The 57,671-nt window shown below is 59.0% G+C and carries 51 protein-coding genes (1 of these 51 running past the window's edge); 31 read left to right on the forward strand and 20 right to left on the reverse strand.

Features of this window, described 5'->3' with window-relative positions; translation table 11 throughout:
- Positions 1–119 precede the first annotated feature (119 nt).
- Positions 120–281 carry a hypothetical protein gene (locus FJU08_RS22805; protein WP_181409892.1) on the reverse strand — a complete coding sequence of 54 codons (162 nt, stop codon included), beginning with the start codon at positions 279–281 and terminating at the stop codon, positions 120–122.
- 125 nt (positions 282–406) lie between these two features.
- Here FJU08_RS22805 and hrpB point away from each other — a divergent pair, with 125 nt between their 5' ends.
- On the forward strand, positions 407–2,863 hold the full coding sequence (gene hrpB / locus FJU08_RS16525) for an ATP-dependent helicase HrpB (RefSeq protein ID WP_141150340.1): 2,457 nt from the start codon (positions 407–409) through the stop codon (positions 2,861–2,863).
- 63 nt (positions 2,864–2,926) lie between these two features.
- Positions 2,927–4,231: an ActS/PrrB/RegB family redox-sensitive histidine kinase gene (locus FJU08_RS16530; RefSeq protein ID WP_141150142.1), complete on the forward strand. Its 1,305-nt coding sequence runs from the start codon at positions 2,927–2,929 to the stop codon at positions 4,229–4,231.
- On the opposite strand, the gene FJU08_RS16535 is transcribed toward FJU08_RS16530, so the two are convergent.
- Positions 4,228–5,487, reverse strand: a complete 1,260-nt coding sequence (locus tag FJU08_RS16535; protein WP_141150143.1) for an MFS transporter — start codon at positions 5,485–5,487, stop codon at positions 4,228–4,230. The genes FJU08_RS16530 and FJU08_RS16535 overlap by 4 nt on opposite strands.
- Before the next feature lie 208 nt (positions 5,488–5,695).
- On the opposite strand from FJU08_RS16535, the gene FJU08_RS16540 reads away from it, so the two are divergent.
- Positions 5,696–6,298: an ActR/PrrA/RegA family redox response regulator transcription factor gene (locus FJU08_RS16540; protein ID WP_141150144.1), complete on the forward strand. Its 603-nt coding sequence runs from the start codon at positions 5,696–5,698 to the stop codon at positions 6,296–6,298.
- A 255-nt stretch (positions 6,299–6,553) separates the two neighbouring features.
- Here the strand turns inward: FJU08_RS16540 and FJU08_RS16545 are convergent, their stop codons facing one another.
- Entirely contained in the window at positions 6,554–7,048 is a 495-nt protein-coding gene (locus tag FJU08_RS16545) for an MmcB family DNA repair protein (protein ID WP_141150145.1), read from the reverse strand.
- 180 nt (positions 7,049–7,228) lie between these two features.
- On the opposite strand from FJU08_RS16545, the gene FJU08_RS16550 reads away from it, so the two are divergent.
- From FJU08_RS16550 to FJU08_RS16575, 6 genes are all read left to right on the forward strand, one after another.
- A complete protein-coding gene (locus FJU08_RS16550) occupies positions 7,229–7,864 on the forward strand; it encodes a L,D-transpeptidase (RefSeq protein ID WP_407943720.1) in 636 nt (211 codons plus the stop codon).
- Between the two features lie 210 nt (positions 7,865–8,074).
- Entirely contained in the window at positions 8,075–11,275 is a 3,201-nt protein-coding gene (gene addB, locus FJU08_RS16555; RefSeq protein WP_141150147.1) for a double-strand break repair protein AddB, read from the forward strand.
- Positions 11,265–14,813 (forward strand): double-strand break repair helicase AddA, encoded by a 3,549-nt coding sequence (gene addA / locus FJU08_RS16560; protein WP_141150148.1) that lies wholly within the window; start codon positions 11,265–11,267, stop codon positions 14,811–14,813. Before addB ends, addA begins: the two co-directional genes overlap by 11 nt.
- A 120-nt stretch (positions 14,814–14,933) precedes the next feature.
- Positions 14,934–15,257, forward strand: coding sequence for a thioredoxin (gene trxA, locus FJU08_RS16565; RefSeq protein ID WP_141150149.1), 324 nt, complete (start codon positions 14,934–14,936; stop codon positions 15,255–15,257).
- A 158-nt stretch (positions 15,258–15,415) separates the two neighbouring features.
- Entirely contained in the window at positions 15,416–17,212 is a 1,797-nt protein-coding gene (locus tag FJU08_RS16570; protein ID WP_141150150.1) for an ABC transporter ATP-binding protein, read from the forward strand.
- Positions 17,209–19,062, forward strand: coding sequence for an ABC transporter ATP-binding protein (locus tag FJU08_RS16575; protein WP_141150151.1), 1,854 nt, complete (start codon positions 17,209–17,211; stop codon positions 19,060–19,062). The genes FJU08_RS16570 and FJU08_RS16575 overlap by 4 nt, the downstream gene beginning before the upstream one ends.
- Here the strand turns inward: FJU08_RS16575 and FJU08_RS16580 are convergent, their stop codons facing one another.
- Positions 19,063–19,659, reverse strand: coding sequence for a nitroreductase family protein (locus FJU08_RS16580; protein ID WP_141150152.1), 597 nt, complete (start codon positions 19,657–19,659; stop codon positions 19,063–19,065).
- A 277-nt stretch (positions 19,660–19,936) separates the two neighbouring features.
- Between FJU08_RS16580 and FJU08_RS16585 the strand changes: the two genes are divergently transcribed.
- From FJU08_RS16585 to FJU08_RS16620, 8 genes are all read left to right on the forward strand, one after another.
- The gene (locus FJU08_RS16585; RefSeq protein WP_141150153.1) at positions 19,937–20,362 is read left to right on the forward strand and encodes a DUF2852 domain-containing protein; all 426 of its coding nucleotides are present in this window, start codon (positions 19,937–19,939) and stop codon (positions 20,360–20,362) included.
- A gap of 199 nt (positions 20,363–20,561) precedes the next feature.
- Positions 20,562–21,296 (forward strand): M48 family metallopeptidase, encoded by a 735-nt coding sequence (locus tag FJU08_RS16590; protein ID WP_235890760.1) that lies wholly within the window; start codon positions 20,562–20,564, stop codon positions 21,294–21,296.
- A 44-nt stretch (positions 21,297–21,340) separates the two neighbouring features.
- Complete coding sequence (locus tag FJU08_RS16595) at positions 21,341–22,006, forward strand: phosphoribosylanthranilate isomerase (RefSeq protein ID WP_141150154.1); 666 nt, start codon at positions 21,341–21,343, stop codon at positions 22,004–22,006.
- Between the two features lie 16 nt (positions 22,007–22,022).
- Entirely contained in the window at positions 22,023–23,243 is a 1,221-nt protein-coding gene (gene trpB / locus FJU08_RS16600; protein ID WP_141150155.1) for a tryptophan synthase subunit beta, read from the forward strand.
- 3 nt (positions 23,244–23,246) lie between these two features.
- Positions 23,247–23,549, forward strand: coding sequence for a hypothetical protein (locus FJU08_RS16605; RefSeq protein WP_141150156.1), 303 nt, complete (start codon positions 23,247–23,249; stop codon positions 23,547–23,549).
- Positions 23,550–23,647: 98 nt separating this feature from the next.
- A complete protein-coding gene (gene trpA / locus FJU08_RS16610; protein ID WP_141150157.1) occupies positions 23,648–24,487 on the forward strand; it encodes a tryptophan synthase subunit alpha in 840 nt (279 codons plus the stop codon).
- A 136-nt stretch (positions 24,488–24,623) separates the two neighbouring features.
- A complete protein-coding gene (gene accD, locus FJU08_RS16615) occupies positions 24,624–25,544 on the forward strand; it encodes an acetyl-CoA carboxylase, carboxyltransferase subunit beta (RefSeq protein ID WP_141150158.1) in 921 nt (306 codons plus the stop codon).
- A 116-nt stretch (positions 25,545–25,660) separates the two neighbouring features.
- Complete coding sequence (locus tag FJU08_RS16620; RefSeq protein WP_141150159.1) at positions 25,661–27,004, forward strand: bifunctional folylpolyglutamate synthase/dihydrofolate synthase; 1,344 nt, start codon at positions 25,661–25,663, stop codon at positions 27,002–27,004.
- An 81-nt stretch (positions 27,005–27,085) separates the two neighbouring features.
- Here FJU08_RS16620 and gyrB read toward each other — a convergent pair whose 3' ends face one another.
- The 5 genes from gyrB to FJU08_RS16645 form a co-directional block, all read right to left on the reverse strand.
- Positions 27,086–29,551, reverse strand: a complete 2,466-nt coding sequence (gene gyrB / locus FJU08_RS16625) for a DNA topoisomerase (ATP-hydrolyzing) subunit B (protein WP_141150160.1) — start codon at positions 29,549–29,551, stop codon at positions 27,086–27,088.
- Positions 29,552–29,754: 203 nt separating this feature from the next.
- On the reverse strand, positions 29,755–29,976 hold the full coding sequence (locus tag FJU08_RS16630; RefSeq protein ID WP_141150161.1) for a hypothetical protein: 222 nt from the start codon (positions 29,974–29,976) through the stop codon (positions 29,755–29,757).
- A gap of 201 nt (positions 29,977–30,177) precedes the next feature.
- Positions 30,178–30,546 carry a helix-turn-helix domain-containing protein gene (locus FJU08_RS16635; RefSeq protein ID WP_141150162.1) on the reverse strand — a complete coding sequence of 123 codons (369 nt, stop codon included), beginning with the start codon at positions 30,544–30,546 and terminating at the stop codon, positions 30,178–30,180.
- Positions 30,543–31,109: a Smr/MutS family protein gene (locus FJU08_RS16640; protein ID WP_141150163.1), complete on the reverse strand. Its 567-nt coding sequence runs from the start codon at positions 31,107–31,109 to the stop codon at positions 30,543–30,545. Before FJU08_RS16640 ends, FJU08_RS16635 begins: the two co-directional genes overlap by 4 nt.
- A gap of 54 nt (positions 31,110–31,163) precedes the next feature.
- Positions 31,164–31,865 carry a Tim44/TimA family putative adaptor protein gene (locus tag FJU08_RS16645; RefSeq protein WP_141150164.1) on the reverse strand — a complete coding sequence of 234 codons (702 nt, stop codon included), beginning with the start codon at positions 31,863–31,865 and terminating at the stop codon, positions 31,164–31,166.
- A 146-nt stretch (positions 31,866–32,011) separates the two neighbouring features.
- Between FJU08_RS16645 and FJU08_RS16650 the strand changes: the two genes are divergently transcribed.
- Both FJU08_RS16650 and secB read left to right on the forward strand, forming a co-directional pair.
- On the forward strand, positions 32,012–32,518 hold the full coding sequence (locus FJU08_RS16650) for an FxsA family protein (protein WP_141150165.1): 507 nt from the start codon (positions 32,012–32,014) through the stop codon (positions 32,516–32,518).
- 208 nt (positions 32,519–32,726) lie between these two features.
- Positions 32,727–33,209: a protein-export chaperone SecB gene (gene secB, locus FJU08_RS16655; protein ID WP_141150166.1), complete on the forward strand. Its 483-nt coding sequence runs from the start codon at positions 32,727–32,729 to the stop codon at positions 33,207–33,209.
- Between the two features lie 70 nt (positions 33,210–33,279).
- Here the strand turns inward: secB and dnaQ are convergent, their stop codons facing one another.
- Genes dnaQ through FJU08_RS16680 form a run of 5 tightly spaced genes read right to left on the reverse strand, consistent with a single transcriptional unit; the run spans position 33,280 to position 36,898 of the window.
- The gene (dnaQ, locus tag FJU08_RS16660; RefSeq protein ID WP_141150167.1) at positions 33,280–33,990 is read right to left on the reverse strand and encodes a DNA polymerase III subunit epsilon; all 711 of its coding nucleotides are present in this window, start codon (positions 33,988–33,990) and stop codon (positions 33,280–33,282) included.
- On the reverse strand, positions 33,987–34,586 hold the full coding sequence (gene coaE / locus FJU08_RS16665) for a dephospho-CoA kinase (protein ID WP_141150168.1): 600 nt from the start codon (positions 34,584–34,586) through the stop codon (positions 33,987–33,989). The genes dnaQ and coaE overlap by 4 nt, the downstream gene beginning before the upstream one ends.
- The gene (locus tag FJU08_RS16670) at positions 34,583–35,428 is read right to left on the reverse strand and encodes a shikimate dehydrogenase (RefSeq protein WP_141150169.1); all 846 of its coding nucleotides are present in this window, start codon (positions 35,426–35,428) and stop codon (positions 34,583–34,585) included. Before FJU08_RS16670 ends, coaE begins: the two co-directional genes overlap by 4 nt.
- Positions 35,421–36,020 carry a Maf family nucleotide pyrophosphatase gene (locus tag FJU08_RS16675; protein WP_181409902.1) on the reverse strand — a complete coding sequence of 200 codons (600 nt, stop codon included), beginning with the start codon at positions 36,018–36,020 and terminating at the stop codon, positions 35,421–35,423. The genes FJU08_RS16670 and FJU08_RS16675 overlap by 8 nt, the downstream gene beginning before the upstream one ends.
- 56 nt (positions 36,021–36,076) lie before the next feature.
- Complete coding sequence (locus FJU08_RS16680; protein WP_141150342.1) at positions 36,077–36,898, reverse strand: pyruvate, water dikinase regulatory protein; 822 nt, start codon at positions 36,896–36,898, stop codon at positions 36,077–36,079.
- A 411-nt stretch (positions 36,899–37,309) separates the two neighbouring features.
- Here FJU08_RS16680 and hemE point away from each other — a divergent pair, with 411 nt between their 5' ends.
- The 8 genes from hemE (at position 37,310) to FJU08_RS16720 (ending at position 46,164) form a co-directional block, all read left to right on the forward strand.
- Positions 37,310–38,335, forward strand: coding sequence for a uroporphyrinogen decarboxylase (gene hemE, locus FJU08_RS16685; RefSeq protein ID WP_141150171.1), 1,026 nt, complete (start codon positions 37,310–37,312; stop codon positions 38,333–38,335).
- A gap of 14 nt (positions 38,336–38,349) precedes the next feature.
- Positions 38,350–38,892: a protoporphyrinogen oxidase HemJ gene (gene hemJ / locus FJU08_RS16690; RefSeq protein WP_141150172.1), complete on the forward strand. Its 543-nt coding sequence runs from the start codon at positions 38,350–38,352 to the stop codon at positions 38,890–38,892.
- A 197-nt stretch (positions 38,893–39,089) separates the two neighbouring features.
- The gene (gene rho / locus FJU08_RS16695) at positions 39,090–40,355 is read left to right on the forward strand and encodes a transcription termination factor Rho (RefSeq protein WP_141150173.1); all 1,266 of its coding nucleotides are present in this window, start codon (positions 39,090–39,092) and stop codon (positions 40,353–40,355) included.
- Between the two features lie 110 nt (positions 40,356–40,465).
- On the forward strand, positions 40,466–41,785 hold the full coding sequence (mnmE, locus tag FJU08_RS16700) for a tRNA uridine-5-carboxymethylaminomethyl(34) synthesis GTPase MnmE (protein WP_141150174.1): 1,320 nt from the start codon (positions 40,466–40,468) through the stop codon (positions 41,783–41,785).
- Positions 41,786–41,921: 136 nt separating this feature from the next.
- Positions 41,922–43,778, forward strand: a complete 1,857-nt coding sequence (gene mnmG / locus FJU08_RS16705; RefSeq protein WP_141150175.1) for a tRNA uridine-5-carboxymethylaminomethyl(34) synthesis enzyme MnmG — start codon at positions 41,922–41,924, stop codon at positions 43,776–43,778.
- A gap of 8 nt (positions 43,779–43,786) precedes the next feature.
- On the forward strand, positions 43,787–44,401 hold the full coding sequence (gene rsmG / locus FJU08_RS16710; protein ID WP_141150343.1) for a 16S rRNA (guanine(527)-N(7))-methyltransferase RsmG: 615 nt from the start codon (positions 43,787–43,789) through the stop codon (positions 44,399–44,401).
- A gap of 27 nt (positions 44,402–44,428) precedes the next feature.
- Complete coding sequence (locus FJU08_RS16715; RefSeq protein WP_141150176.1) at positions 44,429–45,220, forward strand: ParA family protein; 792 nt, start codon at positions 44,429–44,431, stop codon at positions 45,218–45,220.
- A 56-nt stretch (positions 45,221–45,276) separates the two neighbouring features.
- The gene (locus FJU08_RS16720; RefSeq protein WP_141150177.1) at positions 45,277–46,164 is read left to right on the forward strand and encodes a ParB/RepB/Spo0J family partition protein; all 888 of its coding nucleotides are present in this window, start codon (positions 45,277–45,279) and stop codon (positions 46,162–46,164) included.
- A 122-nt stretch (positions 46,165–46,286) separates the two neighbouring features.
- Here FJU08_RS16720 and holA read toward each other — a convergent pair whose 3' ends face one another.
- The 3 genes from holA to leuS form a co-directional block, all read right to left on the reverse strand.
- Positions 46,287–47,333 (reverse strand): DNA polymerase III subunit delta, encoded by a 1,047-nt coding sequence (gene holA, locus FJU08_RS16725; protein WP_141150178.1) that lies wholly within the window; start codon positions 47,331–47,333, stop codon positions 46,287–46,289.
- A gap of 240 nt (positions 47,334–47,573) precedes the next feature.
- The gene (locus FJU08_RS16730) at positions 47,574–48,167 is read right to left on the reverse strand and encodes a hypothetical protein (protein ID WP_181409893.1); all 594 of its coding nucleotides are present in this window, start codon (positions 48,165–48,167) and stop codon (positions 47,574–47,576) included.
- Positions 48,160–50,796 (reverse strand): leucine--tRNA ligase, encoded by a 2,637-nt coding sequence (gene leuS / locus FJU08_RS16735; RefSeq protein WP_141150180.1) that lies wholly within the window; start codon positions 50,794–50,796, stop codon positions 48,160–48,162. Before leuS ends, FJU08_RS16730 begins: the two co-directional genes overlap by 8 nt.
- Before the next feature lie 222 nt (positions 50,797–51,018).
- Between leuS and FJU08_RS16740 the strand changes: the two genes are divergently transcribed.
- Entirely contained in the window at positions 51,019–51,690 is a 672-nt protein-coding gene (locus FJU08_RS16740; RefSeq protein WP_141150181.1) for a YggS family pyridoxal phosphate-dependent enzyme, read from the forward strand.
- A gap of 46 nt (positions 51,691–51,736) precedes the next feature.
- Here FJU08_RS16740 and FJU08_RS16745 read toward each other — a convergent pair whose 3' ends face one another.
- A complete protein-coding gene (locus tag FJU08_RS16745) occupies positions 51,737–52,627 on the reverse strand; it encodes an SDR family oxidoreductase (protein WP_141150182.1) in 891 nt (296 codons plus the stop codon).
- Between the two features lie 127 nt (positions 52,628–52,754).
- Here FJU08_RS16745 and FJU08_RS16750 point away from each other — a divergent pair, with 127 nt between their 5' ends.
- Positions 52,755–53,663, forward strand: a complete 909-nt coding sequence (locus FJU08_RS16750) for an AraC family transcriptional regulator (RefSeq protein ID WP_141150183.1) — start codon at positions 52,755–52,757, stop codon at positions 53,661–53,663.
- A 282-nt stretch (positions 53,664–53,945) separates the two neighbouring features.
- On the opposite strand, the gene FJU08_RS16755 is transcribed toward FJU08_RS16750, so the two are convergent.
- Entirely contained in the window at positions 53,946–55,073 is a 1,128-nt protein-coding gene (locus tag FJU08_RS16755; RefSeq protein ID WP_141150184.1) for an NADH:flavin oxidoreductase, read from the reverse strand.
- A 102-nt stretch (positions 55,074–55,175) separates the two neighbouring features.
- On the opposite strand from FJU08_RS16755, the gene FJU08_RS16760 reads away from it, so the two are divergent.
- Positions 55,176–55,556, forward strand: a complete 381-nt coding sequence (locus tag FJU08_RS16760) for a winged helix-turn-helix transcriptional regulator (protein ID WP_141150185.1) — start codon at positions 55,176–55,178, stop codon at positions 55,554–55,556.
- 275 nt (positions 55,557–55,831) lie between these two features.
- On the opposite strand, the gene FJU08_RS16765 is transcribed toward FJU08_RS16760, so the two are convergent.
- Positions 55,832–56,533, reverse strand: coding sequence for a DUF1013 domain-containing protein (locus FJU08_RS16765; protein ID WP_141150186.1), 702 nt, complete (start codon positions 56,531–56,533; stop codon positions 55,832–55,834).
- Between the two features lie 234 nt (positions 56,534–56,767).
- Between FJU08_RS16765 and acs the strand changes: the two genes are divergently transcribed.
- Positions 56,768–57,671: the beginning of an acetate--CoA ligase gene (gene acs, locus FJU08_RS16770; RefSeq protein ID WP_141150187.1), read on the forward strand. It continues 1,064 nt past the right edge of the window; the window shows 904 of its 1,968 coding nt (coding positions 1–904); it begins with the start codon at positions 56,768–56,770; its stop codon lies beyond the right edge, outside the window.

A 57,671-nucleotide genomic window follows, 5' to 3' on the forward strand; every position in this document is an offset into this window, starting at 1 on the left:
GTGATTTTCTCTGAACCGTAAGCACCAGCTCAGTGGCGCCCCGTCGTTCGGTGAGGCGGCTTATAGACCTACCTAACCAATACCGTCAACGGCTTTTTGAAGAAAAAATGACATTTTTTTCAAGCCATTGAAAATAAACGGCTTTTGTCATTTTTCCTGTCAACCAAGACCTTAAGAAAACATGAATGACGATACTTGCCTAGCAGGTGGGCAGACCATTCACATGCTGCTTTTTTAGGCTCCGATACACCTCCCGGATCAGCCGCTTCGGCATCACCCATTTCGTCTCCCGTAAAGACGCATTATAGCGCCTTTGCCTGACTGCGGCTTTTGCATTAATCAAGGCGCGTGCGGGATTTTCATTCAACTGTCGCATAATATCATGTCCTTCAAGGGAGCGCTCATCATGGGCTCACTACCCGACCTGCCCGTCACCGAGATCCTTGGCCCGCTGACTGACGCGCTTCTTGCTGGTGGGCTGGCGGTATTGGCGGCCCCTCCCGGCGCTGGCAAGACCACATTGGTGCCGCTGCACCTGTTGGCTGAAGGTGCGGCAGGTTCGGGCAAGATCATCCTGATCGAACCCCGCCGGCTGGCAGCACGGGCTGCGGCCAATCGAATGGCGGCGCTTCTGGATGAAGACACGGGCGAGACTGTCGGCTATCGCATGCGGCTTGATAGCAAGATTTCGTCGAAGACCCGGATTGAAGTGGTGACGGAAGGCGTGTTCACCCGCATGGCGCTTGATGATGCGGAACTTTCGGGGATCACCGCCGTGATCTTTGACGAGTTTCACGAGCGCTCCCTTGATGGCGATTTCGGGCTGGCGCTGGCGCTGGATATCCGCGCCGGCCTGCGCGAGGATCTGAAGGTCCTCGTCATGTCGGCGACACTCGACACGCGCGGCATAGCAAAACAGCTGGGCAACGCGCCGGTGATCGAAAGCGCCGGGCGCGCTTTTCCGGTTTCGCTCTCCTACCGCCCGCGCCCGGCCGGCGAGCGTATTGAGGACAGTATGGCCACGGCCATTACCCGGGCGCTCGCCGAGGAGACCGGATCAATCCTCGCCTTTCTGCCCGGGCAGGCCGAAATCACCCGGACGAAAGAACGGCTTTTGAACCGGGTTGGTGAGAATGTGACACTGACCCCGCTTTACGGCAATCTCTCCCGCAGTGAGCAGGATGCAGCCATCCGCCCTGCGCCCGAAGGCACCCGCAAGGTGGTACTGGCGACGGCGATCGCCGAAACCTCGATCACAATTGACGGTGTCACCATCGTTATCGACAGCGGGCTGAAGCGCCTGCCCGTCTTCGAACCCGCAACCGGCATTACCCGTCTGGAAACGGTGCGTGCCTCGCGCGCCTCGGCCGATCAGCGCGCGGGCCGCGCCGGCCGCACAGCGCCGGGCACCGCGATAAGGCTGTGGCATGAGGGGCAGAATGCTGCCCTTGCCGCCTTCGACCCACCGGAAATTCTTTCCAGCGACCTGACGGCCTTCGCGCTCGATCTTGCCCATTGGGGCGTCACAGACCCGGCTTCGCTGTCCTTTCTGGACCAGCCACCGGCTCCGGCCCTGACCGAATCACGCCGCTTGCTGATGGATCTCGGCGCGCTTGACGGTGACAACCGCATCACAGATGCCGGTCGCGACATGCGTGCGCTTTCGCTGCCGCCACGCCTTGCTGCCATGGTACGCCATGCAGCAGAGGACGGCATGGCCGAAGACGCGGCCCGCCTTGCCGTGATGATGGGCGAACAGGGTCTTGGCGGCAACACAACGGATCTGGCAGCGCGTCTTTCGCGCTTTGCCGGCGAGCGCGGACCACGCGCTGAAAAGGCGAGAAATCTTGCAAGACGGATTGCCGCCAGCCTCGGCAGGAAACGGAGCCCTGATGATGTCTTCGATGCCGCCATTGCCCTTACCCACGCCTTTCCCGACCGGATTGCCATGCGGCGCGGTGGCGCGGGCCGCTTTCTGCTTGCCAATGGACGCGGGGCCGAACTGCCAGATGATGATGCGCTGGCATCTGCGGATTTTCTCGTCGTCGCCGACCTCACCGGTGCGGCGGCGAAAAGCCGGATCCTTGCCGCCGCAAGCCTGACGCGCCGGGCGCTTGAAACGGAAATGGCCGATGCCATCGAAACAACAGAAGAGTGTTTCTTCGACAGACAGAGCGGCAGCGTCCGGGCGCGTCGCATGACCCGGCTTGGCGCTCTGGTGCTGGCCGAAACTCCGCTTGGCAAGCCCTCGGGCGCAATAGCTGCGGCCGCACTTGCCGAGGGCCTGTTGCAGACGGGACTTTCAGCGCTTCCCTTCTCGAAGGACGCAAACCATCTGCGCGAGCGGGTCAATTTCCTCCACCGCAAGCTTGGAGCCCCATGGCCGGACTTTTCCGACGCGGCGCTGCTCGCCGATGCCGATGCCTGGTTCACGCCATTCCAGAGCGGCGTCACATCGCTTGGCGGCGTCTCCGCCAAAAGCCTTTCCGACGGCCTTGCCGCTATGCTCGGCTATGAACGTGGTCGCGAACTCGACAAGCTTGCACCGACCCATTTCACGGCACCGACCGGCGAGCGCCACCCGATCCATTATGATGGAGCGGAGCCGCGACTTTCCATACGTGTGCAGGAAATGTTCGGCCTGACGCGCCATCCCGCCATTGCCGGTGACGTTCCGCTGCTTTTGGAACTGACCTCGCCCGCCCACCGGCCGATCCAGACCACCCGCGACCTGCCGGGATTCTGGGCCGGTTCCTGGAAGGATGTGCGTGCCGACATGCGCGGACGCTATCCAAAACATGTCTGGCCGGAAGATCCGGCCAGTGCGACACCGACACGCCGGGCAAAGCCGCGCGGGACATGATAGGATCCGGCCATATAGGATCCGGCCATGTGAAGGCCAGGGCGAGGCGCCGGGGAGAAATGGATGAGAACACCGATACCCGACATGATGGAAGGCGAAGGCCGACGCACGCTGCGTCTGGAGACGCTTGTCCGACTGCGCTGGCTTGCCGCTGCGGGCCAGATTGTCACCATCATCGTCGTCGCCTTTGGCCTTGGCTTTTCCATGCCGCTCATCCCGGTCATGGTGCTGATTGCAGCCCTTGCGATCGGCAATCTGGTGCTGGCCCTGCGCTTTCCGCTGACCCAGCGCGTCAGCCCCGGCAGCGCCTTCATCATGATCGGCTTCGACATTCTTCAGCTCTCCGCCCTGTTGTTTCTGACGGGCGGCCTTGCCAATCCCTTCGTTGCACTGATTTCCGTGCCGGTGATCATCTCCTTCACCGCCTTGCCGCTGAAACATGCCCTCACCCTGCTTGGCCTTGCCATCATCTGCGTATCCGGCTTCGCGCTGACGCCTTTTGCCCTGCCCTGGCATGACGGCGAGATGCTGGAGGTTGATCCGGTACTGCGTCTCGGCATCTGGATCGGCATTCTGGCGATGCTGGCCTTTGCCGCCTTTTATGCCCGGCGGATTTCGCTTGAAGCCCAGCAGATGGCCGATGCGCTTGCCGCAACCGAACTGGTGTTGCAACGCGAGCAGCATCTATCCGAGCTGGATGGCCTTGCCGCCGCTGCTGCCCACGAGCTTGGCACGCCGCTGGCGACTATCCTGCTGGTGGCCAAGGAGATGGCCGGCACGCTTGGCAAGGATGAGCGCCATGGCGAAGACGTGATGCTGCTGGTCAGCCAGGCCCAGCGCTGCCGCGAAATTCTGGCACGGCTGACCGCCATGTCGAAGGAGGACGAGGCACATATGCGGCTTCTGCCGCTCTCCTCGCTGGTGGAGGATGTCGTCGCGCCGCATCGTCCTTTCATCAGCAACATCGAGATTGTCTACGAGGGAGCGCGTGAAGACGAGCCTGTCGGTATCCGCAATCCCGGCATCATCTTCGGCCTTGGCAATATCGTTGAAAATGCCGTGGAGCATGCGGAGGAAAAGGTGCGCCTCACCGTCGCCCATGACGACAACACGGTTTCGATCGTGATCGAGGATGATGGCAGCGGCTATCCGGCAGAGATCCTGCCGCGCATCGGCGATCCCTTCGTTTCCGGCCGCGGCCGCGAGGCGGGAACGGCGCGTGCCGGTGGCATGGGGCTTGGCCTGTTCATTGCCAAGACCCTTTTGGAACGCTCCGGCGCGACCTTGCGCTTCACCAACCGGGAGCCCGAAGGTTCAGGCGCCCGGATTGCCGTTTCATGGCCGCGCCGGCGCATGGAGGCCGATTAGTCTTCGACGGCGGGACGGATTTTCGCCGTCAGCACGGCACCTGCGGCCAGCAGTGAGAAAACCGCCAGGAGAACGGCCGGTGGCAGCGTGCTGCCGGTGGTCTGGATCAGCCAGGTGGCTGCAAGCGGTGTCAGCCCGCCGACAATGGCGAAGCCGATATTGTAGACAAAGGCGACACCGGTATAGCGCACGTCGGTCGGGAAAATCGCCGTCAGCATTACCGGCCCGACACCCCAGGCAAAGGCGCCGATCAGCGAGATCACGATCATCGCCGGCATCAGCGCGGCAATACCCGACCCCATCCAGATATAAAGCGGTATGGCGGCAAGGCCGAGTGCAAGTGCTGCGATGAAAGCCGGGACCTTGATGCCGATATAATCGGAGATCAGCCCCGCAAGCGGCATGGGCAGTGAAAACAGGATCGTGCCGACGAGAACGGCACTTGCCACCGGATCGGCATCATAATGCAGGAATTCGGTCAGATAGCTGTTCATGTAGAGATAGAGCAGCGGCACGGCGGCAGCCCCGAGCCCGGTGATGAAAAGCCCGGTAATGACCTGCCCGCCATGGTCTTTCAACAGCGGCACGAGCGGTACCTTGTGGGCGCTGTCCTCCATTTCCGCAAAGGCCGGGCTTTCCGAAAGCCGGGCGCGCAACACAAAGCCGACAATGGCAATCACCCCGCCGATGAAGAAACCGATACGCCAGCCATAGCTCAGGACCGCCGCATCCGACAGGCTTTGCTGGATCGCCCATTGCACCGCTTGGGCGGCCAGCATGCCGACATTGATGATCATGAACAATACGCCACAGGCAAAACCGCGCCGCTTCGGCATGGTTTCGGTGATCAGCGTCATGGCGCCGGGGATCTCGCCGCCAAGGCAGAGCCCCTGCACCATGCGCAGGATGACAAGCGCAACTGCAGCGAAAACACCCCATTCGGCATAGCCCGGCATCAGCGCGATCAGAAAGGTCGATCCCGCCATGCCGGCAATCGAGATTCGCAGCATCGCCTTGCGGCCGTGGCGATCGCCGAAATGGGAAAACAGCACACCGCCAATGGGGCGCACCAGATAGCCGGCGGCAAAGACCGCGAAGGCGGCCAGCATGCGCGCCGCCGCATCTTCCGCCGGGAAGAATACCTTGCCGATCTGGGCGGCGAAGGTTGCGTAAATCACGAAATCATAAAATTCCAGACCGCCACCAAGGCTGCCGAGAAACAGAGCACGATTGCGCTCGCGTGCATTGCCATCCATACGCCGGATACCCCCCTTGCGATTTGTCAGCTAAGCGAAGGTGGCAAAGCTTGCCGGCGAAGGCAAGCGCCATCACCAGTGATGCCTTTACGGCTTCACTTTGGGGAAAATCCGCATGTTATGGGGTTTACCCCCGCGAAGGGGAGGTTCATAAGCGTTAACAGGCGAGGAAGCAGAAAGCGGGCTATACCCGCAATGAGATTGCACCATGACGAAAGCAGGCGAAGACGCAACACTGGCAGGCAAGGACAGCGCGCACGATAATTCATGGCCGGAGGAGCTTGGCCAGGAGCGCAGCCTGTTGATCGTAGATGATGACGGACCATTTTTGCGACGGCTCGGCCGCGCCATGGAGATCCGCGGTTTCGAAGTCGATATGGCCGAGAGCGTGGCAGAGGGTATTGAGAGCGCCCGCAACCGGCCGCCCAAATTCGCCGTGATCGACCTGAGGCTTGGCGATGGCAACGGTCTCGACGTCATTTCCGACATCCGCAAGCTGCGCGAGGATACGCATATCATCGTGCTGACCGGTTATGGCAATATCGCAACCGCTGTCACGGCGGTGAAACTCGGCGCGCTCGACTATCTGGCAAAACCCGCCGATGCCGACGATATTTTGAATGCGCTGCTGCAAAAGCCCGGACACCGCGTCGAACCGCCGGAAAACCCGATGTCGGCAGACCGGGTTCGCTGGGAACATATTCAGCGTATCTATGAGATGTGCGACCGCAATGTTTCCGAGACGGCCCGCAGGCTCAACATGCACCGCCGCACCCTGCAGCGCATATTGGCAAAGCGCGCGCCGCGCTGACGGACAAAACAGGACCGGGGCGCTCTCAGCCACCCCCAGGCTGCTGACAAAGCCATTCATATTGCATGTTTGAGGTGGAATAGCCCGCCCCCTCCGTCGTCATCCCCGTGCTTGTCACGGGGATCCAGATCGTTAAGGCATTGAAAGAAAAAATCTTTCGCCGCGCGGACGGGCAGCGGCTGGATGCCTGTGGACCAAGCACAGGCATGACGTCAAAAAGAGGTGGCGAGGTTTGTCAGCAGTCTGGGGGCGGTCTCAGCCGCCCTGCTCTTTCTCGAATTTTTCCAGCGCCCATTCGGCAAGCGTCAGACGCTCGGCCGCGAGCCGTGAAAATTCCAGCGTCAACGCCTTGCGCCGCGCCGGTGGCAGCCGATGTTCCGGCGCCTCGCGCAGGATTTCTGCGCCGAAACGATCCGCCAGAACAAGGCCGCAATCTTCCGGAAACACATCCAGCGGCACGGCCGCATGGGTGGCGAAAAACAGCCGGTCGCAATAAGCGCGGTAATCCGGCCATTTGTGATCGACGCGAAAATCTTCCAGCGATGATTTGATCTCGATGATCCAGATCTCGCCCTTGTCCGAAAGACTGATCAGATCGGCGCGGCGGCCGTTTCGAAGCGTCATTTCCGCAATCGCCGCGTGACGCATGTGGCGCAGCAGGTGCTGCACGCCACGCCTCACCAGAAGCGCATTTTCCGACTGCCGGCCGTCAGCCGTTGGATTTTTATTATGCAGATCGATGATTGCCATCGCCCACCTCCGGTCAATCGATGCATTTTGACAACATTACTTGTTCCGCTTCCGTCACAATGGAGCCGAACCTTCTACGCGCGCTTGAATATAGATAAATTATTAACCATAAACTGTCTAAAATCCGCCGTAATTCCACAACCCTCGGTTAACGCCCGGAGCACGAGTCTGTAAATGTATATGAAATCCGCCTTTCTTGCATTGTCCCTGACGGGGCTTCTGGCCGCCACTGGCTGCACCACGACCGGTGAACCGAAAACGGTAATGGCCCCGGTTTCCGCCTATGCCGCTACCGTTGACGATGGCTATCAGGTGCCGCGTGTTCCGATCCATCAGGTTCCCGACGCCTATCACCGCCAGATCGTCGAATACAAGACAGACGAAAAGCCCGGAACGATCATCGTCGATACCAAGGACCGCTTCCTCTATTACGTGCTCGAAGATGGCAAGGCGGTGCGCTACGGTATCGGCGTCGGCCGCGACGGCTTCCGCTGGTCCGGCGAGGCCTATGTCGGCCGCCGCGCCGAATGGCCCACCTGGTATCCGCCCTTTGCCATGATCCAGCGTCAGCCGGAGCTGAAGGAATATTCCGGCGGCATGGATCCGGGCATCATGAACCCGCTCGGCGCCCGCGCACTCTATCTCTACCGCAATGGCAATGACACCATGTTCCGCATTCACGGCAATCCGGACTGGACCTCCATTGGCCAGGCCGTATCGTCGGGCTGCATCCGCATGATCAATCAGGATATTATCGACCTTTATGCCCGCGTTGACCCCAAGGTCCGCACCAAGGTCATTGTTCTGGAAGGCTGATGACAATAGCTGCCCTGCCGGCACCGCATCCGGCGGGGCAGCTCCGCTTGCGCTTCGGCGCTGCGATGCGTAAACCTTGCCTGCAATAACGAGAGCGCCATGCGATCTGCTGGAATCAGATTGACACGCTAACATATTGTTTTAGCAGCATGATAAGACGACCCGCGCTTCGGCCGTTTCGGATCATGCTCTCGCGAAGCAGGAGGGATCATGACCGAGGACAAAGGCACCGGCCTTTTCACCATTCCGCCCGGCGCCCCTTTTCTCGCCACGCTTGCACAAGCCCTTCTTGATGGACGGCTTGCACCTGGCTTTTCCCATGACCCAAGCGATCCACTCAGTCTTGCCGATGCGGTGATCTTTCTGCCGACCCGGCGCGCCGCACGTGTTCTGCGCGCTGAATTTGCGCGCCTGCTCGGTGGCAGCACTGCCATATTGCCGCAGATTCGTCCGCTGGGTGAAACCGATGAAGATGAGGCTCTTCTTGCCGAAGTGCCAGGCGCAATTGCCGACAGCATGGAGCCCATTGCACCGGTCGAACGGCTGCTTGAGCTTGCCGGCCTGATCCTGCCCTGGCGCAACCGTCTGTCGGAGGCGCTTTCCGGCCTGCATGGCGGCTCGCCGCTGATTGCCCCGGCAAGCCCGGCTGACGCCGTCTGGCTTGCCCGCGATCTTGCCGAACTGATCGACGCCATGGAGACCGAGGGCATCGACTGGGCGCAGATGAACACACTGAATGGCGAAGACTACGCGATCTGGTGGCAGCTGACCGCCGAATTTCTCAATATCGCCGCCCTTTACTGGCCCGAACGGCTGGACGAGCTTGGCCGGGCCTCCGCCGTCATGCACAGAAACCGGCTGCTTGCCGCCGAGGCCGAGAGACTGTCTTGCCTTTCCGGCACCGCGCCGGTGATTGTCGCCGGTTCCACCGGTTCGGTACCGGCCATTGCCGATCTGATTGCAGCGGTCGCCCGCCTGCCGCAGGGTGTTGTGGTGCTGCCGGGCCTCGATCTTGCCATGGAAGACGACGCCTTTTCCGCGCTGACGGCACCGGATGCCGATCTGTCACAGCCGGAGCCGTCAAACCGCGCCCATCCGCAATATGAAATGGCGCGGCTGATCGAACGGCTTGGCCAAACCCGCGCCGACTTCACAAGCCTCGGTCAGGCCGCGCCGGAGATTGCCGCGCGCAGTGCCATTTTGGCGGAAGCCTTTGCGCCCGCCGAGAGAACGGATGGCTGGGGGGCTGCACGCCTCCGGTTTGACGTAGCCGCCCTTGATACTGCCTTTGCCGACACAAGCCTGATCGAGGCATCGAACGAGCGCGAGGAGGCCCTGTCGATCGCCATTGCGCTCCGCCTGGCGCTCGATCACCCCAGATCCGATGGACGGCCCGCCATTTCAGCACTGATCACGCCGGACCGCGCATTGGCGCGTCGCGTGACCGCCGAATTGAAGCGTTTCGCCATCGATGCCGATGATTCCGCCGGTACGCCGCTTTTGCAGACATTGCAGGGCACGCTGATGGTGCTGATGCTGGAGACGGCGCTGAAACCCGGTGATCCGGCCACACTTGCCGCACTCATCAAGCATCCGCTCGCCCGTTTCGGCCTTTCAGCCCGCGATATGCGCCAAGCCAGCGCGGCACTGGAGCTGATCGCGCTGCGCGGCGGCACGCGGATGATCGATCCAGGGCAGCTTGAAACCATCGTCACCGAAGCGCTGGCGGCAGAACAGGATCAGCGACATACGCCCCGCTTCCGCTCCGCCCTGCCGAAACAGGCCCCGGAAAAAGCGATCGACCTTGGCAGGCGCATCAGCGAAGCCTTGGCGCCGCTCTGCGAGATGCTGGTGCCGCGCGGGCCGGATGCGACGCCGATCACTGAAACCATTGCCGTTTCCGCCTGGTCGGAGCGCACCGGACGCGCGCTTGAGGCCATCGCCCTTTCCGCCGATGGCGATCTCTCCGCACTCTGGGCTGGGGAGGCCGGGGAACGGCTTTCCACCATGCTGGCAGAATGCATGGCCTCGAAAACACCGATGGAAGCTGACGGGCCGCAATGGATCGATATTGCCGCCGCCTTGATTGCCTCCGATGCGGTCAAGCCGCGCTCGATGGGCAATCCGCGCGTTTTCATTTTTGGCGCGGTGGAGGCCCGGCTGCAGGAGGCGGATACGATCATCATCGGCGGCATGAATGAGGGTGTCTGGCCGACCCAGCCGAAGAACAATCCCTTCCTCTCACGCGGCATGAAGGCCGAGATCGGCCTGGAGCCGCCGGAAAAGCGCATCGGCCAGCTGGCCCATGATTTCACCATGGCAGCCGGCACGAAAAGGCTGATTTTCACCCGTGCGCTGCGCCAGGGCTCGGCCCCGACCGTCGCCAGCCGCTGGCTACAGCGGCTCGGCGCCTTTGCCGGTGCGGATCTGATCGGAAAACTGGCCGAACGGGGTGCGCTTTATCGCCATTATGCTGACGAGCTGGATCGCAAGGAGCGTCAGCGGCCAGCCCCGCGGCCGGAGCCAAAACCCCCGGCAGAGTTCCAGCCGGAGCGCTACTCCTTCTCCGAAATCGGCAGGCTGCGGCGTGACCCCTATGCGATCTATGCCGCCAAGGTGCTGAAGCTTGACCCGCTTTTGCCCTTCAATACCGATCCCGGCATGGCCGAGCGCGGCACGCTCTACCACGCCATGGCCGAAAAGTTTCTGAAATCGGGCGCCGATCCGAAAAGCGAGGCGGGCAGGGCTGCGATGACGGAGATCGTCAATCAGCTTTTGATGGAAGCGGAACTGCCGCCGCATCTTTCGGTCAGCTGGGAACCACGCATCCGCAGTGTGGCCGAGGCGCTTTTGACCTTCGAGGCCGACAGGCGGGACCGCCTTACCATCGACAAGACCATGACGGAAGCAGGTGCTGGCTTCAATATTCCGCTTGCCGGGGTGCGGCTGACCGGCATTGCCGACCGGATCGACCTCTTGAGCGACGGCAGTGCCGAAATCATCGACTACAAGACCGGCCTTTCCCCTTCCGTCAACGAGGCGCGCGCGCTTCTGGAGCCGCAATTGCCGCTGGAAGCCGCCGCCCTTGCCGCCGGCGCATTCCGCGATCTGCCGCAGACGGAAACGGCGAGCCTGAAATATGTCCGCCTGCGTCCCGGTCGCCGCTTTGATGTCGACCAGCTGGAAAAGCCGGCAACCAAGACAGAAGATGCAATCACCGCCATGACGCTGGCAGATGATGCGCTGAAGCAGTTCTCGCGCTTTGTCACTCTGCTGAAGACGAATGAGAAGCCGTTCACATCCCGGCTGATCCCGGCGCGCCAGCGCGATTTCGGCGGCGAATATGATCATCTGGCCCGAGTGGCGGAATGGATGACGGCGGAAGACGAGGAGGGTGGCAATGGCGAATGATGCCTCTGTGCCGGGGCTCGCTGCCCCGGCTGAAGACTGGCTGTCCTGGACCACGGGCCAGCAGCGTCTTGCCTCTGATCCTGCCCGCACGGTCTGGGTTTCCGCCAATGCCGGTTCCGGCAAGACCCATGTGCTGACCCAGCGCGTTGTCCGCCTGCTTCTGGCCGGGGCCAGACCCTCTGCCATATTGTGCCTCACCTATACAAAGGCGGCGGCCTCTGAAATGTCGAACCGGGTCTTCGCCCGGCTTGCCGAATGGGCTGTCATGCCGGATGAACGGCTCGCCGCCGTGATCGAGGAGATCGAAGGGACACGGCCCGATGGCCTCAAGCTTGCCATCGCCCGAAGGCTGTTTGCCCGGGCACTCGAAACGCCGGGCGGGCTGAAAATCCAGACCATCCATGCCTTTTGCGAGAAGCTGCTGCACCAGTTTCCGCTGGAGGCCAATGTCGCTGGCCATTTTGCCGTGCTGGACGATATTGCCGCCGCCACGCTTTTGGAAGACGCCCGCCGCCAGCTTTTCTCCGCCGCCGCCAGAGGCGAGGATGAAGCGCTCGCCGCAGCCTTCGCCGATGTGCTCGATACCGCCGATGACAGCGGGCTGGAACGGCTGCTTAGCGAGATCGTTTCCGCCCGCCATGCGCTCAGGCCGTTTTTCGCCCGCGCAAAGGCCGACACCCCCGGCGCGAAGGGATTACGCCGGGCGCTCGGACGTCAATACGGCTTTGGCGAAGACGAAACAGTGGCAACCATTGCCGCATCCGCCTGGCCGCTGCCCGATCTTGATGACGCCGCTATCGCGACGCTGATCGAGGTTGCCCGGGCCGATGGCGGCAAGCGTTCGGCCGATCTGGCAAAGGCCCTTTGCGCCATTCGGGCCTGCGACGATGCAGCCACACGGCTGACGCTGCTGCAGGACGCGCTCTTGACCAAGACCGGTGCGGCAAAGGCCGAATCGACCCTTGCCTTCAAGTCTCTGCGCGCCACGGCCCCCGATATCGCCGAAGCGCTGATTGCATCGGCTGCTTTCATCGAGCAGCTTTCCGACCGGCTCAACAGCTTCACGATCTTCGAAAAGACCGTCTCGGCGCTGGTGATCGCCGAAAAGCTGGATGAGCGCTACGAGGAATTGAAGAAACGGCGCGGCAAGCTCGATTTCGAGGATTTGATCGCCCGCGCCGCAGCCCTTCTGACCCGCGCCGATTCCAGCCGCTGGATCCACTACAAGCTCGATCAGGGCATTGATCATATTCTGGTCGATGAGGCCCAGGACACCGCTCCCTTGCAATGGGATGTGGTGCGCTCGCTGACTGAGGACTTCTTTGCCGGCGAGGGCGCGCGGGCGCAAACCCGGACCATGTTTGCCGTCGGCGATGAAAAGCAGTCGATCTATTCCTTTCAGGGCGCCCGTCCCGAACGCTTTGCCGCCGAAGGCCGGGCAACGCAGATCCGCGTCAGGCAAAGCAGTGCCGATTTTTCCAGGATCGGCCTGCCACTGTCCTTCCGCTCGACATCATCCGTACTCTCCGCCGTCGATCAGGTGTTTTCAACAGCTGAAAACCGGCGCGGTCTCTCCGCCGAAGATGAAGCACCGGTGCATATTTCCAACCGGCACGGCCATCCGGGCTTAGTGGAGGTGTGGGAAAAGATCGCCCCGGCCGAGACGGACGAAGACGAGGACTGGACCGCCCCCTTTGACGCGACGCCGGAAAGCGCGCCGCCTGCCGTGCTGGCCCGCCGGATCGCCGCGCGGATCGCCGCCATGATCGGCACGGAAACCATTATCGAAGACGGCCATGAGCGACCGGTGCGCCCCGGTGATATTCTCGTTCTGGTGAGAAAGCGCGATGGCTTCGTCAATGCGCTGACGCGGCTGATGAAAACACCCTATGACATTCCGGTTGCCGGCGCCGACCGGCTGAAGCTTGCCGATCATATTGCGGTGAAGGATCTGATGGCGCTTGGCCGTTTCGCCATTCTGCCGGAAGACGATCTGTCGCTTGCCGCCATTTTGAAAAGCCCGCTGATCAATCTCGATGAGGACGATCTCTTCACGATCGCCGCCAGACGCGCGCAAAGCGAACATGTCTGGTCAGCGCTTCGCCGGCTCGCAGGCGAGGGGGAACCTCGCTTCGCCGCCGCCGTGGAAAAGCTTGATCGGGCCATCGGTCTTGCCCGCCGCCGTGCCGCTTTTGATTTTTACGCCGATATTCTGGCGAAGGAGGGTGGCCGCCGTGCTTTCCTCGCCCGGCTCGGCAGCGAGGCGAGTGATATTCTCGACGAATTTCTCAATGTCGCCGCAGCGCATGAGGAAAATGGCCTGCCGGGCCTGCAATCCTTTCTCGATGTGCTGGATGAGGGCGGACTTGAGGTCAAGCGCGAACAGGACAAGGGCCGCAACGAAGTGCGGATCATGACGGTGCACGCCTCCAAGGGGCTTGAGGCGCCGGTGGTCTTTCTCGTCGATAGCGGCGGCAAGGCCTTCGTACCAAGCCATCTCTCAGGTTTTCGCATGATGGAGGGTGGACTGCCGGTCTGGCATGGCGGCAAGAAAGGGGCGGATGCCCGTGTCCTTGCCGACCTTGCCCGCCGCGAAAGCGAGGCAGAGGAAGAATATCGTCGCCTGCTCTATGTGGCGATGACCCGCGCCGCCGACAGGCTGATCATTACCGGCTATCGCGGCAAGCGCGACAATGACGCCTCCTGGCATCCGATGATCGCATCGGCCCTTTCCGCCGATGAAAAGGGCAGGGCAGAGACCGTGACCGTCAGCGGCCCGGATGGCGATTACGAAGCCCTTTTATGGCGCGAAGCCGTTGTGAAGCGCAAATTCGACTCAGCGCCCGGCAAGAATGACGAAACCGCAGAAATGCCGCCGCTGCCAGCCTGTCTGCTTGAACCCTTCCGCGATGCCGAACGGCCGATCCCGCCGCTCAGTCCGTCGCGTGCCGGGCTTGAGGTGGAAGATCCCGCACCGATGACGGCCTCACCGCTCTTCTCCGCGGCAAAACCCGGCGACGGGCTTGAACGTGGCCGGCTGGCCCACCGCCTGCTGCAACTTTTGCCGGGCCTTGCCGAAGCCGAGCGCGACGCCGGCTGCCGTCGCTATCTCGAACGCGCCGGCCATATGCTGTCACCGGAAGCCCGCGCCCGTCTCGGCGACGATGTGATGGCGCTTTTGACCGATGATCGACTTGCGCCGGTCTTTGGACCCGACAGCCGGGCAGAGGTCTCCATTACCGGCACCGTGACGCTGGGACGCGATACCTTTGCCGTTTCCGGCCGGCTCGACCGGCTGGCGATTGACGGCGACCGCGTGCTGATCGTCGATTACAAGACCAATCGCAATCCGCCGCAGGACGCATCCGGCGTGCCCTTCTCCCATGCCGCACAGATGGCGGTCTATGCCGAGATCCTGAAGCCGCTTTATCCCGGCAAACGGGTCGAGTGCCTGCTGGTCTATTCCGAAAACCGGGCGGTGATTTCGCTGAGCCCGGCCATGCTTGATGAAACTCTGGGGGCGCTCTCGACAAAGTGAAGGCTTGCCATTGATTTCCCGGCAGGTCATGCTCACATGAGGCACCAAACCGAATATTGCAGCGGCTTAAGCCGCGCACGGGCCTTCAGGGTCCGACAGAAATTGCCAAGGAGCAATAAGATGGCAACAGTGAAAGTCGACAGCGTCAACTTCGAGGAAGAAGTCCTGAAGTCCGCTGAACCCGTAATCGTCGATTTCTGGGCGGAATGGTGCGGCCCGTGCCGCATGATTGGCCCGAGCCTTGAAGAAATTGCCGAAGAAATGGGCGGCAAGGTGAAGATCGCCAAGCTCAATGTCGATGACAATCCCGATCTGGCCGTCAAATATGGCGTCCGCTCGATCCCGATGCTCGCCATGTTCAAGGCCGGCGAAGTCGCCGACGTCAAGGTCGGCGCCGCGCCGAAGACCGCCCTTTCGAGCTGGATCAACGGCGCCATCGCCTGATCCCTGGACAAGATTGCTGATCTGATGGAAGCCCGTGCGGAAACGCGCGGGCTTTTTCATGTCCGCTCATTTGACTTCGCGCATTCGTCTTGCGATCGCTTTTGAATTACACAGACTTGAGATATCGTCACTTCGCACGCCACCACGACCGGTTTTCCATGACAGACAATAACGCGCTTCTCCGCGCCGATACGCTTGCCGCGTCGGCCCAAGACACCGAACAGCCGAACAGCCTGAAGACGATCTTCAGACCCTATCTTCCGCTGGTACTGGTGCTGTTTGTCTGCCAGATCGGTCAGGCCGCGGCGATGCTGATGCTGCCGAACCTCTCCGCCGACGTGATCGACAAGGGCATTCTCGCCGATGATGTGCCGCATATTTTCCGCGTTGGCGGCATCATGCTTGCCGCAGCCGTCATCCAGCTGATCCTGAGCGCCGCGGGCGTTGCCATTGCCGCCCATATAGCCATGAGCGTCGGCCGCGACATCCGCCGCGCGCTGTTTTTCCGGGTCCAGAGCTTTTCGCTTGCCGAGCTGAACGGCTTTTCCATTCCCTCGCTGATTACCCGCAACACCAATGATGTGCAGCAGCTGCAGAACATGCTGGTCATGCTTCTGACCATGATCATGATCGCCCCGATCATCGGTTTCGGCGCTGCGATCATGGCGGTGCGCCAGGATGCCTCGCTGTCGCTGCTGCTGCTCGTCAGTGTTCCGGTCCTGATCATCACGGTCGGTCTGATCCTCGGCCGCACTTTGCCGCTCTTCTCCCGCATGCAGGGCCAGATTGACCGGGTCAATGCGGTGCTGCGCGAACAGATTGACGGATTGCGGGTGATCCGCGCCTTTGTCCGCGACGAAACCGAGCAGCAGCGCTTTGCCACCGCCAATGATGCGCTGACCGGCACGGCGCTGAAAACCGGACGGCTGATGGCGCTCAATATGCCAGCCGTCGTCCTGGTGCTGCAGATGACCTCGGTTGCCGTTGTCTGGTTCGGGGCAGGGCGGATCGGCGCTGGCGCCATGCCGGTCGGTGCGCTGGTGGCGTTCCTGTCCTATATCGTCCAGATCATGATCTCGGTGATGATCGCCTCGATGCTGTTCGCCTTCGCACCGCGCGCACTGGTCTCCGCCCGGCGCATTTCCGCCGTGCTGTCGGTCGAACCGGAAATCCGCGCACCGGCCGTGATCCGCCATCCGCCCGCCAATACCCCGCTTTCGCTCAGCATCAATGCCGTCGACTTCGGCTATCCGGGTGCCGAACGCAGCGTTCTCAGCGATATTTCCTTCTCGCTCGAACCCGGCGAGACGGTTGGCATTATCGGTTCGACCGGATCCGGCAAATCGACGCTGATCAACCTGATCCCGCGTCTTTACGATGTCAGTGGCGGCAGCGTGACAATTGGTGGCGTTGATGTGCGCGACCGCGATCCGGATCTTTTGCGCCACGATATCGGCCTCGTGCCGCAAAAGGCCTTTCTGTTTTCCGGCACCATCGCCTCCAATCTGCGCTTCGGTGCGGCCGAGGCAAGCGATGACGACCTCTGGCATGCGCTGGAAATTGCCCAGGCGCGCGATTTTGTCGAAAACCTGCCCGATCGCCTTGATGCACCGGTGGCACAGGGCGGCGACAATTTTTCCGGCGGACAGCGCCAGCGCCTCACCATTGCCCGCGCCCTTGCCGCGAAGCCGAAAATCTATCTTTTCGACGACAGTTTCTCCGCGCTCGACTATGCCACCGACCGGCGGCTGCGAACCGCGCTGGGGCCTGAAACCCGCAATGCGGCAACGCTGATTGTCGGGCAGCGCGTCGCAACACTGCAAAATGCCGATCGGATCATTGTTCTCGACAATGGCCATATTGCCGGAATTGGCGGACATGAGGAACTGATGCGCACAACCCCGGCCTATACCGAGATCGTCGCCTCCCAGACACGCCGGGAGGGCGAGGAATGAGCGATAAACGCAACAATACGCAAAATCCGCCGGTCATTCCCCGTCGCGGCCCGCCCGGTGCGGCCATGCATGCCTCCGGCGGCAAGCCGAAGAATACCGGCGCGGCGCTGAAGCGGACGACGGCCTTCCTGCTGCAATCCAGGCTGAAGCTTGGTCTTGCCATTGTCATGACCGCTATCGCCGTAACGCTTTCGACCCTTGGCCCCTGGCAGCTTGGCAAGGCGACCGATCTGGTGGTCAGCTCCATGCTTGCGACGGGAACGGTCGATTTTGCCGGCATTGCCGTCCATCTTGTCATTGTCGCCATTCTCTATCTCGGCGCCTCGGCGCTCAACTGGCGCCAGGCCTGGCTGATCAATGATGTTGTCCAGTCGCTGAGCCGCAATCTGCGCCAGCAGGCGGAAAACAAGCTGTCGCGCCTGCCATTGTCCTGGTTTGACCGCCAGCCCCACGGCGAGGTTTTGAGCCGTGTCACAAATGATATCGACAATATCACCCAGAGCCTGCAGCAGCTGATGAGCCAGCTGCTGATGGCGACGCTGACACTGATCGGCGTGATCGTCATGATGCTGATCCTTTCGCCCATGGTCGCTCTGGTCGCCCTTGCAGCCCTTGCCCTTGCCGTTGTCATCACCAGAGTTCTGGCGCGCCGCGCCCAGCCGGGCTTTGCCGGCCAGTGGCGCTATACCGGCGAGCTCAATGCCGAGGTGGAAGAAGCCTTTACCGGCCACACACTGGTGCAGGTTTTCGGTCATCGCCGCCGCACCGAGGCGCGTTTCGAAAAAGCCAATCAGGCGCTGAAAGATCACGCGTTCCGCGCCCAGCTGATTGCCGGCGTGATCCAGCCGGTGAGCATGCTGGTCTCCAACCTTGCCTTCATCACCGTGGTCATTTTCGGCGCCCTGCGTGTGGTGGCGGGCGCCTTTTCCGTCGGCGAATTGCAGGCTTTCATTCAATATATCCGCCAGACCGGCCAGCCGATCCAGCAGGTCGCCGGCATGGCAACCCTGGTGCAATCCGGCCTTGCCTCGGCAGAACGGGTTTTCGAACTGCTGGACATGGATGAAATGCCGCCCGAGACAGACGCGCTTGCAGCGCCTGAAAAGCCAAAAGGCCATGTCCGCTTCGAACATGTTCGCTTCCGCTACGAGCAGGACAAGCCGCTGTTCGAGGATGTGTCGCTGGAGGCATTGCCAGGCCAGACGGTTGCCATTGTCGGCCCGACGGGAGCCGGCAAGACAACACTGGTCAATCTTCTGATGCGGTTCTACGAGGTCGATGGCGGGCGGATCCTGCTTGACGGCATCGATACGGCGAAAATCGCCAAGCCGGCGCTCAGACGCCAGTTCGGCATGGTGCTGCAGGATTCCTGGCTGTTTTCCGGCACGCTGAAGGACAATATCGCCTATGGCCGCCCCGATGCCAGCGATGATGAAATCCTTGAGGCCGCAAAAGCCTGCCATGTCGATGGTTTCGCCAGCCTGCTTCCCGATGGCTATGCCACAGTGATGGACGAGACCGGCGGCGCCTTGAGCGCCGGGCAGAAACAGCTGGTGACGATTGCCCGAGCCTTTTTGATGCGCCCCGCCGTGCTGATCCTCGATGAGGCAACGAGCTCGGTGGATTCCCGCACCGAGCTTCTGGTGCAGCAGGCCATGAACCGCCTGCGCGCCGGACGCACCTCATTCGTCATCGCCCACCGGCTTTCCACCATCCGTGACGCCGATGTGATTGCCTATATGGAGGGCGGCAATGTGGTGGAAAAGGGCAATCACAGCGCCTTGCTGGCGGCAAAGGGACGCTATTTCCGCCTTTACCGCTCGCAGTTCGAACGCGCCGAGATGGCCTGATCAATCCAAAATGATCCGGCCTTCGGCTGCGACTTCGCCAAGCGCCTTTCGATTGCTCGGCACCTCGCGGGCCTGCAGCTTTTCCGGCAGCGCCGTGACCGGGCCAAGCTTGCCGACGGCGAAAGCCATGTTGACGCTATAATCGTCGGAAAGCTTGAGATATGCGGCAATCGCATCCTTCAAGATGCCGCCCATGCCATGGGTCTCATAGCCCATCATCTTGGCCTGCATTGCCGCCATGCCCCAGGCACAGCCGGAATCGAAGGCATGGGTGGCAAGCGGCGTCGCTAGACCCTCATGATTGATATAGGCCTTCTTCGAGACGACAAAGACCAGCGCTGAAGCCCTTGAGGCCCAGACACGGTTTCCCTCCATCAGCAATTCGACGGCATCGGCAAAAAGCGGCGTGCCCTGCCGGAACCAGGCAAAGCGCCAGGGCTGATGATTGCTGGCCGACGGTGCCCAGTGGGCAGCATCAAGTACCGTCGACAGATCCGCCTCCGGCATCGTCTCGCCATTGAAGGCACGCGGCGCCCAGCGGTTGAGAAACAACGGGTCGATCGGATGTTCTGAAATGCGGTGATTGCTCTCGGTCATGACAAGCGACTTTCGTGAATGAAAATTAACGAAGGCGAAGCTGGAGTTTAAAAACGCCGTTTCAGGCGCCCGGAAAGACAAGTCAGCATGGCCAAACAGATGAAGCACACATTGATTCCACGTCAAGGCTAAAATGCGAGCCCATTTTCGCCTATTTTCCTCGCTAGATCTGGAAGCAGACGAAATTGACCGCGTTTGGCTTGAAGCTGATCTCGATCATCCCCAGTTAAAGCTTGTAGGCGGTAGATGCCGCCCCATGCAACCGAGGAAGAGTGAGATGAACGAAACGGCATTGCTACGTCCGGCATGGACCCCGCTGACCATCGCATTGATGGTGATCGGTTTTGTGGTGTTCTGGCCTCTGGGGCTGGTCATGCTTGCCTATATCATCTGGGGAGATCGCTTTTATCGCCCGGGTGATGACTTCAGCCAGACCTCGCGTCGGGCTTTCAGAGCCTGCAAGCGTCGCATGCGCGGCGGTGCAAGCGGACCGACAGCAAAAAACAGCGGCAACAGCGCCTTCGACGAATGGCGCCGTGCTGAAATGGAGCGCATCGAAGAAGAGCGTCGCAAGCTCGACGAGATGCATGCAGAATTTGATGACTATATGCGGGAGCTGAGAAAAGCACGCGACCGCGAGGAATTCGACCGCTTCATGAATGCCAGAAAGGCACGTGAAACGGGACAAAATGGTAGCTTATAACAACAATAATCCCCTCATAATGACCTCCAAAACCGGCTGATATCTCTATCCCTGCGAGATATCAGCCTTTTCTTTGCTCGCAGTTTTCAACATGTCATAAATCAGTGCGGCGGTGGAGCTGCGCCGGAATATTTTCCCTTTTGCAGAAATTGCTCTATTGATTGCGTGAAGAAGCCATCGCGAGAAAGGGCGGCTTTCCGTGGCAAAGGTTCCAGAAAAAACCCGGGCGCTCAGCGTCAACGGCCGTGAGGTTCCGCTGACCGTGCGGACAAACCGGCGCGCCCGGCGCATGACACTTAAAATTGAACCCGGTGGCTATGCGCTCAGCCTGACCCTACCGCCGGGCCTTGCGCGCCGCGAGGTCGAAGCTTTTCTGGAACGCCATCATGACTGGCTGGCTGAAAGGCTGCAGCGCTTTCCCGGCGATGATGGTGTGGTCGGCGAGGGCAGTATCGTGCCGATTGCAGGAGAACGTCATCGGATCTGTCACACCGGCAAGCTGCGCGGACTGACGGAAGCGGTCTCCGAAGGTGGCGAACGGCTGTTGCGCGTTTCCGGCCCTGAAGAGGCGATTGGCCGCCGGGTTGCCGATTATCTGAAAAAGGAAGCCCGTCGCGAAATCACCGAACGGGTGAAAATTCACGCAGCGGCAAGCGGAAAGCGCTTTGCCACAATCAGCTTCAAGGATACCAGAAGCCGCTGGGGTTCCTGTTCGGCGCGCGGGAACCTGAATTTCTCCTGGCGTATCGCCATGGCGCCGCCACATGTGATTGACTATCTTGCCGCCCATGAAGTGGCGCATCTGACCGAGATGAACCACGGTCCGCGCTTCTGGGCATTATGCGAAAGCCTGTGCCCGGATACAGCCTCGGCACGGGGCTGGCTGAAGGAACGCGGCACATTTCTGCATGCGCTGCGCTTCGAGGCATCGTGACAACATATGGACGAACCGGGACAGGCCCGGCCATGGACAGGGACATGAAACGACCGGACATCAAGATTTGCGGATTGAGCACAGAGGCGGCGATCGACCAGGTGATCGCCCGCCATGCCAGCTATGTGGGCTTCATCTTCTTTGAAAAAAGCCCGCGCCATGTGGAACCGGATATTGCCGGAAGGCTGATCGAACATGTGCGCGGCCGGGCAAAGACCGTTGCCGTGACCGTCAATGCCGATAACGAGCTTCTCGAAGAAATCGTTTATGCCGCACGGCCCGACTTTCTCCAGCTTCACGGCAATGAAAGCCCCGAGCGCGTGCTGACCGTCAAGGCCCTGTTCGGCCTGCCGGTGATCAAGGCCTTTTCCATCCGCACGGCCGATGATTTGATGTTCGTCAAAGAATATGATGGTATCGCCGACAAGGTTCTTTTCGATGCGAAACCGCCGAAAGGTGCCGATCTGCCGGGCGGCAACGGGGTTTCCTTCGATTGGCGCTTGCTAGAGGGGCTTTCGGAGAATATCGACTATTTCCTGTCCGGCGGACTAAACGCCGACAATGTGGCGGAAGCCTTGACGCGCACCGGCGCGCGGGCGCTGGATGTTTCCTCGGGCGTGGAAAGCGCGCCCGGCGTGAAGGATCCGGCCCGCATTGATGCTTTTTTTGATGCCGTGGACAAGGCGGTCGCCCGCCCCGCAACGGCCTGATGGAATGGAGATGACCTTGAACGAGAGCCCGAAACCGAACTCCTTCCGCACCGGTCCCGATGATTTCGGGATGTTCGGCATTTTCGGAGGCCGCTTCGTCGCCGAAACGCTGATGCCGGTGATCCTTGATCTTCAGGCCGAATGGGAAAAGGCCAAGAACGATCCGGAATTCAAGGCCGAGCTGGAAAGCCTCGCCAAGCACTATACCGGCCGTCCAAGCCCGCTCTATCATGCTGAGCGTCTTTCAGCCCATCTCGGCGGCGCGAAGATCTATTTCAAGCGCGAGGAGCTGAACCATACCGGCTCGCACAAGATCAACAACTGCCTTGGCCAGATCCTGCTTGCCAAGCGCATGGGTAAGACCCGGATCATTGCCGAGACCGGCGCTGGCCAGCACGGCGTGGCATCGGCCACCGTCACGGCCCGTTTCGGCTACCCCTGCGTCGTCTATATGGGGGCGACCGATGTTGCCCGTCAGGCACCGAATGTGTTCCGCATGAAGCTGCTTGGCGCCGAGGTGAACGCGGTTTCGGCCGGCCACGGCACGCTGAAGGACGCCATGAACGAGGCGATGCGTGACTGGGTCACCAATGTCGACAGCACCTATTACATGATCGGTACGGCTGCCGGACCGCACCCCTATCCGGAAATGGTGCGCGACTTCCAGTCGGTGATCGGCACGGAAGCCCGCAAGCAGATCCTCGAAGCGGAAGGCCGACTGCCCGATATGGTGATTGCAGCTGTTGGCGGCGGATCCAACGCCATCGGCATCTTCCATCCCTTCCTTGATGATGAAAGCGTTCAGATCGTTGGCGTGGAAGCCGGCGGGCTCGGCCTTTCAGGTGACGAACACTGCGCATCGCTGACGGCGGGTTCGCCCGGCGTGCTGCATGGCAACCGCACCTATCTGCTGCAGGACGGCGATGGCCAGATCAAGGAAGGCCATTCGATTTCGGCCGGCCTTGACTATCCGGGCATCGGACCGGAACATTCCTGGCTCAACGATATCGGGCGCGTCAATTATGTGCCGATCATGGACGATGAAGCGGTGGAGGCCTTTCAGCTGATGACCCGGCTTGAGGGTATTATTCCGGCGCTGGAATCAAGCCATGCCATTGCCGAGGCGATCAAGCGCGCGCCGAAGATGGGCAAGGACGAAATCATTGTGGTCAATCTTTCCGGTCGCGGCGACAAGGACGTGCCGACCATCGGAAAGATGATGGGGATGGATATGTAAGATATGGCCAAGATTGACCGGACCGAAGATGTCGAAGAGATCGCGGATCTCGCCGAAGCCGTGGTGGAGCTTCTGGAAGAGGAGGGGGATCCTGATGCACCTGATCTCGACCAGGTGATCCTGGATGCTCTGGCGCGACAGAATGTTTTCAACGTCGAGGTCGTATCGGCCATGGCAGCATTGTCGGCCGGCAAGCTTGGCCAGAGCCAGTTTGACGCTCTGACCAAGGAAATGCGCCAGGTCCACCAGGCTGTCATGGATGCGGTCTCACTCTGGGCCGAAACCAAAGGCGCTGAAGACGACTGATCGGCCCTTTGGCACCGCGGGCAGGCACCGGCGGCATTGGGGTCGGAACAAACATATGATGGAACCGTTCAGGCCGAACGGATGCCGTGGAGACTAGCATGACTGAACGTATGGAAAAAAGGTTTGCCGATCTGAAGGCTGAAGGCCGTCCGGCGCTGATCACCTATTTCATGGGCGGTGATCCCGATTTCGACACTTCGCTCGCCATCATGAAGGCCCTGCCCGGCGCCGGCGCCGATGTTATCGAACTCGGCATGCCCTTTTCCGATCCCATGGCCGATGGCCCGGCGATCCAGCTTGCAGGCCTCAGAGCGCTGAAAGCGGGCCAGACGCTGAAGAAGACACTGGAACTGGCACGGCAATTCCGCAAAGACGACCAGAAAACCCCGATCGTGATGATGGGCTATTACAACCCCATCTACATCTATGGCGTCGAGGCCTTTGTCGAGGATGCGCTTGAAGCCGGGATTGACGGCCTGATCGTTGTCGATCTGCCGACGGAAATGGACAGCGAATTGTGCATTCCGGCCCTCGGCAAGGGATTGAACTTCATTCGCCTGACCACGCCGACCACGGATGGCAAGCGGCTTCCGGTCGTGCTCAACAACACGTCGGGTTTTGTCTATTATGTCTCGATGAACGGCATTACCGGTTCGGCACTGCCCGATCCATCCGTCGTCGGCGAGGCAGTGGAACGCATCAAGGCGCACACCGAACTGCCGGTCTGCGTCGGCTTCGGCGTCAAGACGGCTGAACATGCACGCCTGATCGGCGCCGTGGCTGACGGCGTTGTCGTTGGCACGGCGGTGGTCAATCAGATCGCCGGAAGCCTGGGCGAAAACAACACCGCCGGCCCCGATACGGTTGCTGCCGTCACCACCTTCGTCAAGGGGCTGGCAAGCGGTGTTCGCGACGCCCGCCTTGCGGCGGCCGAATAAATCTGGCACAGGGCAGGCCAAGAATATCTTACGCGAAGGGAAAATCCCTTTGCCGCGATATGCCCGATAAAGGTTCCGATGGGGACGCCTGCATCAAAGCGCGGCCTCAACAGGGAACAAAAAGGAGGTTCTTGTGGTGAACTGGATTACAAATTACGTGCGCCCGCGGATCAATTCCATGCTGGGCCGGCGCGAGGTTCCCGAGAATTTGTGGATCAAATGTCCCGAAACCGGGGCCATGGTCTTTCATACCGATCTGGAAGAGAACAAATGGGTCATCCCGTCCTCCGGCTATCATATGAAGATGCCGGCCAAGGCACGTCTGACCGACCTGTTCGATGGCGGTGATTTTGAGGCGCTGCCGCAGCCCAAGGTGGCGCAGGACCCGCTGAAATTCCGCGATTCCAAGAAATATGCCGACCGGCTGAAGGAAAACCGCGCAAAGGCCGATCAGGAAGACACGATCCTGTCCGGTTTCGGCACGGTCCATGGCCTGCCTATGGTCGCCGTCGTACATGAATTCAACTTTCTTGCCGGATCGCTCGGCATGGCCGCAGGCGAGGCGATCATCGCCGCCTTTGAACGTGCGCTTTCGGAAAAATGCCCGCTGGTGATCTTCCCGGCATCAGGCGGCGCGCGCATGCAGGAAGGTATTCTGTCGCTGATGCAGATGGCCCGCACCACGGTCATGGTCGAAAAGATGCGCGAGGCGGGACTGCCCTATATCGTCGTGCTGACCAACCCGACCACTGGCGGCGTCACGGCATCCTATGCCATGCTCGGTGATATTCACATTTCCGAACCCGGCGCGATGATCGGTTTTGCCGGCCGCCGCGTGATCGAGCAGACGATCCGCGAGCAGCTGCCCGATGGTTTCCAGACCGCTGAATATCTGCTGGATCACGGCATGGTCGACATGGTCGTCAAGCGTCACGACATTCCCGAGACGCTGGCTCGCACGCTGAAGATCCTGACCCACAGCCCGGCGCCCGGCGTGCCGAGCCTGATCGAACCGCCGAAGCCGACATCGCCGGGTGAAGAAGCCGACGCTGCCTGAAGAACACAAACAATAAGAAGGGCCGCTTGGCTCCAGGCTCTTGTGACAAACAGCCGTTCAGCGGCTGTTTTCGATCACACTCACCGGGTCAGGCGCTTTTGAAAAGCGGAAACACCATGGATAACCAGTCGTTCGGCGAAGCCGAACAGGTGATCGAACATTTGATGCAGCTGCATCCCAAAGGTTTCGATCTGTCGCTTGACCGCATTCGCGTACTTCTGGAGAAGCTCGGCAACCCGCATCTGAAGCTGCCGCCGGTGATCCATATCGCCGGTACCAATGGCAAGGGCTCGACAACCGCCTTCTGCCGGGCGCTTCTGGAAGCCTCCGGTCTCTCCGTTCATGTTCATTCTTCGCCGCATCTGGTGCACTGGCACGAACGGTTCCGCATCGGCGGTCCGGATGGCACCAGCAGCTATGTCGATGACATGCTTCTGGCGGAGACACTGCGCAAGGTCGAAGCCGCCAATGGCGGCGCCAAGGCCACCGTATTCGAACTACTGACGGCGGCCACCTTCGTGCTTTTCGCCGATATTCCCGCCGATGCCGTGATCCTCGAAGTCGGACTTGGCGGCCGTTTTGACGCCACCAACATCATCGAAAAGCCGATGGTTTCCGTGGTTATGCCGATCTCGCTCGACCATCAGGCCTATCTCGGCGACCGCGTTGAACTGATCGCTGCCGAAAAGGCCGGCATCATGAAACCGGGCGTTCCGGTGGTCATCGGCCAGCAGGAATTTGAAGCCGCCGAGGAAGTGCTGATTGCCACCGCTGACCGTCTCGGTTGCCCGCTGCATGTCTATGCGCAGGACTTCTCCGCCCATGAGGAACATGGCCGGCTGGTTTATCAGGATGGCGACGGATTGATGGATCTGCCGTTGCCGGTCCTGCCCGGCCGTCACCAATATGCCAACGCCGCCGCCGCTATTGCCGCCGTCAAGGCCGGTGGTTTTCCGATCGATGAAAAGGCGGCCGAAATCGCAATGCGTTCTGTCTTCTGGCCGGCGCGCCTGCAACGGCTCACCGAAGGCAAGCTGTTCGACCTGGCGCCTGAAGGGGCCGAAGTCTGGCTTGACGGCGGCCATAATCCCGGCGCCGGCGAGGTGATTGCCGAGGCGCTGGCGAATTTCGAGGAACGCGACCCGCGGCCACTCTATCTGATTATCGGCATGATCAACACCAAGGACCCGTTCGGCTATTTCGAGCATTTCACCGGTCTCGCCCATTATGTCTATTGCGCACCGATCCGTGGAACCGAAGCCTTTATCGATCCGGTGGCGCTGGCATCATCAGCCGCCGATGCCGGACTGTCGGCCGAGCCCGTTTCCTCAATTACAGAAGCGCTGGAAGCCATCCAGCTACGGGCCCGCAAGGACGACCGCCCGCCCCGCATCATGATCGGCGGCTCGCTCTATTTCGCCGGCAATGCATTGGCAGAAAATGGCACGCCACCGCTTTGATGCGGCCTTTTGGAATGACGATGTGAAAAAGGCGGCTCGCTTGAGCCGCCTTTTTATTTCAAGCCCGAAACATGAGCCGGATCAGATATCGAGATTGGCCACCGAAAGCGCGTTGTCCTGAATGAATTCGCGGCGCGGTTCAACCTCATCGCCCATCAGGCGTGAGAACAGACCATCAGCGCCGGTCGCATCGGAAACCTTGACCTGGAGCAGCGAGCGGACATTCGGATCCATCGTGGTTTCCCACAGCTGCTCGGCATTCATCTCGCCAAGACCTTTATAGCGCTGCATCGTCAGGCCCTTGCGGCCAGCTTCAAACACCGCTTCCAGCAGGGCGCGCGGACCGTGAAGCACGGTTTCATCCGTCTTGCGCACCAGAACCGGCGGCGTGCCGAACACCTCGTGGAAACGCGGCTGCAGCTGATCGATATAGCGGGCATCGGCCGAACCGATCAGCGCCATGTCGAGAACGGCGACTTCCTTGACGCCGCGTACGGTGCGCTCGAAGCGAAGCCCGCCGTCATCGCGGACACTGCCTTCCCAGCCACGCTCGGTTTCCTCGGCGATCACATCGAGCCTGCGGGCAACATCCTCTGCCAGCCGTTCGGCTTCTGCCTGATCGGAGACACGCTCGGCATTGAGCGCACCGGCAATGGCGGCCTGTTCGACAACGCTGCGGTCATAACGCGAATGCAGGCCTTCCATCAGGTTGCGCAGACGGATCGCATCGATGATCTGCCGGCGCAGATCCTCACCCATGCGTACTTCGCCATTGGCGAGCTTCAGCGAGGCTTCTTCCAGACCCTGGCCGATCAGATAATCTTCCAGCGCCTGCTCGTTTTTCAGATACTGAACCGACTTGCCGCGCGACACCTTATAGAGCGGCGGCTGGGCGATATAGATATGCCCGCGTTCGATCAGTTCCGGCATCTGGCGGAAGAAGAAGGTCAGAAGCAGGGTGCGGATATGGGCGCCGTCGACGTCAGCATCGGTCATGATGATGATCTTGTGATAACGCAGCTTGTCCGGGTTGAACTCATCCTTGCCGATGCCCGTGCCGAAAGCGGTAATCATCGTGCCGATTTCCTGGCTCGACAGCATCTTGTCGAAACGGGCCTTCTCGACATTGAGGATCTTGCCGCGCAGCGGCAGAATGGCCTGCGTCTCGCGCGAACGCCCCTGCTTGGCAGACCCGCCAGCCGAATCACCCTCGACGAGGACGATTTCGCATTTGGAGGGATCGCGGTTAGAGCAATCGGCAAGCTTGCCGGGCAGGGAGGCGATATCAAGCGCACCCTTGCGGCGGGTGAGTTCACGTGCGCGGCGCGCAGCCTCACGCGCAGCGGCGGCTTCGGCCACCTTGGAAACCAGGATCTTGGCCTCGCTCGGATGTTCTTCGAGCCACTGGCCAAGCGCCTCGTTGACGCAGCTTTCGACCACGGGACGCACCTCGGAGGAGACCAGCTTGTCCTTGGTCTGCGAGGAAAACTTCGGATCCGGCACCTTGACCGACAAAACGGCCGTCAGGCCTTCGCGGCAGTCGTCACCGGTCAGCGACACCTTTTCCTTCTTCAGGATACCGGAGGTCTCGGCATAGGAGACCACCTGGCGCGTCAGCGCACCGCGGAAGCCGGCCATATGGGTGCCGCCATCGCGCTGGGGAATGTTGTTGGTGAAGCAGAGCACGTTTTCGTGGTAGCTGTCATTCCACCACATCGAGACTTCGACCGTGATGCCGTCACGCTCAGCTGCAATCGAAATCGGTTCGGCCACCAGCGGCTTTTTCGACTTGTCGAGATATTTGACGAAAGCGGTCAGACCGCCGTCATAATGCATTTCCTTCGACTGCTCTTCCGAATGGCGATTGTCGACCAGAAGAATGCGGACACCGGAATTGAGGAAGGCGAGTTCGTGGAGGCGCTTTTCCAGCGTGTCATAATCGAACTCGGTCCTGGTGAAAGTTTCCGGACTGGGCAGGAAGGTGATTTCGGTCCCGCTGCGTCCCTCATAGGTGTTTTCGGCTTCAGGATTCGGCGTATAGCTGCCCACCACCGCAAGCGGTGCATCCGGCACACCATGGGTGAAACGCATCTCATGGATCTGGCCATCACGGCAGATCCTCAGCTTCAGCCAGCTCGAAAGCGCATTGACGACCGAAACGCCAACGCCGTGCAGTCCGCCCGAGACCTTGTAGGAATTCTGGTCGAATTTACCGCCGGCATGCAGCTGCGTCATGATCACTTCGGCAGCCGAAACACCTTCACCCTGATGGATGTTGGTCGGAATCCCGCGGCCATTGTCGATCACCGTACAGGAACCGTCTGCGTTGAGCCGTACGGTCACAAGATCAGCATGACCGGCGAGCGCCTCGTCGATTGCATTGTCGACAGCCTCATAGATCATGTGATGCAGACCCGAGCCGTCATCCGTATCGCCGATATACATGCCGGGCCGCTTGCGAACTGCATCGAGGCCTTTCAGCACCTTGATCGAATCGGCGTCGTAGGCGGCGGGTTCGCCACCGGACTTCTCTGGGGTTTCGGTCATGAACTGGTCTTTCCAAACTTGACGAGTGATCGGTGCGTTGTCGCACCGAATCACGGCAATTTTCAGCAGCCACTCTAGGTCAAAAGCGCCTTTGGCTCAAATCGCCACAGACCCTTTTATCGCTGAAATATGGGTATTCCCAGTCCATTTAGCCACCCCGCAGCAAAAGCGTGGCAGCCAGGGGTGAAACGCGGCGAAAACGCCTAGATTTCTTCCGCCAGAATGGAATCCAGCGGTATATCGGCCATACGCAGGCGATGGCCGCCAAACGTCTCCATTTCACGTTCGGCACCATTCTGCGTCAGAATACCGTTCCAGTGAAGATAGAGATAGCTCTCGCGGATGATCTGGTTGCGGAATTCCCCATTGAGCAGGTCGTTCTGTTCAAGCTTAATTCCGTCCGTCGGGACACTGTGAAGGCTCATTTTTACTACTCCATAGCCTTATAGAGTGGGGACCGTTGTCGTCGGATTACGGGCTGCTTCGGCTGTGTCACGCCTGACATGTCTTTTCAAAAAGACCGGGCGGGGGAGGCTCAGCCAAAACCCCGAAATCCTGTCTGTAAGGCTAAAGGATAATGGACTTTCGTCGCATTGACCTCCCTCAAGTGCTGCATTTGTGAAATATCAATTCTGCTGCCCGGAATAGTCGGCAAGCAGGGCTTCCATGCGGGCAAGACCGTCCTCGTCGAGCATGCCGATACGGCGGGCGAGGTGATTGGCAAAGGCCGTGTGGGCGGCTGACAGGCCAGCCGTATCGATGACGACACGTGGATCGGAAACATCAGCAATGTCAAACAAGGCTTCGGCATCATCCCAGATGACATTGAAATAGCCGGCGACGCGCTGAAGAAAATCGAAGCTCGGCTTGCCGCGCCGTCCATGTTCGAGCGCCGACAGATAGGCTGCCGACACACCGATCGCTTCTGCCATCTGTTTCTGGGACACGCCGCGCTCGGATCTCAATTGCCTGACCGCTTCCCCGAACGGGGTCATGGCTCCATTCCCTTCCTGCGGGCAAGCCGCACATAAAGCGCGCCTTCGCCGCCGTGATGGCGCGCCGCGTCTTCATAGGAGGAAATCAGCGCTCTGAATTCGGGCATCGAAAACCACAGCGGCACAGCCCGTTTCAGCACGCCATCACTGCCGAGCGACGCGCCCTTTCCAGTAATCACGAGCACATGCCGGAGCCCGCCATAATGGGCGCGGCTGATAAAGGCCAGAAGCCTGACATGCGCATCCGCCTGGGTCAGTCCGTGCAGATCGATGCGCGCATCGATCGGGATACGGCCCTTGGCGAGCTTGCGCTTGACCGGTCGCTCCAGCGGAAAATGCTCACGCCGATCCTGCTTCCGGCCGGAGGGCAGTGCAAGAGGAGAAACGCTTGCATCCTTCTGCTCGCGCCGTTTTTTCGGCAGCTGACTGCCATTCATCAATTCAGAGAAGGTTTCCCCGGTTTCGGGCGGCTGTTCGATCGCCTTGCCCGGGAGCGGCTTTGCGGTTTTGGCCACCTTGCCCCACAGGGCTCGCTCTTCGGCTGTCAGCCTGCGTCTTACCATTCAGGCCACCGTCGCCGGTCGGCACTTCAGCCTTTCATCAAGACGCTGCACGGCCTACTCCGAGGCCGTGGCGATCAGCTTCCAGTTCGGATCGCGTGCCCGCGTGTCGCGGGCGAAGGTCCAGATATCGCGAACCTCGGCGATTTCTTCTGGATGGCCTTCGACGAGGGCGCCTTCCTTGTCATAGGTGGCGGAAATCAGCTGCGAGACGATCCTGAGCGTGACCTGGGCCTCTTGCTTGACCATTTCAGCACCGGTGACGGTGATCTCCTCGATGCCGACGAAATTGGCCTTCACGCTTTCGCCCTTGGCCTCACGCTCGCTCATGGCGGTATTGAAGCCATCGAAAACCTCCTTCGACAGAAGATTTTTCAGCGTGCGCCGGTCACCATCGGCAAAGCCCATGACGATCATCTCATAGGCCGAGCGCGCGCCCTTGACGAATTCGGCCGGATCGAATTGCGGATCAGCCTTCACCAAACTGCGCAGCCCTTCATTGGCAGGCGTACCGACGGCGGTCATCTTGTCGATCGCCTCGATACGCTGCGCCTCACGTTCCTTTTCGGCGCCGGGAAGGGTAATCACCTTGCCCTCACGCTGGGCCGGCTGCGGCGCATCGGCTGCCTCACGCATTGGCGACTGCTGGTAACGCGGCTTTTCATTGCCGGTACGGCGGCCCAGCACGTTGCGGAGCTGAAAAAATATCACCACCGCGGCGACCAGGAAGAACAGGGTAATCAGATCACTTGTGCCCATTTTCGTTTTCTACCGCCGTTTCTATCGTTCTCAAGCCACCATATAGACTTCACAACACCACGATTCAAATGTAGCACTGTAATTCTTAGGCGCTCATACCAATATGAGTTAATGATAACGCCAGATCGAGACAAGCGGGAAGCCCTTTGCCACTTCTCATCACACTCTTCATCTTTCCCTTTGTGGAAATCGCCGGATTCATCATTGTCGGGCGCGCCATCGGCGTATTGCCGACGCTTGCGCTGATTGTTGCGACCGCAGTCATCGGCGCCGCGCTTCTCAGGATCCAGGGTTTTTCGGTGCTGCAGCGCCTGAATGACGATATGCGCGCCGATGCCGATCCGGGCCGCGACATGATCCATGGCGTCATGATCGTGCTGGCCGGCATTCTGCTTCTGATCCCGGGCTTTGTTACCGACATTATCGGATTTTTGATGTTCGTCCCGCCGATCCGCGATCTGGTTTGGAAATATTTCCGCAAGGACATCAGCGTTTTTTCGCAGCGCTCCTTTTCCTATCGTTCAGGCGGCGCTTCGGCCCGCAAACCTGAGTCTCCGGTCGTCGATCTCGATTCTTCCGATTTCAGCTCGGATGCCAAGGCTGACCCCAATTCGCCCTGGATCGACGACAAGACCGACAAGCCCAAGGATTAAACCGGCCGAAACTGCCGCCATCGCGAATTGGCTGCAACTTTTCTTTCGTCAGTTTACCGGCGGTTTCACCACAAGAGCCTGACAAGAATCGGTCACAGAACAAACAATATCACTGTCAGCGAACCGCTGTTCCCTTGGCAAGGGTTGTATGGCTTGGGGCGAAGTGCTAACTGGCTTTCCCAGATTTACCACTTCGAAAGGAAGCGAAATGGCAGACGAAAACGGCGCACAGAAGCAGGCAGCCCCTTCGCTGAGCATTCTCACGCAGTATATCAAGGACCTGTCCTTTGAAAATCCCGGCGCACCGGCCTCTCTTCAGAAGCGCGACGCCGCCCCCGGCATCAATATCAGCGTCAATGTAAACGCCAATCCGCTTGGCGATGACAATTTCGACGTCATCCTGTCGCTGAAGGCCGAAGCCAAGTCCGGCGATCAGCCTTTGTTCCTGTGCGAACTGGTTTATGGCGGTGTTTTCCGCGTTGCCGACTTCCCCAAGGAACACGTGCTGCCGATGCTGTTCATCGAATGCCCGCGTCTGCTCTTCCCCTTCGCACGCCAGATCATCGCGGACGCCACGCGCAATGGCGGTTTCCCGCCGCTGCTCGTCGATCCGATCGACTTCGCCCAGATGTTCCAGAAGCGCATGGCCGAAGAACAGGCCCGCGCCAAGGTTCAGCAGTCGACCAACTGAGCGACAGCGCATCAAAGACATGAAAAACCCGGCCAGGCGCCGGGTTTTTTCATGTCGGGATTTTGTTGTCTCAGTGTTCGAATTTTTCCCACAAAGCATTGCCCTTCATACGGGCGATCAGCTTGTGATGGGCTTCGATCTCTTCTGGATGAATGCGCGAGGGCAGGGGTTCCGGCCGGACCAGCGGCGGTAAAACCCGGACATTGCCGTCACTGTCATAGTCGTCGCCAGCACCGGCATTGACCAGACGGAAGGCTGCCTGCCGCCCGCCCGACATTTCGATATAGACTTCCGCCAGCAACTCGGCGTCGAGAAGAGCGCCGTGCTTGGTACGATGCGCATTGTCTATCGAATAGCGCCGGCAAAGCGCATCCAGACTGTTCGGACCCATGGGATGCTTGCGGCGTGCCAGCGCCAGCGTGTCCAAGACCATATCATCCGGGATCGGCTTTTTGCCGAGCCGGGCAAGCTCGGCATTGATGAAGCCCATGTCGAAACTCGCATTGTGGGCGATCCAGCGCGCGCCGTCAAAAAACGCCAGAAGATCATCGGCAATCACTGAAAAAACCGGCTTGTCCTTCAAAAAATCGTCGGAGATGCCATGCACCTGCAAAGCGTCCGGATGCACGCTCTTGCCATCGGCATTGATATAGACATGAAAGGTCTTGCCGGTCGGGAAGTGATCAATCAGCTCAACCGCACCGATTTCGATGATCCGGTCGTCATTCCTGTCCATGCCCGTGGTTTCGGTATCGAAAATGATATCGCGAACGCCCTTCATTCTGCCTGCCGCCCTTTATTCCGCAAATTCTCAATAATGGCCGCAACCGCCGCCTGCGCTGCCGCCATGCCCTGGCTTGTATCTATCACAAAATCGGCCCGGACGCGCTTCTCGCTGTCCGGCATCTGCCGATTGAGGATCGTTTCGAATTTCTCCACCGTCATGCCGGGCCGTTCAAGCACGCGGACGCGCTGCGTGTCCGCATCAGCCGTCACCACGGCAACATAATCCACAGCCTGGTCACTGCCTGTCTCAAACAGAAGCGGGATATCAAGCACGGCCAGATCCGCCCCCGTTGCTGCTGCTTTTTCGAGAAACGCCTTACGTTTGGCAAGGACCAGCGGATGAACGATCGCCTCAAGCCGTTTGAAGTTTTCCGCCTTGCCGTTCAGCGCTGCGCTGAGGCGCGCCCGATCGATGGCGCCGTCAACTGCAGTGCCGGGAAAAGCCTGTTCCACAGGCGCCACCGCCTCACCACTGTAGAGGTCATGTACGGCCTGATCGGCATCATGAACCGGCACGCCCTGATCGGCAAAAAACCGCGCCGTGGTGGATTTGCCCATGCCGATCGAGCCGGTCAGGCCAAGAATGATCATGCATGTCTCTCCAGATCGGCGATGATCTCGGCACGGAGTGCGGCATCAACCACCGGCGTCTTGCCGAACCATTTTTCAAAACCCGGTACGGCCTGGTGCAGCAGCATGCCGAGACCGTCAGCGGTGCTAAACCCCTGATCAGCCGCCTGCTTCAAGATCGGCGTCATCAACGGCACATAGACAATATCAGCGACCACAGCGGCTGGCAGCAGGGGTGAGAAATCAAAAGCGGGAACGGGTGAACCCTTCATGCCGAGCGACGTGGTGTTGACGAAAAGCCCGGCGCCTTCCATGGCCTGGCCGAGATCTTCCATGGTGGTCGGCACAATGCCCGGCCCGAAACGCGCCGCCAGCTCTTCTGCCCGGCCAATGGTCCGGTTGACGAGGCGGATATCGGCAATACCGCGCTTTTTCAGCGCCAGCAGGATCGAGCGCGCACCGCCGCCAGCGCCCAGAACCACCGCCTTTGCCGTCCGGTCCCAGCCGGGATGGCAATCATCGAGATTGGCGGCAAAACCATGCCCATCGGTATTGGTGGCATGGATCAGCCCGTCTTCGACCCAGAGCGTATTGGCCGCACCAAGGGCGGTCGCCATCTCGTCCGGCCGGTCGGCCGCCTGAAACGCTGCCGCCTTGTGCGGCATGGTGACATTGCCGCCGACAAGACCAGCCTCGCCGCTGCGCAGGCGCGCCATGAAGGCCGTAACATCATCCGGCGCAACATCAATCCGGACATAGTCGCCATCAATACCGTAGCGTTTCAGCCAGTAACCATGCACCAGCGGTGAGCGCGAATGGGCCACGGGGTGACCAATGATAAAGCCGTGTCTGGTATCAGCCATCAATGCAATCCAGTTGTCTGAGGCCAGCCAGAAGCGGGAGCATCGGCAGACCCAAAATCGTGAAATAATCGCCCTCGACCCTGTCAAAAAGGCGCACGCCAGTGCCTTCCAGCTGATAGAGGCCGGAGGAAAACAGAACCTCATCGGAAAGGCCGGCGAGATAGGCCTCAATCTCGTTTTCCTGCAGATTGCGCAATCTGATTGTCGCCGGTTCCATCGTTTCGAACAGGATTTCGCCGTCACGCGCTATTGCCAGGGCGCTGTAGAGAAAATGGCTCTTGCCGGACAGAAGGCGAAGGTGCTCGGCCGCCTGGGTCCTGCTTTCCGGCTTTGAATAGGGTTTGCCCTGAAAGGCCATAACCTGATCGCCGCCGATCACGACAGCATCCCGCACACGCCGCGACACATCCAGCGCCTTCTCACGCGCCAGGAGTCCGGCCAGAAATTCCGGCCTGGCACCCAGCAATCGATACGGCGCCTCCACCGCGCGCTCATCTACATGCGGGCGGATGCTTGAAAAGCTGAGCCCGGCATTTTTGAGAAGCTTGCGCCGCGAGGGACTGGTTGAGGCCAGTATCAGCGCCGGTCTGATTTTCGATGTCATGACTGCTATCCCTTTCAGACGCCGTTCCTGCCGCCAGGGTCTGGTTACTTGAGCTGATCCTTCAGGGCAAGAATGGCCGCGGCCGTTTCCTCAATCGAACGGCGGGTAACATCGATAACCGGCCAGTTATTTTCCGCCGCCAGACTGCGTGCATATTTCAGTTCCTCGGCAATCGCCGCCCGGTCGGTATATTCGCTCTTTCCCTCATCCGCACCATGCCCGAATTCGCGATATTCTCGCACCTGCGAGATCCGCCCGGTGGAGGCGATCAGGCAGACGATCAGCGGCTTCTTCGCCTTGATCAGACTTGGCGGCAGCGCCACACCGGGAACGACGGGAATATTGGCCGTCTTGATGCCGCGATTGGCGAGATAGATCGCCGTCGGCGTCTTGGAGGTGCGACTGACACCGAGAATGACGATGTCGGCATCCTCATAGCTTTCGGGCATCTGTCCGTCATCATGGTCCATGGTGAAATTGAGCGCCTCGATGCGGGCGAAATAATCTTCGTCGAGCGAGTGTTGCGCCCCGACCCGGCGGCGCGACATGGTTCCGAGATAGGTCTGAAACCGCGCAATGACCGGCTCCAGCACGTTAACGCAAGGGACCGCCATATCGCGACACATCTCGTCAATCAGTGCAGCAAGTTCCTCATTCACCACCGTATAAAGCACGATCCCGGGCGCTTCATCGATGGCGCGCAGAACCGCCAGCAACTGCTTGCGGCTGCGGATCAGCGGATAGACATGTTCGATCGGCTCATAGGCGCCGAACTGGGCAGAGGCAGCGCGACCCGCCGATATCAGCGTCTCGCCAGTCGAATCGGAGATCAGATGCAGGTGGAAGAAGTTTTTTCGGTTTTCCACCATGTCCACCACCTCCTGTTCATAACGCGGGACAACTGAGGATCAATTGAAAGCGCCGCAAATCGGCCTGTGGGAAACCCACCGCGTTATCCACATACGCCATGACCGGGAGATGTTTCACGTGAAAATGTGGGTAACGGGGATAAATCAGAAGACTTCAGATCTTGTCCCGCTTGATCCACATGAACACCATTTCTGAGAACTCCGATTAACGCATTGATTCAAATGAGTTATTCAGAACATTTTTGATCTTTTCCACAAAAGCGGCTATTGCGCTTTCAACGGTGATCCCACTTATCCCCAGATGCGGTGGAAAAAGTTGGATGGGGTTTAATCCTTGATCGTCACAGACTCTAAGAAATAAAAGAAAAACCGAAATCATCAGATTCATATTAGGGAAGGTTGGGGATAATGGTCTCACGCAGACTGATACGGGTCCTTGAAGGCAATACCGAAACCCCGCCACCAATCTGGCTGATGCGGCAGGCCGGACGCTATCTTCCCGAATATCGTGCAGTTCGTGCCGAAGCAGGTGACTTTCTGTCACTCTGTTACAATCCCACCTTCGCGACAGAAGTGACGTTGCAGCCGATCCGCCGTTATGGCTTTGACGCAGCCATTCTCTTTTCAGACATTCTGGTCATTCCCGATGCATTGAAGCGCAATGTTCGCTTTGAAAAGGGTGAAGGACCACGTATGGAGCCAATCACACCGGAGCTGATTGAGACCCTGCCACTTGAGGCCGTAGAAGCGCATCTCAATCCGATCATCGAGGCGGTTGCCAATATTCGTGCCACTTTGCCCCAGGAAACGGCGCTGCTGGGCTTTTGCGGTGCGCCATGGACCGTGGCCACCTATATGATTGCCGGGCGTGGAACCCCCGACCAGGCCCCGGCACGGCTGTTTGCCTATCGTCACAGGCAGGACTTTCTCAAGCTGCTCGATATGCTTGCCGATCTGTCTGCCGACTATCTTATCCGACAGATCGAAGCAGGAGCTGACGCCGTACAGATCTTTGACAGCTGGGCCGGTATTCTCGGCGAGGAGGATTTCGAGGATTTTGCCGCAAAGCCGGTAAGACGCATCATTGATAAGGTTCGTGCGGTACATCCCGGTGCCAAGGTCATTGCCTTTGCCAAAGGTGCTGGCTTGAAGCTGAAACATTATCGGCAGAAGACCGCGGCGGACGCCATCGGCCTCGATTGGACCGTGCCGCTTGAATTTGCTGCAGAGTTGCAGAAAGACGGTCCGGTGCAGGGCAATCTCGATCCGCTGGCCGTGGTTGCAGGTGGCGATGCGATGAAGCATGCGACAATGCGCATTCTCGACAAGCTGGGCAATGGACCTTTGATCTTCAATCTTGGCCATGGCATCACGCCGGAGGCAGATCCGGCTCATGTCAGCATGCTTGTCGAGATGGTCCGGCAAAAGGTGTAACGGGAGGCTATTGATTGGCAAATGAGAAAGAGACCGGCGCAAAGGCCGGAAAGAAGGCGGCAAGCCGCGCATTGACGGCGCTGCTTGTGTTTCTGTTCATATGTCTTGGGCTTTTTGTCTTTGATCGGGAAAATTTCTATCTCTGGGCCAAGGCCATCCATGTGATCGCAGTGATTGCCTGGATGGCGGGCATGTTCTACATGCCGCGGCTCTTCGTTTATCATGCCGATACCAAGCCGGGATCTGAACAGTCGGAAACTTTCAAGGTCATGGAAGCCCGGCTGATGAAGGTGATCATGAACCCGGCGATGATCCTGAGCTGGATTTTCGGTCTTTATCTCGCCTGGACCGGCTTTCATTTCATGGGCGGCTGGCTTCACGTGAAACTTCTGGCCGTTGTCGCCATGTCCGGTGTTCACGGCTATTTCGCACGGGCGGTCAAGGATTTTGCACGTGATGCGCGCAACAAAAGTCCGAAACACTGGCGAATCGTTAATGAAATACCGACAGTTTTGATGATGATTGCCGTGATTATGGTGATTTTGAAGCCATTTTAATGGCTTTTGGGCCGGAAAGCGCAAAAGTTTTTGCAAAACCTGCGGTTTTCTCTTGTATCGCGTGCGGCAAATCAGTATCTTCCCGGCAACTCATCCAGAAAGGCTTTGCGCTTAACGCCACTACGCCAAGATTGGCGTCGCCAGACAACCGCAATCAGCCTCAATCCTCTTCCTAACACATCTATACGGTTTCCTTCATGTCTCAAATGAAGCTCCAAGAACTTAAGAACAAGACCCCGACGGACCTCCTGACCTTTGCGGAATCGCTTGAGGTCGAAGGCGCCAGCACCATGCGCAAACAGGAACTCATGTTTGCCATTTTGAAGATGCTGGCCGCTCAGGATGTCGAGATTATCGGCGAAGGCGTGGTCGAGGTTCTGCAGGACGGTTTCGGCTTCCTGCGTTCTGCCAATGCCAATTATCTTCCGGGTCCCGATGATATCTATATCTCGCCCTCTCAGATCCGCCGCTTCTCGCTGAAGACCGGCGACACGGTTGAAGGGCCGATCCGCGGACCAAAGGAAGGAGAGCGCTATTTTGCCCTTCTGAAGGTCAACACCATCAATTCCGATGATCCGGAAAAGATCCGCCACAAGGTTCATTTCGACAATCTGACGCCGCTCTATCCGAATGAGCGGTTCAAGATGGAGCTCGAAAATCCGACCTCGAAGGATCTGTCATCCCGCGTCATCGATCTCGTCGCGCCGCTCGGCAAGGGCCAGCGCGGATTGATCGTTGCGCCGCCCCGCACTGGTAAGACAGTGCTGCTGCAGAATATCGCCCATTCGATCACGGCCAACCATCCGGAATGTTTCCTGATCGTGCTTCTGATCGACGAGCGGCCTGAAGAAGTGACGGATATGCAGCGTTCGGTACGCGGCGAAGTGGTTTCGTCAACCTTTGACGAGCCGGCTGCCCGCCATGTCCAGGTCGCCGAAATGGTGATCGAAAAGGCCAAACGTCTGGTCGAACATGGCCGTGACGTCGTTATCCTGCTCGATAGTATCACCCGTCTCGGCCGCGCCTATAACACGGTCGTGCCGTCCTCGGGCAAGGTTTTGACCGGTGGTGTCGATGCCAATGCTCTTCAAAGGCCGAAACGCTTCTTCGGTGCTGCCCGTAACATCGAGGAGGGCGGCTCGCTGACGATTATAGCCACCGCGCTGATCGATACCGGTAGCCGCATGGACGAAGTGATTTTCGAAGAATTCAAGGGTACCGGCAACTCGGAAATCGTGCTCGACCGCAAGGTTGCTGACAAGCGTATCTTCCCGGCCATGGATATTCTCAAATCCGGTACCCGTAAGGAAGACCTGCTGGTTCCGCGTCAGGATCTGCAGAAGATCTTTGTTCTGCGTCGTATTCTGGCCCCGATGGGGACGACCGATGCAATTGAATTCCTGATCGACAAGCTGAAGCAGACCAAGAGCAATGGCGATTTCTTCGATTCAATGAACACCTGATTACGTGTCAGATGAAAGAAGCTGTAGCGGCCGGTGTCTCCTGACACGGGCCGCTTTTGCATTTTTGCTGCAGTGCAACATGGTGAAGAAAATCTTAATGGAGCAATCTGATGGCGGTAAGTGACGACACGATCTATGCGCTTTCAAGCGGTGGATTGCCTTCCGGTGTTGCTGTGATCAGGCTTTCCGGATCCTCCGCATTTTCCGCATGTGCGACGATTGCCGGAAACATACCGCCGCCGCGCTTTGCCCGGCTGATGAAGCTTGTCGACGGGGACGGGGGAACCATTGATCAGGCTCTGGTGCTTTCCTTTCCCGGACCGGCTTCCTTTACCGGTGAGGATTGTATCGAGTTCCACCTTCATGGCGGCCGCGCTGTCGTCAATCACATGCAGAATTGCCTGTCCATGCTGCCGGGCCTGCGTCATGCCGAAGCCGGGGAGTTTACCCGTCGTGCCTTTGAAAACGGCAAGATCGACCTCGTTGAAGCGGAAGGGCTTTCGGATATGATTGCCGCTGAAACCGAGATGCAGCGGCGGCTGGCGCTGGAACAGGCTGAAGGGCATCACTCCGCTCTCTATAATGGCTGGGCTGATCGACTGATCCATGCCCGTGCCATGATCGAGGCTGAACTGGATTTCGCTGACGAGGATGATGTGCCGGGTTCACTCTCGGCCGAAATCTGGCAGGATGTTGAGATGCTTGCCGCGGCACTTCATCAGCATCTTGCCGGCAGCAGGATTGGCGAGATCGTCCGCGATGGCTTCAAGGTCGTGCTGACCGGTGCACCAAATGCGGGGAAATCCAGTCTTCTCAATGCCTTGGCCAAACGCGACATAGCCATTGTCACCGATATTGCAGGGACGACCCGTGACAGTATTGAAGTCGATCTCGATATCGGCGGCTACGCCGTACGGCTTTTTGATACAGCAGGTCTACGCGAAACGGAAGATATCGTTGAGCAGGAGGGCGTAAGACGGGCCGAAGCCCTGCGTGATGGTGCGGATCTCGTTCTTGCATTGGTTGCTGCTGATCAGACAGGACCAGTGATCGAACCCTCAGAAGGGGTTTTGCGCATTCTTACCAAATCGGATCTTCGCAATGAAGCAGATCAGGCAGAAGATTTTGATCTGGTGCTCTCCGTGCATAGCGGTGACGGCTTGCCGCAGCTTGTCGAACGCATTGCTACGCGCCTTGACGCGGCCGTTTCAGGGAGCAGTCTTTCAGTTCCGGTGCGTCAGCGGCAGATTGAGTTTTTGCAGCAGGCAGAAAGCCATATTGGTGAAGCACTGAGATTGCAGCACGCTTCGCCCGAAATCCCGGCAGAATCCCTGCGACGGGCAGCAGATTCACTTGGCCGTATTACCGGACGCGTTGATGTTGAAGATCTTCTGGGTGTTATCTTCTCCAGCTTTTGTGTCGGCAAGTAACGCTTGAGTGTTTCACGTGAAACATCCTTGACTCTCGGCAATTGTCACGGCACAAACGGACGAAACCGTAAAACGGGGTCAGTGTATCCGGCGTATGAAGAATGACGCCGTTGAGGCCAGACCCTCGGAGCATTTCATGGACGCAATGAAGTTTGATGTCATCGTCATTGGCGGTGGACATGCTGGATGTGAAGCGGCGAGCATGGCTGCGCGGGCCGGTGCCAGAACCGCCCTGATCACGCACAGAGCCGAAACAATCGGTGTTATGTCCTGCAATCCAGCGATCGGTGGATTGGGGAAAGGCCATCTGGTGCGGGAGATCGATGCGCTGGACGGCCTGATGGGGCGGGTCGCCGATGCGGCCGCAATTCAGTATCGCATGCTCAATCGGCGCAAGGGACCGGCTGTTCGTGGCCCGCGAACCCAGGCTGACCGCAAGCTGTATCGGCTCGCCATGCAGAAAGAACTGGCCGAAATAGACAATCTGACGATTATCGAGGGTGATGTCTTCGATATTTCTTTTGGTCAAGGTCGGGTTGAAGCGGTAACAACAGCCGATGGGCAACGTTTTGCTTGTGGCGCAGCAGTTCTGACAACCGGGACGTTTCTGCGCGGCCTTATCCATATCGGCGATAAGAAAATCCCTGCCGGGCGGGTAGGGGAGGCACCATCCCTTGGTTTGTCGGCGACGCTCGGCCGGGCCGGTCTGACCCTCGGGCGGCTGAAAACCGGCACGCCGGCACGTCTTGATGGCAAAACGATTGACTGGGATTCTCTAGATCGCCAGGAGGCGGATAGTGAGCCGGTGCCATTCTCGTTCATGACGGAAACGATTGCCAATCCGCAGATTGCCTGCGGGGTGACGCGGACGACGCCTGAGACGCATCGGATCATTCGGGATAATATCGGTCTGTCGGCCATGTATTCCGGTCAGATTGAAGGCGTAGGACCGCGTTATTGCCCGTCCATTGAAGATAAGATTATGCGCTTCGGCGATCGTGACGGGCATCAGATTTTTCTTGAGCCCGAAGGTCTTGACGACGATACGGTTTATCCCAATGGCATTTCGACTTCATTGCCTGAGTGGGTTCAGGATGCCTATATCCATGCGATCCCCGGTCTTGAGCATGTTCGCATTCTGCAGCCAGGCTATGCTATTGAATATGATCATGTCGACCCGCGTGAGCTGACCGCCGGACTGGAATTGAAGAAAATGCCGGGACTGTTTCTGGCAGGTCAGATCAATGGGACAACGGGTTATGAAGAGGCGGGCGCCCAGGGATTGGTTGCTGGCTTGAACGCCGCACGGCTATGCGGCGGCCTCCCGGCATTTCATTTTTCGCGGACGGATTCCTATATTGGCGTGATGATCGATGATCTGACAACGCGCGGCGTTGCCGAACCCTATCGAATGTTTACATCGCGCGCAGAATATCGCCTGACCCTTCGGGCCGATAATGCAGATATGCGGCTTACGCCGATCGGTCTTGAACTTGGTGTTGTCTCGGCAAAACGGGCTCAGCGGTTTGAAACCTACGCGGCTTCATTCGCCAGAAACTGTGAAAAGCTGAAATCGCTGTCGCTGACACCGAGCGAGGCGGCTGAGTATGGGCTGAAGCTCAATCAGGATGGCCAGCGCAGAACGGCGTTCGATCTTCTGTCCTATCCCGATCAGGATCTCGGCTCTCTTCGTAATATCTGGCCCGAACTTGCCGAAATCAATGGCAGGCTCGGCGAAGCCATTGAGATCGAAGCCTCCTATGCGGTCTATCTCGACCGGCAATCTGCCGATATCGCCCAGGTTCAAAGGGACGAGGGACGGATGATTCCTGCGGATTTCGACTATTCTGGCTTGTCGGGTCTTTCCAATGAGCTCAAAATCAAACTTCAGGCGGCGCGGCCAGACAATATTGCACAGGCAGCCCGTGTTGATGGGATGACACCGGCAGCCTTGTCGCTGTTGATCGTAAGATTGAAGTTGCAGGCTGCATGATGGCTCCATTGAAATTGAATGGTCAGAGTGTTTCACGTGAAACACAGGACCGGCTTGAACATTTCGTTGTCCATTTTCAGAAATGGGCGAAGGCTATCAATCTCGTTGCGCCTTCAACCAAGACCCATATGTGGGAACGGCATATCGCCGATAGCGCGCAGATTTTTCAACTCCATCCTCGCCCGTGCCAGTGGGTGGATATTGGATCGGGCGGCGGCTTTCCTGGCATGATCACCGCTATCTTTCTCGCCGAGGCAGGGCAGGGGTGGGTTCATCTGGTTGAAAGCAACAATAAAAAGGCCTCTTTTCTGCGAACGGCCATCCGGGAGACCGGAGCGCGTGCCAGTGTTCACGCAATCCGTGCCGAAGCCGCAATGGAGGAAATCGAGAGCGCAGATTGCATGTCGGCGCGGGCATTGGCGGCGCTTGATGAACTTTTTGCTTTTGCCGAACCCTGGGCTAAAAAACAGGATGGATTCCGCTGTTATTTTCACAAAGGCCGGGATTACCAGAGTGAGATCGACAAAGCGCGTGGCCAATGGCAATTCGATTTGATAGAACATGAGAGTAGGGTTGAACCCGGCTCGGTGGTTCTCGAAGTCAGCAATCTCCGGCGTATCTAGGGCCGGCCAGGCGGGCGGATTTCAGGTATGGTTAATAAAACGCGAATTATCACGGTTGCCAACCAGAAGGGCGGAGTCGGCAAGACGACGACCGCCATTAACCTGGCGACGGCTTTGGCGGCGATCGGTGAAAAAGTCCTGATTGTTGATCTTGACCCCCAGGGCAATGCCTCGACCGGGCTTGGCATCGACAGGGATCAGCGGCGGCAATCGGCTTATGATGTATTGATGGGCGATCAGTCTGCTGTTGAATGTGCTGTGCCGACAGCGGTTCCCAATCTTGATCTGATCCCGTCGACTTTGGACCTTCTTGGATTCGAGATGGAGATTGCGCAGGATCCGCGCCGTGTTTTCCGTCTTCGCGATGCGCTGACGGCGCCGGAAATGGCGCAATACCGCTATGTTTTTTGCGATTGTCCACCGTCCTTCAATCTTCTGACCATGAATGCGATGGCGGCAGCGGCGTCGATTCTCGTTCCGCTGCAATGCGAGTTTTTCGCCCTTGAGGGTTTGAGCCAACTACTTGATACAGTTTCGCAAATTCGAAATTCGGTCAATCCGGGGCTGGAAATACAGGGCGTGGTGCTGACCATGTTCGATTCGCGCAACAATCTGGCTCAACAGGTTGTCAGCGATGTACGCGAATATATGGGTGATAAGGTCTATCGCACGCTGATACCGCGTAATGTCCGCGTTTCAGAGGCGCCCTCCTTTGGCAAACCGGTCATTCTTTATGATCTGAAGTGCCAGGGCAGTCAGGCCTATATTCAGCTGGCATCGGAAATCATTCAGCGCGAGCGCGCACTGGCTGCGGCCTGAACTGCTAATGATCGAGGTCTTTTAAGGCTTCGCTTGCATGAGAGTGGATGAAGATCATGAATGATGAAACCTCCAAGCGCCGTCTTGGGCGCGGTCTTGCAGCCCTGATTGGCGATATTGAAAAGCCGCAGACGGAAGTATCGGAAACGCCGGTTATTCACCCAGATCGCCAGGTTCCCATTGAATTTGTGACGCGAAATCCGCGAAATCCAAGGCGCTATTTCGAAGAAGAAGAGCTGCGGGATCTTGCCGCGTCGATCCGCCAGCACGGTATTGTTCAACCCGTTGTCGTGCGCACGATTGCTGAACAGCGTTTCGAGATTATCGCTGGCGAGCGACGCTGGCGAGCGGCCCAGCTTTCAGGTCTGGCTGAAATTCCGGTTTTGATCCGCGATGTTGATGATCGGACCGCCCTGGAAATTGCCATTGTCGAGAATGTTCAGCGTGCTGACCTCAACCCGCTGGAAGAGGCCAATGGTTATGAAGCACTGATGGCTGAACATGGATACACCCAGAATGATCTTGGTGAAATTATCGGCAAGAGTCGCAGTCATGTCGCCAATAGTCTGCGTCTTTTGAAGCTGCCGGAAGGGGTTCGTGACATGCTGGCTGGTGGAGCGCTTTCTGCTGGTCATGCGCGTGCTCTGATTTCAACACCCGATCCGCTGGCTCTGGCGCGCGTGATTGTCGATAAGGGGCTTTCAGTCCGTGATACTGAGAAACTCGCTCAGCGGGCGATCGAGGGCACAGAAGGGCGTCGTGCTACGGCGCCGGCACGTGAAAAGGATGCCGATACGCTGGCGCTGGAACGTTCCTTGGGGGATATTCTTGGCCTGACAGTGACCATTGATCACAAGTCAAACGGCGGTCAGATCAAAATCGCCTATCGGACCCTCGATCAACTTGACGATATCTGCCACCGGTTGGAACGCCGCCCGAACTAGGTTGGCGCTGGTTTGTTGCTGGGGCGGCATTGAAGCGGGTCGGTCTAAATCGGGCCAAATTGTTCTAAAATTGGATCATATCAAATTGATATGATCCAATTTTATATTTTGGTTTCAGCTTGTTATCGACGTCTTCCAGCGCGAGCCGTTTTCAGTGTCGTTGCAAGCAGGCTCTGCATGACGATGCTGTCTTCCAGTTGCGGGAATTGCCGGCTGCGCAGCACCGCCATCTGCAACAAGGACAATTCCTGTCTAAGCGCTTTTGAAGTCCAGCGCGAGAGCGCGGCTTCGACCAGCGGCTTGCGGCGGAAGAATATGCCCCTGCCATGGCTTTGCATCACCGTCGATACGCTATTGCCATTGCCTTCGATTTCAGCGCGCATGAGGTCCAGTTGCTGGAACTGACGCAGGCATCCATTCAACACAAGAAAGAGCGGTGTCTTGGATTGGGTGATTTTCGCCATCGCCCGCTTCAACTGCGCGGGATCGCCAGACAGGACAGCGTCTATGGCTTCATCGGCGGAGATCGTGCTGGCATCGCCAATGATTTCGCGGACGTGTTCCTCGTCGATAAGCTCCATGCCGCGGGCGTATAGCATGAGCTTTTCGATTTCGTTGCGACTGGCCAACCGGTCGCCGCCGATCAGGGTGAGAAGCAGCTGCCGCGCAGCTGGCGACATACGCAGGCCGGCTGCGGCAAGCTCGCTGTCGATCAGCTGATTGAGCGCACGTGCGTCGTCGCTGTAGCAGGGAATGACGGCGACAGCGCCGCTTTTCTCCGCAACCTTCCGCAAGGCCGTACCCTTGCGCAATTCACCGGCTTCGATAATCAGAAAAGCCGCTTCCGGCGGGGCTTCGCTTAGAATATTGACAGCGTCGGAAAGGGCTTTTTCCGAGCCGCTGCCACGGATCCAGACGAGGCGGGAGCCGCCGAAAAGACCGATTGCATTCATCTCGTCGACGATGCGGCCCGATCCGGTGTCAAGGTCGGCGGTTTCCAGCTTCATCACCGAGAAAGGGTCGGAGAGATCGACACCCGATTGTCTTGCGATCAGCGCTGCGCGTTCGCTGACAAGCCCGCGATCAGGACCGTAGACGAGAAACAGCCGATAGCGGCTTGCCTCGCGGCGAACGAAATTGTCGAACTGGTGCGATTTTATCTCGGTCATCGGCCGTCCTTGCTGTCCTGCCGGCGCACAGACAGGATGATGATCGCGCTTTTGGAACCGCAATGGCTCCTGATGTGATCGGCCCGACGATACTCCTTTAGCCTTGAGCGGCCAAATGGCTGAAGTGTGCTATCCACATCCTGGCGTCGAACGTGCGATACCAGACGCAAAGACGAGAAAGGGGCGGATCTGCAAATCCACCCCTTATCGAAGGAATAAGCCAGCCTTCAGGAAATCACGTCAGTTTGTTGCTGGCGGCGTGGAACCCGGCGCCGGTGGCAGGCTGGCTTCCGGCGTGGACTGGGCTTCCTTGGTCAGCGCAATAGCCAGATCGGCGTTGATCAGCTCGGCGACATCCTTGGCGGCACGGTTTTCGGCGTCACGGATGGCGCGAAGCTTGGCATATTCCTGTGACGGGAAGTCGAGCAGGGCAATTGACTTGCGTGTCCCAGAAGTCAAGAGCTTGCTGTCAGAGACGCGACGCATCGAATAATTGGCGTACACGATCGTTCGTCCGGCATCGGCCGTATCGGAATTATCTTCCACCAGCACGTCCGACGTTGCCGCATAGGCGTTGATATCGACCCGATAAAGCGGGTTGGCGCTTTCGCCTTTGCCGCGTCCGGTCAGAAAGATCAGCTGATTTTCTACCTGCTGCGCCACGCGCGATGTCGGTGTGTTGAAGGCGATCGCGGCCATGTTCTCACTCAGCGCCTTGCCCTGAGTGCCGCCATAAAGCGGACGGACCTGACACGCCGAAAGACCGGCAGTGACACTCAGGAGAAGCACGGAAACCAGGCTGGTACGGACAGTTCGGGCAAAGCGGTCAGACAACAACGTTCACAATCCTCTGCGGCACGACGATCAGCTTCTTTGGCGCCTTGCCATCCAGCGCCTTGATGACGGCATCAAGGGCGAGAACCGCAGCCTTGATCTCTTCCTGGCTGGCATCGCGCGAGACGGTCAGTTCCGCCCGTTTCTTGCCATTGATCTGCACCGGCAGCAGCACATCATTGTCTGCCGTCAGCGCTGGATCAAACACAGGCCAGGATGCCCGGGCGATGATATCCTCTCCGCCGAGAACCTTCCAGCATTCTTCAGCCAGATGCGGCATCATTGGCGCAAAACAATGGCTCAGAAACAGGCTTGCCTGCTTTACGGCAGCGGCAACATCGCCATCGGCCTTGCCGGCAGCGATTTCGGAAAGCGGGGCGGCCAGAACATTGACGAGTTCATAGATGCGGGCAATCGCCTTGTTGAAGGCCAGATTGTCAAGATCGTCGCCGATCGCCTTGACGGTCTTGTGGGCGGCACGGGAGATTTCCAGTGCCTTGCCGTCCTTGCCCGCTGCGGCCGTGACATTTTCCAATGCCGGGGCGGCTTCGGAGATCAGCCGCCAGACGCGCTGAACGAAGCGGAACGTGCCCTGGACACCAGCTTCGGTCCAGACGACGTCGCGGTCCGGCGGGCTGTCCGACAAGACGAAAAAACGTGCCGTATCAGCACCATAGGTGGCGAGAATATCATCGGGATCGATAACGTTCTTCTTCGATTTCGACATTTTCTCGATTGAGCCGATCGTGACCTCTTCACCGCTGTCGGTCATAACGGCGCGACGGCCATTTTCATCCTCGGTAATGGTGATCTCGGTCGGCGAAACCCAGCGTCCATTGGTGCCGGACCCACCGATACGATAGGTCTCATGCACCACCATTCCCTGCGTGAACAGGCCCTTGAAAGGTTCGTCCAGGCCAACATGGCCGGTTGCCTTCATGGCGCGGGTGAAGAAGCGCGAGTAAAGCAGATGCAGGATCGCGTGTTCGATACCGCCGATATACTGATCGACAGGCAGCCAGTGGTCGGCAATTTTCGGATCCGTCGGATTGTCTTCCCATGGTGCGGTGAAGCGGGTGTAGTACCAGCTGGAATCGACAAAAGTGTCCATCGTGTCGGTTTCTCGCCGGGCAGGCTTGCCGCAGCAGGGGCAGGCGACATGGCGCCAGCTGTCATGGCGGTCGAGCGGATTGCCCGGCTTGTCGAAGGTCACGTCATCGGGCAGCTTTACCGGCAGATCCGATTTTGGCACGGGAACGACGCCACAGTCTTCGCAATGGATGACCGGGATCGGGCAGCCCCAGTAGCGCTGGCGCGAAATGCCCCAGTCACGCAGGCGGAAATTGACCTTGCGCGTGCCGCGCGGCGAACCGGCAAGCATGTCGGCTTCCAGCTTTTTCGCCACCGTTTCAAAGGCGTCGTCCGTCGACATGCCATCGAGGAAACCGGAATTGATCATCACGCCATCATCGGTAAAGGCTTCGTCGCCGATTTCAAACGTCGCGGCATCGCCATCTTTCGGCATGACGACGGGTGTGACCTTCAGCCCGTATTTGCGGGCAAAGTCGAGGTCGCGCTGGTCGCCGGCCGGGCAGCCGAAGATCGCGCCCGTGCCGTAATCCATCAGCACGAAATTGGCGACATAGACCGGCAGTTCCCAGGAGGGATCGAACGGGTGCCGCACGGTCATGCCGGTGTCGATACCCTTTTTCTCAGCCGTTTCAAGCGCTGCAAGCGATGTGCCGGCACGGCGAGTTTCCTCACAGAAGCTTGCGACCTTCTCGTCGTGCTTGGCGGCTTCCTTCGCCAGCGGATGGTCGGCGGCAATAGCGAGGAAGGAGGCGCCGAACAGCGTGTCGGGACGGGTCGTATAGACCGTCACCTCGTCGAGATCAGCGGCCTTGCCGGCCTTTTCGGCGATTTCCCAGCGCACGGCCATGCCTTCGGAACGGCCGATCCAGTTCTTCTGCATCAGCCGGACCTTTTCTGGCCAGTGATCCAGCGTGTCGAGCGCGTCGAGCAGATCCTGGGCGAAATCGGTGATCTTGAAGAACCATTGCGTCAGCTCGCGCTGTTCCACCAGCGCGCCGGAGCGCCAGCCACGGCCCTCGATGACCTGCTCATTGGCGAGCACCGTCATGTCGACCGGGTCCCAGTTGACCTTGGACTGCTTGCGGTAGACCAGGCCCTTTTCCAGCATGTCGAGGAACAGCGCCTGCTGGCGGTGATAATATTCAACATCGCAGGTCGCGAATTCACGCGCCCAGTCCAGCGAAAGCCCCATGGATTTCAGCTGGTCCCGCATGGTGGCGATGTTCTGATAGGTCCAGTCTTTCGGGTGAACCTTGTTCTGCATTGCGGCGTTTTCGGCCGGCATGCCAAAGGCGTCCCAGCCCATCGGATGCAGCACGTTGAAGCCGCGGGCGCGCTTGTAGCGGGCGACGACATCGCCCATGGCATAGTTGCGCACATGGCCGATGTGAATGCGCCCCGAAGGATAGGGGAACATTTCTAGGACGTAGTACTTTTCCCGCGTCTCATCATTCTCGGTCTTGAACACCTCGTCGGCGGCCCATTTCTGCTGCCATTCGGGTTCGACTTTGCGGGGGTTGTAACGTTCGCTGGCCATATCGGTGTAACTTTATTCCTGTCGCTCGATTGCGGGCTGAGCTTCACCACGAAAGAGGAGGGGCGTCAAGCAAATCAGGCCGTTTTCAGGGGATCGGCAGGCTTTGCAGAGCGCCTTGGGCAAGTGTGGCGTTGAAAGGCAAGGCAGGCCGTGGTTGATTGCTGCCGGCTGCTTCGCTTCGCGTGGCAGATATAATGCGGCTGACGGGAAAGGAAAAGACCGATGGGTGTGACGGAAAACCTCAAGACTGTGCGCGACACCATCGCTGCGGCTGCCCATGAGGTTGAACGGCCGGAGGGTTCAGTGACATTGGTTGCCGTTTCCAAAACCTTCCCGGTTGACGATATTCGCCCCGCGCTTGCTGCCGGTCAGCGGGTTTTCGGTGAAAACCGGGTTCAGGAGGCAGAGGCCAAATGGCCGATCCTGCGTCAGGAGGCCGACGGCATCGAACTGCATCTGATCGGCCCGCTGCAATCCAACAAGGCGGCCGAAGCCGTGGCGCTTTTTGATGTCATCGAAACCGTGGACCGGGAGAAGATCGCCCGCGCTCTGGCGAAGGAAATCGAGAAGCAGGGCCGGCATCCGAAGCTGTTTGTCCAGGTCAATACCGGTAACGAGCCACAGAAGGCGGGCATTGATCCGCGTGAAACCACCGCTTTTCTGGCGCTGTGCCGCGACGAGCTGAAGCTTGTGATCGAGGGGCTGATGTGCATTCCGCCGGTTGATGAAAATCCCGGACCGCATTTTGCCCTGCTTGCTGATCTTGCCCGCGAAAACGGCCTTCACAAGCTCTCGATGGGCATGTCGTCGGACTATCAGATTGCTGTTTCTTTCGGCGCCACCCATGTGCGTGTCGGTTCGGCCATTTTCGGCCATCGCGACTATCCGGCCTGAGGATGGCCTTTGTCCGGCACGCGGAAAGCCCGCGTGCCGAAAGGGCTCACGCCGTGAAATAATAGTCCTCGGCGAGGTCTGAGAGCAGGGTTTTTTCAACCGGCTCCCAGCCGAGTTTGTCACGGGTAAGTGCGCTTGAGGCGCGGCTGTTCATCATCGCGAAATGGGTGAACATGCCATAATAGGCCTTAGCCTCTTCAGCCGGAATGCTCTTCACCGGAACGCCAAGCCCCTTGCCGATGGCTGCGGCGAGATCGCGCATGGCAATGCCCGTCTCCGCCACGGCGTGGAAACGGTCACCGGCTTTACCCTTTTCAAGCGCCAGGGCAAAAACCTTCGCCGCATCAAACCGGTGGCCCGCTGCCCAGCAATTGCCACCGTCGCCGACATAGGCTGCATGGCCTTTTTCGCGGGCAATATTGATCAGCCAGGGCGTGAAACCGTGATCGCCCCTGCCATGCGTGGTCGGCGGCAGGCGAACGATCATGGCCCGCACATTCTTGTTCAGCCCGGCAAAGGTTGCCTTTTCCGAAATCCGCGGGAAACCCGTGTCTTCCGGGGCCATCATCTCTTCCGTTGCCAGTTCGCTTGTCTGCAGCACCCCGGTTCCGGAGGTGGCGATGAAGGGTTTGCCAGTGCCTGAAAGCGCATCCACCATGGCGGCAATGGCCTTGCCGTCAATGGCGCAGTTCTCGGCGAACTTGGCAAAATCATGGATGAAGGCCGTGTGGATCACGCCTTCGGCTGCTGCCGCTGCCTCGGCCAGAAGATCATAATCTTCAATCGTGCCGCGCAACACTTTTGCGCCAGCGGCTTCGACCTTTGCGGCGGATTGGTCGGAGCGGGCAAGACCGGTCACATCATGGCCGGCGGCGAGAAGTGCGGCCACGGTCGGCGTTCCGACCCAGCCAGAGGCTCCGGTTACAAAAACACGCATGGTGAAATCATCCTGTCAGTCGTTTCGGTAAAATCTTCGGGCCCGATGCTTGCAGGATAGGGGGCGGAGGCGATACGATCTATGCGTTGACGTCCGTTTCTCTTTCGCAATCGTCCGGAGACTGGTTATGGATCCGCTGTCTGACGTCCTGTCCCTCTTGCAGGTGAAGAGCTATATGTTTGGTGGTTTCGAAGTCGGCGGACCCTGGTCCGTCAGCTATGGAGAGCACAAGGGCATCAAATGCTATGGCATTACCAGCGGCGCCTGCTTTCTGGCTGTGGAGGGTGCCGGCGCGCCCGTCCGGCTGGTTGAAGGCGATCTTTTCATCCTGCCGCGCGGCCTGCCTTTCCGCCTGGCGACGGATCTTGATCTTGAACCGGTTGATTTCCGCGAATTTCTCCAACGCCCGGCAGATGGCGGCGTGGTGATGATCAATGGCGGTGGTGATTTCGGCATGATCGGCGGACATTTTGCCATCACCGGCGGAAGCGCCGGCATGCTCATCGATGTTTTGCCACCGATCGTTCACATCAACCGGCAGGATGATCGTGAGGCATTCCTGTGGTCGATTGCGCGCATGCGCCACGAGCTTGCCGAACCCCGTCCGGGTTCGTATCTGATGGGGGAGCATATGGCGCATATGCTGCTGCTGCAGGCTTTGCGCGCCTATCTGGAGGGCAATGAGCACCGCGACGCAGGCTGGCTTTCGGCACTCACCGATCCGCAGATCGGCGCGGCTATCAGCGCCATTCATGCCGAGCCGTCCCGGCGCTGGACCCTCGCCGGGCTGGCGCAGCAGGCGGGCATGTCGCGCTCCTCCTTTGCCGAACGTTTCCGGCGTCTGGTCGGATCAACGCCGATGGATTATCTGACACGCTGGCGCATGCTGCTGGCCGCCGACCGGCTGAAAAGCGCGAAGGAGCCGGTGGGACGGATCGCATTGTCGCTTGGCTACGAGTCCGAGGCCGCCTTTTCCACCGCCTTCAAGCGTGTCATGGGCACATCACCGCGCCAGCATGGCGACAAGGCCGCCTGACGCGATGCAGAATGGGCAACTGACACCGCCCTTAGACGGTTGGCAAAGCCTGCTCTAGCCCCCTGCCGTCATGCTCGGGCTTGTCCCGAGCATCCAAACACGCAATCACACGAGACGTCGTGCCGGATGAAAATCTATTCAGAAACAATATCTTGCATAACATAGACGCTGCCCGGACGCGCGTTGTCTGGATGCCTGTGACAAGCACAGGCATGACGTCAGAAAAGGTGGCGAGGTTTGTCAGCAATCTGAGGGCGGCTGACGCCGCCCCGATCGTGTCCGTCAGTAAAGTTCGGCCAGTGTTTCACGTGAAAAGGCTTCGAGCTTGTCGGTCTCGCCATTCTTCACTTTTTTCACCCATTCCGGGTCCTTGATCAGCGCCCGGCCAACGGCGATCAGATCGAATTCGTCCTTTTCCATCCGTTCCACCAGATTGGTGATCTCTTCGGCTGAGGCCGTCGTCTGCTGGCCGCCGAAGGAGCCGAGGAAGTCTGCTCCGGAAAGACCGAGCGAGCCGACCGAAATCGTCGGGACACCGGTGATCTTCTTGGCCCAGCCAGCAAAGTTCAGACCCTTTTCGCCGTCAATTTCGGCAAATTCCGGCTCCCAGAAGCGACGCTGCGAGCAGTGGAGAATATCGACGCCGGCATCGACCAGCGGCTCCAGCCATTCGGCCATTTCATCCGGATTGGTGGCGATACGGGCCTTGTAATCCTGCTGCTTCCACTGGCTGAGCCGCATGATCACCGGCATGTCGTCCGATACGGCGGCACGAACCGCCTTGGCAACCTCAACGGCGAAGCGGACGCGTTCGGAAATCGAGACACCGCCCCATTTGTCCTCACGCAGATTGAGCGGTGCCCAGAAGAACTCGTCGATCAGATAGCCATGGGCGCCGTGGATTTCGACAACGTCGAAGCCCAGCCGTTCGGCATCAGCTGCCGCTTTGGCAAAGGCTGCAATCGTATCGGCGATATCGGCGTCACTCATGGCGTGGCCGCGCGGCTTGCCGGGCGCAACAAGGCCGGAGGGGCTTTCCGTCTGGTCGGGATCGGGAAAATCGGGGCTATTGATGGTCGGGCCGACATGCCAGATCTGCGGTCCCATCCGGCCACCGGCGGCGTGAACCGTGTCGATGACATTCTTCCAGCCGGCCAATGCCTTCTCGCCGTAGAAATCCGGGATGTTCGGGTGGTTCTTTGAGGTCGGGCGGTCGATTACCGTGCCTTCCGACAGGATCAGCCCCACTTCGTTTTCAGCACGGCGGCGGTAATAATCGGCGACATTGCTGCCGGGCACGCCTTCCGGCGAGAACTGGCGCGTCATCGGCGCCATCACAAAGCGGTTCTTCAGGTTCAGTTTTTTGAAGCTGAAGGGTCTGAAAAGCGTGTCAACGGAGCTGGTCGGCATGGGAGAACCTCGAAATTGGTTTGAACAGGTCTTAGGTATAAATTATAAACCTAGTGTCAATAAGGCACTTTCACGCACCCAGGTATAGTCGAGGAAACCACCATGGATCGATATCAGCCGGAAAACTGTCCGCAATTTGATGTGTCCTGCCAGTCCCGGGCGATCCTTGACGAGATTTCGGGCAAATGGTCGATCATGGTTCTGGCGGTGCTGGCCTATGGCCCGCAGCGTTTCAACGGACTGAAACGGCGGCTGGACGGCATCACCCAGAAAGCGCTGACCCAGACGCTCAGGCGCCTGGAGCGCAATGGTCTTGTCTCGCGCAGCGTAATCGATACATCACCGGTGGCGGTTGAATATGCGCTGACGCCGCTCGGCGCATCGCTGAAATCGCTCTATTGCGCCCTTTATGGCTGGACCATCGACAACCGCATCGAGATCGATGAAGCGCGGCGGCGTTTCGATGAAAAGAATGCCGCCTGAATGAAAAAGGGCCCAAACGGGCCCTCAGACTGCTGACGAACCTTGCCCCTTTTGCCGACGTCATGCCTGTGCTTGTCACAGGCATCCAGCCGACGCGCGTCCGCGCGGCGAAAGAACCCGTCTATTCAATATGTTATGAATCTGGATCCCCGTGACAAGCACGGGGATGACGACGGAGGGAGGGGCTATTTCACCCCAAACAGGCAATGTGAACGAATTTGTCAGCAGACTGAGGGCCCAAACGGGCCCTTTTGTTATCCGGGATCGAAAGTCGATCAGAACTTGTCGTCTTCCTCTTCCTCGTCGTCCTTCTTCAGCGACGAAAAGCGCGAGAAGACCTCATCAGCCGACATTTCGCGCTCTTCGCGACGATCGTCGTAATCATTGCCGAGACCTTCGGTATCACGGGCCGAGACCAGCGTGGCTTCCATTTCCTCGGGCGAGGGCAGCGGCCGGTCCTTGGCGGAACGTTCGACCTCGAGGTCAAGGTCAATCTGGCTGCAAAGGCCGAGCGTCACCGGATCCATCGGTGTCAGATTGGCAGCGTTCCAGTGGGTGCGCTCGCGGATCTGCTCGATGGTCGATTTGGTGGTGCCGACGAGACGCGAAATCTGTGCGTCCTTCAGTTCCGGATGATTTCGCACCAGCCACAAAATGGCGTTGGGGCGGTCCTGGCGCTTGGAAACCGGCGTGTAGCGCGGGCCCTTGCGCTTGGATTCCGGCACGCGTACGCGCGGTTCGGAAACCTTGAGCTTGTAGTTCGGATTGCCTTCGCCGCGGGCGATCTCGTCACGCGAAAGCTGGCCGGTCGAGATCGGGTCGAGGCCCTTGATGCCTTGTGCGGATTCACCATCGGCAATGGCCTTCACCTCGAGCGGGTGCAGTTTGCAGAGTTCGGCAATCTGATCGAATGACAGGGCTGTGTTGTCTACGAGCCAGACGGCGGTTGCCTTGGGCATGAGCAGCTTCTGTGCCATTTGGATAAAGTCCTTCTGTCGTCCGCGCCGGTGTCGCGGGCCGTGGGTCGTTACCACATTTTCCGGGAAATCATGGCATCTCTATAGTGTGAAAGTTCACGAATTGCAAATCAGAAGCCAGAATTGACGAATGTCTTATTGATGCCACATCCGATGTTGTTATGAATCAGGATTAACCCGTGCGCATGGAGGCGCCGGCGGCAAAAATGCTGAACAACTTCGGAGGAGGAAGCCATGTCAGCCAAGGTCTACCCGGTTTCGAAATCGGAAAAAGCGCGCGCCCTGATCGACAAGGCGAAATACGACAAGTGGTATGAGGAAAGCGTCGACGATCCAGTCAAGTTCTGGGACAAACACGGTCGCCGGATCGACTGGTTCAAGCCCTATACCAAGGTGAAGAACACGTCCTTCAACGGCCGCGTTTCGATCAAGTGGTTCGAGGACGGACAGACCAATGTGTCCTATAACTGCATTGACCGTCACTTAAAGACCCATGGTGAAAGCACCGCCATCATCTGGGAGGGGGACAACCCCTATATCGACAAGAAGATCACCTATAACCAGCTTTATGATCAGGTTTGCCGTATGGCGAACGTGTTGAAGAAATATGGCGTGAAAAAGGGTGATCGCGTCACGATCTACATGCCGATGATCCCGGAAGCGGCCTACGCGATGCTCGCCTGCGCCCGCATCGGTGCCATTCACTCCGTGGTCTTTGCAGGCTTTTCGCCGGAAGCGCTGGCGGGGCGTATCGTCGACTGTGAATCGACCTTCGTCATCACCTGTGATCAGGGCGTGCGTGGTGGCAAGCCGATCCAGCTGAAGGAAAATGTCGACCTCGCCATCGATATCGCCGCCAAGCAATATGTGCTGGTCAATCACGTTCTGGTCGTGCGCCGCACCGGCGGTCATATCGGCTGGGCGCCGGGCCGCGATGTCTGGTATCACGAGGAAATCAAGACGGTGAAGCCGGATTGCCCGCCGGTGAAGATGAAGGCGGAGGATCCGCTGTTCATTCTCTACACCTCCGGTTCCACCGGCAAGCCGAAGGGCGTTTTACACACGACAGGCGGCTATCTCGTCTGGGCCTCCATGACCCATGAATATGTGTTCGATTATCGCGAGGGTGAGGTGTTCT

The organism is Martelella alba (genome assembly GCF_006516955.1).
Classification (GTDB): domain Bacteria; phylum Pseudomonadota; class Alphaproteobacteria; order Rhizobiales; family Rhizobiaceae; genus Martelella; species Martelella alba.

Coding starts and splice junctions, on each gene's coding strand:
- FJU08_RS16540 (WP_141150144.1), top strand. CDS start 5,696: ATGACGAAAGCAGGCGAAGACGCAACACTGGCAGGCAAGGACAGCGCG.
- FJU08_RS16630 (WP_141150161.1), bottom strand. CDS start 29,976: ATGAGCCTTCACAGTGTCCCGACGGACGGAATTAAGCTTGAACAGAAC.
- hrpB (WP_141150340.1), top strand. CDS start 407: ATGGGCTCACTACCCGACCTGCCCGTCACCGAGATCCTTGGCCCGCTG.
- mnmG (WP_141150175.1), top strand. CDS start 41,922: ATGGACGCAATGAAGTTTGATGTCATCGTCATTGGCGGTGGACATGCT.
- FJU08_RS16745 (WP_141150182.1), bottom strand. CDS start 52,627: ATGCGTGTTTTTGTAACCGGAGCCTCTGGCTGGGTCGGAACGCCGACC.
- FJU08_RS16585 (WP_141150153.1), top strand. CDS start 19,937: ATGAACGAAACGGCATTGCTACGTCCGGCATGGACCCCGCTGACCATC.
- FJU08_RS16740 (WP_141150181.1), top strand. CDS start 51,019: ATGGGTGTGACGGAAAACCTCAAGACTGTGCGCGACACCATCGCTGCG.
- mnmE (WP_141150174.1), top strand. CDS start 40,466: ATGGCGGTAAGTGACGACACGATCTATGCGCTTTCAAGCGGTGGATTG.
- FJU08_RS16535 (WP_141150143.1), bottom strand. CDS start 5,487: ATGGATGGCAATGCACGCGAGCGCAATCGTGCTCTGTTTCTCGGCAGC.
- FJU08_RS16550 (WP_407943720.1), top strand. CDS start 7,229: ATGAAATCCGCCTTTCTTGCATTGTCCCTGACGGGGCTTCTGGCCGCC.
- FJU08_RS16580 (WP_141150152.1), bottom strand. CDS start 19,659: ATGACCGAGAGCAATCACCGCATTTCAGAACATCCGATCGACCCGTTG.
- FJU08_RS16755 (WP_141150184.1), bottom strand. CDS start 55,073: ATGCCGACCAGCTCCGTTGACACGCTTTTCAGACCCTTCAGCTTCAAA.
- holA (WP_141150178.1), bottom strand. CDS start 47,333: ATGACCGAGATAAAATCGCACCAGTTCGACAATTTCGTTCGCCGCGAG.
- FJU08_RS16635 (WP_141150162.1), bottom strand. CDS start 30,546: ATGACCCCGTTCGGGGAAGCGGTCAGGCAATTGAGATCCGAGCGCGGC.
- FJU08_RS16765 (WP_141150186.1), bottom strand. CDS start 56,533: ATGGCACAGAAGCTGCTCATGCCCAAGGCAACCGCCGTCTGGCTCGTA.
- secB (WP_141150166.1), top strand. CDS start 32,727: ATGGCAGACGAAAACGGCGCACAGAAGCAGGCAGCCCCTTCGCTGAGC.
- FJU08_RS16545 (WP_141150145.1), bottom strand. CDS start 7,048: ATGGCAATCATCGATCTGCATAATAAAAATCCAACGGCTGACGGCCGG.
- FJU08_RS16645 (WP_141150164.1), bottom strand. CDS start 31,865: ATGGGCACAAGTGATCTGATTACCCTGTTCTTCCTGGTCGCCGCGGTG.
- dnaQ (WP_141150167.1), bottom strand. CDS start 33,990: ATGAAGGGCGTTCGCGATATCATTTTCGATACCGAAACCACGGGCATG.
- gyrB (WP_141150160.1), bottom strand. CDS start 29,551: ATGACCGAAACCCCAGAGAAGTCCGGTGGCGAACCCGCCGCCTACGAC.
- FJU08_RS16750 (WP_141150183.1), top strand. CDS start 52,755: ATGGATCCGCTGTCTGACGTCCTGTCCCTCTTGCAGGTGAAGAGCTAT.
- FJU08_RS16720 (WP_141150177.1), top strand. CDS start 45,277: ATGAATGATGAAACCTCCAAGCGCCGTCTTGGGCGCGGTCTTGCAGCC.
- rho (WP_141150173.1), top strand. CDS start 39,090: ATGTCTCAAATGAAGCTCCAAGAACTTAAGAACAAGACCCCGACGGAC.
- trpA (WP_141150157.1), top strand. CDS start 23,648: ATGACTGAACGTATGGAAAAAAGGTTTGCCGATCTGAAGGCTGAAGGC.
- trxA (WP_141150149.1), top strand. CDS start 14,934: ATGGCAACAGTGAAAGTCGACAGCGTCAACTTCGAGGAAGAAGTCCTG.
- coaE (WP_141150168.1), bottom strand. CDS start 34,586: ATGATCATTCTTGGCCTGACCGGCTCGATCGGCATGGGCAAATCCACC.
- addB (WP_141150147.1), top strand. CDS start 8,075: ATGACCGAGGACAAAGGCACCGGCCTTTTCACCATTCCGCCCGGCGCC.
- FJU08_RS16640 (WP_141150163.1), bottom strand. CDS start 31,109: ATGGTAAGACGCAGGCTGACAGCCGAAGAGCGAGCCCTGTGGGGCAAG.
- FJU08_RS16570 (WP_141150150.1), top strand. CDS start 15,416: ATGACAGACAATAACGCGCTTCTCCGCGCCGATACGCTTGCCGCGTCG.
- hemE (WP_141150171.1), top strand. CDS start 37,310: ATGGTCTCACGCAGACTGATACGGGTCCTTGAAGGCAATACCGAAACC.
- FJU08_RS16670 (WP_141150169.1), bottom strand. CDS start 35,428: ATGGCTGATACCAGACACGGCTTTATCATTGGTCACCCCGTGGCCCAT.
- FJU08_RS16595 (WP_141150154.1), top strand. CDS start 21,341: ATGAAACGACCGGACATCAAGATTTGCGGATTGAGCACAGAGGCGGCG.
- FJU08_RS16715 (WP_141150176.1), top strand. CDS start 44,429: ATGGTTAATAAAACGCGAATTATCACGGTTGCCAACCAGAAGGGCGGA.
- FJU08_RS16575 (WP_141150151.1), top strand. CDS start 17,209: ATGAGCGATAAACGCAACAATACGCAAAATCCGCCGGTCATTCCCCGT.
- FJU08_RS16760 (WP_141150185.1), top strand. CDS start 55,176: ATGGATCGATATCAGCCGGAAAACTGTCCGCAATTTGATGTGTCCTGC.
- FJU08_RS16620 (WP_141150159.1), top strand. CDS start 25,661: ATGGATAACCAGTCGTTCGGCGAAGCCGAACAGGTGATCGAACATTTG.
- FJU08_RS16530 (WP_141150142.1), top strand. CDS start 2,927: ATGAGAACACCGATACCCGACATGATGGAAGGCGAAGGCCGACGCACG.
- leuS (WP_141150180.1), bottom strand. CDS start 50,796: ATGGCCAGCGAACGTTACAACCCCCGCAAAGTCGAACCCGAATGGCAG.
- FJU08_RS22805 (WP_181409892.1), bottom strand. CDS start 281: ATGGGTGATGCCGAAGCGGCTGATCCGGGAGGTGTATCGGAGCCTAAA.
- addA (WP_141150148.1), top strand. CDS start 11,265: ATGGCGAATGATGCCTCTGTGCCGGGGCTCGCTGCCCCGGCTGAAGAC.
- FJU08_RS16605 (WP_141150156.1), top strand. CDS start 23,247: ATGGCCAAGATTGACCGGACCGAAGATGTCGAAGAGATCGCGGATCTC.